We start from the raw sequence: 55,417 nt of genomic DNA, 5'->3' as shown, positions 1-55,417 counted from the left end.
GTTTCGCCGATGACGGCCTCGCCGACGCCGACCCTGCCCTCAAATTCGACGATTGCGATAGCCCGCGCCCGCCGCCGCGCGTATGTTGTCGACCTGAACGCCGACATTTCAAAGGCCTGCGGGATCGTCGCGGCGATCTGCCCGCCTGGGCCGCCCGCCGGCCTACAGTTCCGAAGTCAAAAGCCCCACCCTCGGGAGGTCCGCGATTTCACACGATTCACACTATTCATACGGTGTTTTTCCGACGCGGCGTTTGGGCGCCCCTCGCGTCCCCCGCCGAATACGCCCGAATGCGGATGACGTCCGCCCTCGCCCCCGCTAAAGCCATCACCATGACCGATACGCCGAAAAAGGGCTGGTTCCAGCGCCTGTCGCAGGGCCTCTCCCGTTCCTCCAGGCAGATGACCGATCAGGTCGTCGCCACCTTCGTCAAGGAGCCCCTGTCCGAGGCGTCCCTGGAGCAGTTGGAAGAGCATCTGCTGGAAAGCGACCTGGGTCCGGCCGCCGCCGCGCGCATCGTCGAGCGGTTCCGCACGCTGAAGTTCGGCAAGGACGCGCCCGAGCGCGAGGTCAAGGAGGCGCTGGCCGAGGCGGTCGCCGCCGAACTGTCGCCGCGCCAGGCGACCTTCGACCCCCTGACCGGCCCCAAGCCCTATGTGGTGCTGTTCGTGGGCGTGAACGGCTCGGGCAAGACCACGACGCTGGGCAAGATCGCCGCCGACCTGACGGAAAAGGGCGCCAAGGTGATGATCGTCGCCGGCGACACCTTCCGAGCCGCCGCCCGCGAACAGCTGAAGGTCTGGGCCGAACGCGCCGGCGCCCATTTCGAGGCGCGTCGCGACGGGGCCGACGCCGCCGGCCTGGCCTTCGACGCCTATCAGAAGGCGCGGCAGGAGGGTTTCGACGTCGTGCTGATCGACACCGCCGGCCGCCTGCAGAACAAGTCCGCCTTGATGGACGAACTGCTGAAGATCGTGCGGGTGCTGAAGAAGGTCGATCCGGACGCGCCGCACGACACCCTGCTGGTGCTGGACGCCACCGTCGGCCGCAACGCCCTGGCCCAGGAACAGATCTTCGGCCGCACCGCCTTCGTCACCGGCATCGTCATGACCAAGCTGGACGGCACGGCGCGGGGCGGCGTTCTGGTGCCGGTCGCCCAGGCCTCCGACGCCCCCCTGATGCTGATCGGCGTCGGCGAGGGGGTCGAGGACCTGCAGCCGTTCGACGCCCGCGCCTTCTCGCGCTCGCTGGTGGGACTGGAAGACTGATGGCCGACATCCCCCCGCCCGAGAAGAAGAACCGCCAGTGGATCCGTCAGGCGGTCGACTTCGGCGCCCTGGCCGCCTTCATGGGCAGCTACTTCATCACCCGCGACATGATCCTGGCGACCTGGGTGCTGGTGGGCGCCTCGGCCCTGGCCCTGGCGGTGGGCTTCGCCATCGAACGGCGCTTCGCCCCCCTGCCGCTGATCACCGGCCTGTTCGCCCTGGTGTTCGGCCTTCTGACCGTCTTCACCCACGACGATCTGTTCGTGAAACTGAAACTGACCGTCCAGAACGGTCTTCTGGCGGTGGTCCTGCTGGGTTCGCTGCCGTTGAAGAAATATCCGTTCAAGATGCTGCTGGGCTCGGCGATCCGCGTCAACGACGCCGCCTGGCGCACCCTGACCCTGCGCTACGGCCTCTATTTCCTGGCCGTCGCCATCCTGAACGAGGTGTTCCGCAGCCCGGCGGCCGTCACCGCCCTCTGGCACGCCTTCGGCTGGGCCACGCCCAATCCCAACGACGTCTGGACCAGCTTCCGCGGCGTGCTCTGGATCGCCGCCTCGGTGTTCGGCCTGTCCCAGGTGCCCCTCATCATGCGAAACATGATCAAGGACGAAGAGCCCGGCCCCGTCTCGCCCGATCCTGGTCTGTAAGGGGAACTGTCGCAGAACCGACGCAGTTTCCCCGTCAAATCGTAAAGCGTCGCTGATACGTGTTCGGACGAAACGGTTCGGGGGACGTCACATGGTCAAGTCCGGTAAGCTTCCCAGGAAGATCGGCCCGCTGGCGAACTCGCCCAGCCACCTGATGCACCGCGCCCTGCAGCTGGCGCTGGACATCTACGCCGAGGAAACCGGCCCCGACGGCCTGACCCAGCGCCAGTTCGCCGTCCTGGAAGCCGCCTCGCTCAAGGCCGGCCTGACCCAGACCGAGCTGGTGCGCATGACCGGCATCGACCGCTCCACCCTGGCCGACCTGGTCACGCGCATGACCGCCAAGGGCCTCTTGGAACGCGAGCGCTCGACCCTGGACGCCCGCGCCAAGGCCGTGCGCCTGTCGCCTGACGGCGCGGCCCGGCTGGAAGCCGCCCGGCCCAAGGTCGAGGCCGCCGACAAGCGGATCATGGGCCTGTTGCCCAAGGGCCAGCGCGACGCTTTCCTGAACCAGCTGGCCGAGCTGGCCGCCGCCGCCGACGCCGCCCCCGACGCCGCCAAGGCCGAGGCCAAGGCGCTGAAAAAGGCCCAGAAGCTGGCCGAGAAGGAAGCGCGGAAGGCCGAGAAGGCCATCCGCAAGGCTCAGCCCAAGCGCCCCAGGGCCGACAAGCCCAAGAAGCCGAAAGCCGCCCAGGCCGCCTGACGACTCGACGCCGGGCCGCCGGTCGGCCACCCTCGCGGCCTGATCGATCCGGGAGGCCCCATGTTCACCAGGCGCACCGCCCTCGCCGCCGCGGCCGCCGCCGCCGCCGCCCTGCCCGCCCGCGCCGGCGCCGCCTCCGGCTTCGTCACGCGCGAGGGAAGCCGGCTGACGCTGAACGGCCGTCCCTACCGCTTCGTGGGGGCGAACGTCTGGTACGCCGCCTGGCTGGGGATGGCCGGCCCCGGCGGCGACCGCGCCCGCCTGGGACGGGAACTCGACGCCCTGGCCGGAGACGGCGTGACGAACCTGCGCCTGGCCGCCTCCGCCGAGCTGTCGCCCCTGCGCAACTCCGTCCGCCCGGCCTTTCGCGACCGTGACGGCTACAACGAGGCGCTGCTGGTCGGCCTCGACCACGCCCTGGCTGAAATGGCCCGGCGAGGGATGAGGGCGGTCCTTTATCTGACCAACTTCTGGGAGTGGTCGGGGGGCATGATGACCTACCTGTCCTGGGTCAACGGCGGCCGCTACCTGAACATGAACGACCCGGCCCATCCCTGGCCCGCCTTCGCCGACTTCAACGCCGACTTCTACCGCAGCGCCGAGGCCGTGGCCCTGTATCACGACTACGTCCGCGCCGTGGCGGGCCGCGTCAACACCGTCACCGGCCGCGCCTACGCCGAAGATCCCACCATCATGGCCTGGCAGCTGGCCAACGAGCCTCGCGCCGGCGGCGGCGAGGACACGGTCCGCGACAACCAGCCCGCCTTCCAGGCCTGGATGTCAGGCACGGCCCGGCTGATCAAGGCCCTGGCGCCGAAGCAACTGGTCTCCACCGGCAGCGAAGGGTTGATGGGGTCGGCCGGCGACCGCCGGATCGTGCTCGACACCCACCGCCCCGCCGACATCGATTACCTGACCGCCCATATCTGGCCCGGCAACTGGAGTTGGCTGAAGCTCGACGACATGGCCGGCACCGACGCCGAGGCGCGGCGGCTGGCGCGCGACTACATCGACCAGCACATCGCCCTGGCCGAAGAGCTGGGCAAGCCGCTGGTGATCGAGGAGTTCGGCTATCCCCGGGACGGCGATCGCTATGAACCCGAGGCGCCGACGACCTACCGCCAGGGCTTCTATCGCGACGTCCACGCCGCCGTCCTGGAAAGCGCCAAGGCCGGCGGTCCCCTGGTCGGGTCGAACTTCTGGGCCTGGAGCGGCGAAGGCCGGCCGCGCCACGCCGACCATCGCTTCCAGGCGGGCGACGACGCCTGGCTGGGCGACCCGCCGCACGAGCCGCAGGGCTGGTACGGCGTGTTCGACACCGACAGCGACCTGCGCGCCGAGGTCCGCGCCCACGCGGCCGCGCTGGCCGCGCTCTGACGCCTCAGAGGTGCAGGGTGCGGCCGTAGGCGTCCAGCGCCGCCTCGTGCATGGCCTCGCTCATCGTCGGGTGCGGATAGACGATGCCCTGGATGTCCTCTTCCGTCGCCTCCATGGTGATGGCGGTGACATAGCCCTGGATCATCTCGGTGACTTCGTGGCCCATCATGTGGGCGCCGATCAGGGCGCCGGTCTTGGCGTCGAAGATCACCTTGACGAAGCCGTCCGGCTCGCCCGCCGCCACGGCCTTGCCGTTCACCCGGAACGGGAAGCGGCCGATCTTGACCTCGCGCTTCGCCTCGCGCGCGCCCTGCTCGGTCACGCCGACCGAGGCGACCTGCGGCTGGGCGTAGGTGCAGCCGGCGATGGGCGAATGGACGTTGGGGGTCTTGTAGCCGGCGATGTGCTCGGCGGCGTGAATGCCCTCGTGGCTAGCCTTGTGCGCCAGCCAAGGCGCGCCGGCGCAGTCGCCGATGGCGTAGAGGCCCTTCACGTTCGTGGCGCAATGGCTGTCGGTCTTGATGTGGCCGCGGTCCAGTTCGACGCCCAGCGCCTCCAGGCCGATGCCGTCGGTGTTGGCGGTGATGCCAACGGCGGAGATGCAGACCTCGGCCTCCAGGCTCTCGGCCTTTCCACCGACCTCGATGTCGACCTTCACGCCGGCGCCCGCCTTGGCGACCCTGGTCACCTTGGCGCCGACCTTGAACTTGATCCCGCGCTTCTCGAACGACTTCTGGGCGGCCTTGGACACCTCTTCGTCCTCGACCGGCATGATGCGATCCACAGCCTCGACGACCGTCACCTCGGCGCCCAGGGCGCGATAGAAGCTGGCGAACTCGATGCCGATGGCGCCCGAGCCGATGACCACGAACGACTTGGGCAGTGTCTTCGGCGCCAGGGCGTCGCGATAGGCCCAGATCTTGTCGCCGTCGGCCTCCAGCCCGATCTGCGGCAGGGCGCGGGCGCGGGCGCCGACCGCCAGCATAACCGACTTGGCCTCCACCGTGCGCGAACCGCCGGCCTTCAGGGCGATGACCACCTTGGGCGCCGCCGCTCCCTTCTCCAGCTTGGCCGAGCCCTCGATCACCTCGATCTTGTTCTTCTTCATCAGGAAGGCGACGCCCTTGTTCATCGTCGCCGCGACCCCGCGCGAGCGCTGGATGATGGCGTCGAAGTCGAACGACGCGCCGGACGCCGACAGTCCGTATTCCTTCAGGTGGCTCAGGCTCTCGAACTTCTCGCCCGATTTCAGCAGGGCCTTGGTCGGGATGCAGCCCCAGTTCAGGCAGATGCCGCCCAGGTTCTCGCGCTCGACGATGGCGACCTTCAGGCCCAACTGGCTGGCGCGAATGGCCGCGACGTAACCGCCGGGGCCCGAGCCGATGACGACGAGATCGAATTCAGCAGCCATTAGATCAACTTCTCGATGTCGGCCTTGATGGCCTCGGGTTCAGTCTGCGGGGCGTAGCGGGCGACGACCCTGCCCTCGCGGTCGGTCAGGAATTTGGTGAAGTTCCACTTGATCGCCTGGGAACCCAGGAAGCCGCGCTTCTGCTGCGTCAGCCAAGCGTAGAGCGGATGCCGGTTCGGCCCGTTGACCTCCACCTTGTCGAACAGCGGAAAGGTCACATCGAAACTGGTGGCGCAAAAGGCGGCGATCTCCGCCGCCCGTCCGGGTTCCTGATTTCCGAACTGATTGCAGGGAAAGCCCAGCACCTCAAACGGCCTGTCGGCGAAGGTGCGGTGCAACTTTTCCAGCCCATCGTATTGGCCGGTGAAGCCGCACTTCGACGCCGTGTTGACGATCAGCAGCGCCTGGCCCCGCCAGCGGTCCAGCGAGACCTCTGCGCCGTCGATGGCGCGGGCGGAGAAGTCATAGACCGAGGTCATGACCCCTCCCCTCCGCATTTTCAGCGCATGATCCTATCCGAAAACCGCTGACACTTTTCCGGATCATGCGGCTACGCCAGCATCGCGACGGGATCTTCGATCAGCGGCTTGAACGCCTGCAGGAAGCGGGCGCCGGTCGCGCCGTCGACCACGCGGTGATCGCACGTCAGGGTCACGGTCATGACGGTGGCCGGCACGATCTGGCCGTCCTTGACGACCGGACGCTGCTCGCCGGCGCCCACGCTCATGATGCAGCCCTGCGGCTCGTTGATGATCGAGGTGAACTGCTTGATCCCGAACATGCCCAGGTTGGACACCGAGAAGGTGCCGCCCTGGAACTCCTCCGGCTTCAGCTTGCGGTCGCGGGCGCGCTTGGCCAGGTCCTTGGACTCGGTCGCGATCTGCGCCAGGCCCTTGGTCTCGGCCTTCCTGATGATCGGGGTGATCAGGCCGCCGTCGATCGCCACCGCCATGGAGACGTCGGCGTTGTGGTGCATGGCGATTCCTTCGGGGGTGTAGGAAGCGTTCGCCTCGGGCACCATCTTCAGGGCCAGCGCCGCGGCCTTGATGACGAAGTCGTTGACGGAGACCTTGATCCCCTGCGGCTCCAGCATCTTGTTGACCTTGGCGCGCACCGCCATCAGTTGGTCGATCTCGCAGTCGATGAACAGCGGGAAGTGCGGCACGTTCTGAACGCTGTCGACCATGCGGCGCGCCACGGCCTTCTTCATGCCGTCCAGCGGAATCAGATCGTAGCTTCCATCGGGAATGCCCATCTGCGCCAGGGACAGAGCCTTGCGCGGCTCCACGCCAGCGGCCGGCGCGGCGCCCGTCGCGGCGGGCTGGGCCGCGCCCTTGGGCGCCCCTTCCACGTCACGCTTGACGATGCGGCCGTGCGGGCCGGTGCCCTTGATCGACTTCAGGTCCACGCCGTTCTGGGCGGCGATGCGGCGCGCCAGGGGCGAGGCGAAGATGCGCTCGCCGCCGTCGGATTTCGGCGCGGCCGGAGCGGGGCTCTGAGCCGCCGGAGCGGCGTCCTTCGCGGGCGCCGGCGCGGTCTCGGCCCTGGGGGCCTCGTCGGGCTGGGCGGTCGGCGCGGCTTTCGGCGCGGGCGCCGCGTCGTCGCCGGCCAGACGGGCGATGGGCGTGTTGACCGGGACGTTCTCGGTCCCTTCCGGAACCAGGATCTCCAGCACTTCGCCCTCGTCGACGGCCTCGACCTCCATCGTGGCCTTATCGGTCTCGATCTCGGCGATCACGTCGCCGGCGGAGACGACGTCCCCGACCTTGACGTGCCATTTGGCCAGAACGCCCTCTTCCATCGTCGGAGACAGCGCCGGCATCAGGATATCGGTCATTGGGCAGTAGCTCCTTCAGCGGAGGCGGCGGCGCGGGCGTGGGCCGCGCTCCAGCTGTCGCAGATGGCCTTGAAGGCCGTCGCCTGGTCCAGGCCGCGATGCTCCGCATAGGCGTGGGAATAATGCCAGGCCAGTTCGGCCAGGACGACTCCGACGGCGCCCGGCTCGGCCAGGGCCGGACGGATGTTCATCAGCGGACCGTTTCCGTTCCACCACACGCGCGCCAGCTCGATCACCTGATCCTCGGGCGCATCGAGTCCGTCCGGGATCGGCAGGGCGCGTTGTTCCAGGGCCTTGGCGTCCATCACGCCATCACCTGCTTCACGGCCGCCACGATCTTGTCGGCGCCCGGCAGCGACAGGGCCTCCAGATTGGCGGCGTAGGGCAGCGGCACGTCTTCCTGGTGCACGCGCAGCGGCGGGGCGTCCAGATAGTCGAAGGCGTGTTCGATCACCCGGGCCACGACCTCGGCGCCGACGCCCATCGGTCCCCAGCCTTCCTCGGCCGAGACCAGGCGGTTGGTCTTCTTGACGCTCTCGACGATGGTCTCGTGATCCAGCGGACGCAGGGTGCGCAGGTCGATCACCTCGGCCTCGATGCCTTCCTCGGCCAGTTTCTCGGCGGCCTGCAGGGCGAAGCCGACCATGCGGCTGTGGGCCGTGATGGTGACGTCCTTGCCCTCGCGGCGGACCTTGGCCTTGCCGATCGGCAGGACGTAGTCCTCGACCTCCGGCACGTCGAACTCCAGGCCGTACATCATCTCGTGCTCGAGGAAGACGACGGGGTTCGGGTCGCGGATGGCGGCCTTGAGCAGGCCCTTGGCGTCGGCAGCGTCATAGGGCGCGACGACCTTCAGGCCCGGCACCTGGGCGTACCAGGCCGAATAATCCTGGCTGTGCTGGGCCGCCACGCGGCTGGCCGCGCCGTTCGGGCCGCGGAAGACGATGGGCGCGCGGATCTGGCCGCCCGACATGTACAGGGTCTTGGCCGCCGAGTTGATGATATGGTCGATCGCCTGCATGGCGAAGTTGAACGTCATGAACTCGACGATGGGCTTCAGCCCCGCCATCGCCGCGCCGACGCCCAGGCCGGCGAAGCCGTGCTCGGTGATCGGGGTGTCGACCACGCGCTGGTCGCCGAACTCCTGCAGCAGCTCGCGGCTGACCTTGTAGGCGCCCTGGTACTGGGCGACTTCCTCGCCGATCAGGAAGACCTTGTCGTCGCGGCGCATCTCCTCGGCCATGGCATCGCGCAGGGCGTCGCGAATGGTCGTCTTGACCAGCTTGGCGTCGGCGGGAATTTCCGGGTCGCGCAGTTCGACCTTGGGCGTCGAGGTCTGGGCCGGCGCCTTTTCCGGATCGCCCGTCTTGCCTTCGGCGGCTTCCTTGGGTGTGTCTTCGGTCTTGGCGGCGTCCGCCTTCGGCGACGGGGCGGCCGCGCCGTCCTCACCCGCCAGGCGGGCGATGGGCGTGTTGACCTTCACGTTCTCGGCGCCTTCCGGCACCAGGATTTCCAGGACCTCGCCCTCGTCCACGGCCTCGACTTCCATCGTGGCCTTGTCGGTCTCGATCTCGGCGATCACCTGGCCGGCCGACACGGTGTCGCCCGCCTTGATGTGCCATTTGGTCAGCGTGCCCTCTTCCATCGTGGGGGACAGCGCCGGCATCAGGATGTCGGTCATTTGTTATCCTTGCCAACAAGCGCGACTGGCATGTTGAGCCCTTGGAGCTCGATCATGGCTGCTTGAACCTGAGCGAACTGAATATCGGGCGTTCCGCGAAGAAACACCGCTTTTCCCTCAGCTGCGCGCCGGACCGCATCCGGGTCAGCCGCGACGCCGTCGATTGAGAACGAACCATCAGGTGCGATGTCCACCAAAAGGCTTCCGCCGGTCATGCGGATACCTCCACGTAGACGTCGGTGTAGAGCTCGGACGGATCGGGCTCCGGGCTCTCTTGAGCGAATTGCACAGCTTCGGCGACGATCGCCTTGATTTCGTTGTCGATGGTCTTCAACTCGTCCTCCGTCGCCTTGGCGGCCTGGAGCAGCATCTTGACGTGATCGATGGGGTCGCGGGTCTTCTTGACCTCGTCCACCTCTTCCTTGGTCCGGTATTTGGCCGGGTCGGACATGGAGTGGCCGCGATAGCGGTAGGTCTTCACTTCCAGGATGTAGGGCCCTTCGCCGGCGCGGGCGCGCTCGACCGCCTTCTTCACCGCGTCGCGCACGGCCAGGACATCCATGCCGTCGACCTGTTCGCCGGGGATGCCGAAGCTGGCGCCGCGCTGGCTAAGCTGGGTCGTCGCCGACGAGCGTTCGATGCTCGTGCCCATGGCGTACTGGTTGTTCTCGATGATGTAGATGGCCGGCAGCTTCCACAGCTGGGCCATGTTGAAGCTTTCGTACACCTGGCCCTGGTTGGCCGCGCCGTCGCCGAAATAGACGAAGGCGACCGAATCGTCGCCCCGGTACTTGCCGGCGAACCAGACCGGTGCCCAGCGCCACCTGGGCGCCGACGATGCCGTGACCGCCGTAGAAGCCGGTCGGCACGTCAAACATGTGCATCGAGCCGCCCTTGCCCTTGGACGAGCCGCCGATGCGGCCGGTCAGCTCGGCCATCACTTCCTTCGGGTCCATGCCCGCGGCCAGCATGTGGCCGTGGTCGCGATAGCCGGTGATGATCTTGTCGTGGCCCTGCTTGACGCTTTCCTGGACGCCGACGGCCACGGCCTCCTGGCCGATGTACAGGTGGCAGAAGCCGCCGATCAGGCCCATTCCGTAGAGCTGGCCCGCCCGCTCCTCGAAGCGGCGGATCAGAACCATCTCGCGATAGTAGCGAAGGAGGTCTTCCTTGGACGCGGAAGGGGCGTTCGGAATCTTGTCAGATACGGTGTTCTGCGTGGTCTTGGCTGGGGCTTTCGCCATCCGGCATCTCCCGGCTTGGGCCCCGGGAACCGAAGCCTACTTATCGTTACGGAAGGCGGCTTTAGCAGCCTTCGTTCCCGAAACGCAAAGCGGCCCCGCCAAGCTGTAACAATAGTTCAAGACGGGTCAGGAATGGGCCTGACGGGCCGTCGCGGGGGCCGTCTCGCTCGAGACCCGGATCACATAGTCGCGCGGATCGGAAAAGCCCAGCACGGCGCGCGCGCGTTCTTCCAGCAGATCCCGCGACAGACTGTCCGCGCGCAGATAGCGCACCCGGGTTTCAAGGTCGCGCCGCTGTTCCGTCAGGCCGGCCAACTGGGTCTCGCGCTGCGTCAGCAGTTCGTCGCGTGCGCGACCGCTCAGCAGGCCCCGCTCTCCGGTCAAGGCCTGAACCCCCAGGTAGGCGACCAGCAGCAACAGGACGGCGGACAGGCGGTAAGGTTTCATCCGTTCAGGCAACACCAACGCTCCTTCTGAGCGCGAGAGACACAGTTTCCAAACCATGCCTGGGAATGCCTAACGAATCGTAGCTTGACCGTAAGATTCGGCCAGCTTTGCATTGAGAAATTTGAGGGAATCCGATCCGACCACCGGATTGAGAGGATGCGGGAGGACGGCCGAGCCGCCCTCCCGGCGCAGACCTCAGCGGCTCAGCAGCATGCCGTCGCCGAAATAGACGCCCTGGTCGCCCAGCATCTCTTCCAGGCGCAGCAGTTGGTTGTACTTGGCGACCCGGTCCGACCGCGCTAGCGAGCCGGTCTTGATCTGCCCGCAGTTGGTGGCGACCGCCAGGTCGGCGATGGTCGAATCCTCGGTCTCGCCCGAGCGGTGGCTCATGACGGCGGTGTAGCCCGCGCGGTGCGCCATATCGACCGCGTCCAGGGTCTCGGACAGGGTGCCGATCTGGTTGACCTTGATCAGGATGGAGTTGGCCAGCCCTTCGCCGATGCCGGCGGCCAGGCGGGCGGGATTGGTCACGAACAGGTCGTCGCCGACCAGCTGGACCCGGTCGCCCAGCCGTTCGGTCAGCAGACGCCAGCCGTCGAAGTCGTCCTCGGCGCAGCCGTCCTCGATCGAGACGATGGGGAAACGCTCGACCAGATCAGCCAGGTAGCCGACCATGCCGTCGGCGTCGACGGTCTTGCCCTCGCCCGCCATGACGTACTTGCCGTCCTTGAAGAATTCGGTCGAGGCGACGTCCAGGCCCAGGTGGAAGTCCTCTCCCGCCAGATAGCCGGCCGCCTGGCCCGCCTTGGTGATGAAGGTCAGCGCCTCTTCGGCCGAGGCCAGGTTCGGGGCGAAACCGCCCTCGTCGCCGACGTTGGTGTTGTGGCCGGCGTCCTTCAGCTGCTTCTTCAGGGCGTGGAAGATCTCGGTCCCCATGCGAAGCGCGTCGGTGAAGGTCTCCGCGCCCGTCGGCAGGATCATGAACTCCTGGATGTCGATGGGATTGTCGGCATGGGCGCCGCCGTTGATGATGTTCATCATCGGGGTCGGCAGGACACGCGCCGAGACGCCGCCGAGATAGCGATACAGCGGCAGGCCGGCCGAGATGGCGCTGGCCTTGGCCACGGCCAGCGACACGCCCAGGATGGCGTTCGCGCCCAGACGCGCCTTGTTGGGGGTGCCGTCCAGGGTGATCATCGCCTCGTCGACGCGACGCTGGTCCTCGGCGTCCATGCCGGACAGGGCGTCGAAGATCTCGCCATTGACCGCGTCGACGGCCTTCTGGACGCCCTTGCCGCCCCACAGGTCCTTGTCGCCGTCGCGCAGTTCGACCGCCTCGTGCGCGCCGGTCGAGGCGCCGGACGGCACGGAGGCGCGGCCGAAGGACCCGTCGTCCAGCACCACATCCACCTCCACCGTCGGGTTGCCCCGGCTGTCGAGGATCTGGCGGGCGACGATGTCGGCGATGTCGGTCATGGCTTGGCTCTCTGGCTCAGGCGGGAGGATGGTCACGGCGGTTTAGACGGCCCGCCGCCAAACGCCAATCCTGAGCGGGATTCAGCCTGGGGCCAACCCCGGCCCGCCACGGGCCGCGCCGACCGAACCCGCCTAGGCGCAGCCCTCGACCAGCTGGATCGACGGGCCGCCGGCGTGGATCATCTTGACCTTGCCGTCGGAACCCACCTCGTAGCGAACGCCCCGCGCCGAGGCGTCGTCGACGTACTGGCTGGACCCGCCCCGGGTCCAGGCGAACAGGTCCTCGGCGGGCGCGGCCTCGTACTTGTGGGGCTGAGCGACAAGGGCGTCGCCATAGGCCCGCGTCACCGCGGCCGCCTCATCGCCGACAGCGACGCCGCGATCCGTCCTTGTCGCCGCGTTCCGCATCAGGGTGATTCGCGTCAGCACGCCGTTCTGGATCATCACATTGACGCCCTGGGGCGCCTTGGCCGGATGGAACTCGTCGCAGGTCTGGGGATCGGCGCCCCCGACCGCGCTGGGGTTGGCGTCCGCGCCCCATACGGCCGTCAGTTCGGCCAGGGTCATGCCGATGCGCGCCTGTCCAAGCCCTTCGGCGGTCAGGACGTCGTCCCCGACCGTGGGCGCCGAGGGCGAGGCGGATCTGGCGGCCTGATCGGCGGCGGGCGCCGGAGCGGAGGCGGCGGGCCTGTCGGAACCCTCGCACGCGGCAAGGGACATCACAGCCAGAGCGGTTGCGGCGACGAGACGGATCATGGGCGGCGTTCTCTAACAGGGCATGCTGTCCCGAACGCACGAAAACGGCGCGCGGGTCACCCGCGCGCCGTGAAAACCATCGTCCGGCCGAGGCCGGAAGTCGCCGAAGACTAGTCTTCCTTCGGCGTCAGGACCTGGCGACCACGGTAGGTGCCGGTCTTCAGGTCGATGTGGTGCGGGCGCTTCAGTTCGCCGGTGTCCTTGTCCTCGACATAGACGTTCGAGGACAGGGCGTCGTGGGCGCGGCGCATGTTGCGACGCGAGGGAGATACTTTGCGCTTCGGAACGGCCATGTCCGTCTCAATCTCTAGGTCGGGCGCCGCCCAGGGCCGAGGCCTGTCAGGCGCGAAAACAATAGCGGCGGCCCGATAGAGCCGCCACGCGAGGCGCGGCTTATGCATGAACCGCGCGACGATTTCAAGGCGTTTAAGCGGGGTTCAGACGCCGAACGATCTTGGCCGGATTGCCGACGACCACGACATCCGGCGGCACGTCCTTGGTCACCACAGCGCCGGCGCCGACGACCGCACGGTCTCCGACCGTAATCCCGGCCAGGACGATGGCGCCGCCGCCGATCCACACGTCGTCGCCGATGACGATGGGCCGGGCCGTCTCCTTGCCGCGCCGCTCGATCGCATCCAGCGGATGTTCGGGCGTGAGCAGTTGAACGCCCGGCCCGGCCTGGAAATTGTCGCCGATGCGGATTTCGGCGCAATCCAGAAAGACGCAGTTGGCGTTGGCGAAGGCGTTGGCCCCCATGTGGATGTTGACGCCGTAGTCGCAGAAGAAGCCGGGCATGATGACCGCCGCCCCATCCGCCGCACGGACCAACCGGTTGACCAGGGCCCGGCGCCTGTCGCGATCCGGCTCGGCGTTAATGGCGACGGTCAAGGCCACCGCGCGGGCGCGCCCGTCTCGCAGATCGGGGTCGCCCGGATCGTAGGGCAGGCCCGCCAGCATCTTCTCGCGTTCGGTCATGCGGCCTCCGTCAAGGCGGCGGCGACCGCCTCACCCACGGCCAGGGAACTGGTCAGGCCGGGGCTTTCGATGCCGAACAGGGCCATCAGGCCATCGACGCCGTGATGTTCGCGGCCGTGCAGCTGGAAATCCGGCTGCGGTTCGCCCGGTCCGTGCAGCTTGGGCCGGATGCCGGCGTAGTCGGGCGTCAGCCGCTCTGGCGTCACGCCCGGCCAGAAACGGGCGATGTAACGGGCGAACGCCTCCGCCTTGGCAGGGTCGACCGAATAATCCTCGACCTCCACATAGGCCAGGTCGGGTCCGAACACGCCCTGCCCGCCCAGGTCCTTGCGGTAGTGGGTGCCCAGGGCGCCCGGGATCGGCGGCGGATAGATCAGACGGTTGAACGGCGCCGGTCCCGTCAGCCGGAAATAGACGCCCTTGCCAAGATGGCGCGCGGGGATGTCGCCGGCCGGATAGCCTTCGATCAGGGCCGCGACGGATTGGGCCGACAGGCCCGGAGCGGTGACCAGCAGGCGGCTGGTCAGGGTCGTCGCCCCCTCCCCGCCGACGCGGATGGAGAAGCCGCCGCCCTGCAACAGCTCGGCGCCCTCGAACGGCGCGCCGGTGACGACCGAGCCGCCCGCGTCCTCGATCTCGCCCTGCAAGGCCAGCATGTAGCCATGACTGTCGAAGACCCCGCTCTCGGGCGACAGGATGGCGGCATGGGCGTTCAAGGCGGGCTCAAGCGCCCGCGCCTGGTCCCCGGTCAGATGTTGCAGCCCCTCGACGCCGTTGGTCGTCGCCTGCTGGAAGATGGCCTCGATCCGCTCGACCTCAGCCTCCTCGGTCGCCACGACCAGCTTGCCGCACTTCCAGTGGTCGATCTTATGACTTTCCAGAAACGCGTAGAGGGCGCGCCGTCCTTCGACGCAGAACCGCGCCTTCAAGGACCCGGTCGGATAATAGAGGCCGCCGTGGATGACCTCGGAGTTGCGCGAGGAGACGCCCTGGCCGATGTGGCCTTCCTTTTCCAGCACCAGGACCGTCAGCCCGCGTTTCGACAGCGCCCGACCGCAGGCCAGGCCCACGGCCCCGGCGCCCACGACCGTCGCGTCGAAATCGAAACTCATTGGCCGCCGTACCTCCGCTGCGCCTCGGCCTCGAAACAGCCGATCAGCTTCTCCACCGCCCGGTCGAAATTGGCCTGCAGCATCAGGTCCAGCATCCGCGACTTGAAGGCGAAGTCGATCATGAACTCCAGCCGCGCGCCTTCGGGGTGCGGAAAGAACTCCCAGCGGTTCTTCAGGTGTTTGAACGGTCCGCGCAACAGGCCGACCTCGACCTTGGGCGCATTGCGGTCGTGGCGCACCCAGGTGGAGAACCGCTCCTTCAAGAAGGAAAAACCGACGGACGCCTCCGCATCGACGACGCTGACGCCCTCGGCTTCCGGGCGTTCGTTCCAGACACGCATCGAGGTGACCCACGGCACGAAGTCCGGATAGGCGCGCACGTCGGCGACAAGATCGGCAAGCTGCTGGGGCGCATACGGAAGGATGCGCGTGACGCGGTGGACGGCCATGCGGGGCTTAGCGACGCAGCTGCGCCTCGCGCGCGGCCTTCAGCCGGGCGAAGTCGTCGCCGGCGTGGTGCGACGAACGCGTCAGCGGCGAGGACGACACCATCAGGAAGCCCTTGGCCCGGGCGATCGCCTCATAGGCCTTGAACTCTTCCGGCGTGACGAAGCGGTCGATGGCGGCGTGCTTGCGCGTCGGCTGCAGATACTGGCCGATGGTGATGAAGTCGACGCCGGCGGAGCGCATGTCGTCCATGACCTGCATGACCTCTTCCTTGGTCTCGCCCAGGCCGACCATGATGCCGGACTTGGTGAACTGGTTGGGGTCGCGCTCTTTGACCATCTGCAGCAGGCGTAGGGAGTGGAAGTAGCGAGCGCCGGGCCGGATCTTCAGATACAGGCGCGGCACGGTTTCCAGGTTGTGGTTGAAAACGTCGGGCCGGGCGTCGATCATCACCTCGGCGGCGCCGTCCTTCCTCAGGAAGTCGGGCGTCAGGATTTCGATTGTGGTCTGCGGCGCCTGCAGGCGGATCTGGCGCACGACTTCGGCGAAGTGCGCCGCGCCGCCGTCGGACACATCGTCGCGGTCGACCGAGGTGATGACGACATGGTTCAGGCCCATCTGCTGGACGGCCAGGCCGACCTTGCCCGGCTCTTCCGGGTCCAGCGGCTGGGGCAGGCCGGTCTTGACGTTGCAGAAGGCGCAGGCTCGCGTGCAGGTATCGCCCATGATCATCAGGGTGGCGTGCTTCTGGCTCCAGCACTCGCCGATGTTCGGGCAGGCCGCCTCCTCGCAGACGGTCACGAGGCCCTTGGAGCGGACGATCTCCCTGGTCGCATTGTACTGGCCCGAACCGGGCGCCTTGACCCGCAGCCAGTCCGGTTTCTTCAGGACGACCGTCTCCGGACGGTTCTGCTTTTCCGGATGGCGCAGCTCCGACGGCTTGCGCTGAAGGGTGTCGATCAGGGTGACCATGGCCGGTATTTCGGCTTTCCGGGGCCGAAGGCAAGGCACAGGCGGTTACAGATCGCCGCCCTTGCCGGAACTCACGCGCGGTAACACATCTTTTCAAGATCGCGCGGCGTCATTAATGACGGTCGCCCTGACAACAGAGAGGGCCGGTCGCGCCCTCCGTAGGAGACGCGCTTGCGCCAGGCCCTGGATCCCTCGCTTTATCAAGAGTCGCTGATCGACGCCCTGATCGAGGCCCGGTCGCGGTTCGGCGACAAGGAGATTCTGGAGGATCAGGACAGACATCCCCTCACCTACACCGGCCTGATCCGCGCCGCCTTCGTTCTGGGCCGCAAGATCGCGAACATGACCGAGAGGGGCGAACGGGTCGCCATCCTGCTGCCGTCGTCGATGGGGGTGGTGGTGACCTTCTTCGGCCTGCACGCCCACGGCCGGGTGCCGGTGATGCTGAACTTCACCGCCGGCGAGGCGAACCTTAAGGCCGCGATCCGGACCGCCGGCGTCAAGAAGGTGCTGACCGCCAAACGCTTCATCGACCAAGCCAAGTTGGACGACCTGATCGAGGAGCTGAAGACCGGCGCGGACATCGTCTGGCTGGACGATGTCCGCAAGACCATCGGCCTGGCCGACAAGCTGTACGGACTGGCCGCCGGCGCTGCGCCGAAGCGGTTCCGCGTGAAGACCGATCCCGATGCGCCGGGCGTGGTGCTGTTCACCTCGGGCAGCTTCGGCACGCCCAAGGGCGTGGTGCTGAGCCAGCGCAACCTGGTCGCCAACGCCCGTCAGGTGGCGGCGCACATCGACCTGAAGCCCGAGTGGGTCATGTTCAACCCGCTGCCGACCTTCCACTGTTTCGGCCTGACCGGCGGGGTCATCCTGCCGCTGCTGCAGGGGATGAAGGCGTTCGAATATCCGTCGCCGTTGCACGCCAAGCAGATCACCGACCTGCTGCCCCAGGTGAAGGCCTCGATCCTGTTCGCGACCGACACCTTCCTGAGCCAGTACGCCCGCGTCGCCGAGCCCGACGACTTCGCCACCCTGCAGTTCGCCGTCGCCGGGGCCGAGAAGGTGCGCGAAGAGACGCGCGCCCTGTTCAACACCAAGTTCGGCGGCGTCGAACTGCTGGAAGGCTACGGCGCGACCGAGGCTTCGCCCGTGGTCGCCGTCAACCACCCGGACCGCAACGCGCCGGGCACGGTCGGGCAGATCCTGCCCGGCATGGACTGGAAGCTGGAGCCGGTCGAGGGCATCGAGGGCGGCGGGCGGCTGTTCCTGAAGGGTCCGAACGTGATGTCCGGCTATGTCACCGGCGCCGAACCGCTGGCGTGGGAGCCGGTCGAGGACGGCTGGCTGGACACCGGCGACATCGTCGACGTGGACGCCGAGGGCTATGTCACCATCAAGGGACGCGCCAAGCGCTTCGCCAAGATCGGCGGCGAGATGGTGTCGCTGACGGCGGTCGAAGGCATCGCCGGCGCGGTCTGGCCGGAACAGCGCCACGCCGTCGTCTCCATCCCCGACAGCCGCAAGGGCGAGAAGCTGGTGCTGGTCACCGACCACGCCTCGGCCGAGGTCGCGCCGCTGGCCGAATGGGCGCGCGAGAACGGCGCCCCGGAACTGGTCGTGCCCAAGAAGATCGTCAAGGTCGCCGAAGTGCCCGTCCTGGGCACCGGCAAGACCGACTATGTCGCCATCCAGAAGATGGTCGAGGCCGCCTGACCTTCAGCCGATCCGCACGCCGGTCATCGAGATCGAGCCGCCGTCGATGTGGTCGTTGAAGAAGCTGACGGGTTCGCCCTCGTGCTGCTGGGCGGCGACGTAGAGGACGGGCAGGAAATGCTCGTCGGTCGGCACGCTGAGCTGAGCGTTCTCGGCCAGGCCGACCCAGTCGATCAGGGCGTCGTGGTCGCCGATCAGGAGGGCGTGCTTGACCGCCTCGTTGAACCCGGCGGCCCAGGCGTAGGGTTCGGCGCCCGCCTCGCGCTTCCAGGTGCGCAGGTTGTGCACGAAGTCGCCGGAGCCGGCGACGACGACTCCCTCGTCCCGCAGCGGCCGCAGGGCCCTGGCCAGATCGTAGTGCTGGCGCGGCGTGAGGTCGCGATTGAGCGACAACTGAACCACCGGCACGTCCGCTTGCGGCCAGACATGGGCCAGCACCGACCAGGTTCCGTGGTCCAATCCCCATTGCAGGGTCTGGACCGCGCCGGTCAGTTCGGCCACCCGCGCCGCCAGTTCGGGCGAACCGGGGGCGGGATATCGCATCTCGTGAAGTTCGCGCGGGAAGTTTCCGAAATCGTGGATGGTTTCAGGCTTGTCCTGCGCCGTGACGCCCAGCCCGCGCGTCTCCCAATGGGCGGAGATCATCGCCACGCCCTTGGGCTTGCCGATCGCCTGGCCCAGATCGCGCCACGCGGCCCCGAAGGGACCGCCCAGCGCGTTCATGGGCGAACCGTGGCCGAAGAAGACGGCGGGCTGGCGCATCGGATCAGCCGTGCAGCTTCTTGGCCAGGTCGGCGATGTGCCGGCCCTGGAACCGGGCGCCGTCCAGTTCGATGGCGCTGGGCATACGCGAGCCGTCGCCGCCGGTGATGGTCGTCGCCCCATAGGGCGAGCCGCCATGGACCGCATCCAGCGTCATCTGCGCCTGGAACGAATACGGCAGGCCCACCACCGGCATGCCGTGGTGCATGAAGAAGTTGTGCAGGCCCTGGAAGGTGGTTTCCTGGCCGCCATGCTGGGTCGCGGTGGCGGTGAAGGCGCCGCCGATCTTGCCGATCAGCGCGCCCGAGAACCACAGGCCGCCGGCCTGGTCCAGAAAGGCGCGCATCTGCGACGCAGCCGAGCCGAAGCGCGTGCCGGCGCCGATGATGATGGCGTCATACGCCTTCAGGTCGTCGATCCTGGCGATCGGGGCCTTCTGATCCAGCTTGTAGCCCGAGGACTTGGCCAGGTCCTCCGGCACCGTCTCGGGAACCCGCTTGATGTCCACGACGGCGCCATCGACCTCGCGCGCGCCCTCGGCGACGGCTTCCGCCATGGCTTCGATATGGCCGTAGGTCGAATGGTAGAGGACGAGGATTTTCGGCATCGGGGAGTTCCTTGGATTGACGGCGACCATTCGCAACAGTCACCGTTCCCATTCTGGGAAATCCCGCCGCCGGATGCAAGGGCGCCGGCCCCTAAAACGGACAGACGCGCGCAAAGAAGACGTCGTCGCCTTCGGTCGACTCGCCGCGGCTTCGACGGAAACGATGCTCCATGACCATCGCCTGCTGCTCGATGTTCAGCGCATCCCACTGGCAGTCGGATGTCGCGGCGTAGGCGTAGCTGTCGCGCCGGTCGCCCGCCTTCAGCTTGGCCCACAGCAGGTTCACGCCCTGCTGCGCCTGCCACACATGCGTCAGTTCGTGGATCAGCACGCCCTGCGTCCGCATCGGCGCGATGGCGAAGTCCTGGCGCATCGCCCGACGGGGCCAGACGATCCAGTCCCGGCCGAACCAGCGCCCGGCGACGAACGCCCGCGCGAACGGCCAGACGATCAGCCGCACCGTGTCCAGGCGCAGGGCGTTCCCGAAGGCCTCCTTCGCCAGCTCGATCTCGCCTTCGGTCAGGGCGCGGACGGCTCTCGCCACGGTTCGACATACTCCCAATGCCAAGGCTCATAGACATAGGGCGTGAAACCGAACCGGCCAGCGTTCTCGACCAGCCAGCGATAGGCCGCGCCCTGGCTCATATGCGCGCGACTGGCCGGGGCCGTCGAATCCACGCCCGAACCGGGCAGACGACCGACATAGAGATCGACCGCCGTTCCGGTGCGATGCGGCGAGCAGATCGCGCGGCGCAGCCCGTCGCAATTGCCTTGCTGGGCGCAGCGTGCGGCGTCCGCTTCCGGGTCGCGGAAGCCGGAGAAGATCTGCAGCAGTTCGGGGTCGGCGGCGATTTCGGGAACCTGGGCGCGCGCCTCCGCGGCCATCCGGCGATAGGCGGCCAGGACGTCCCGGCGCAGCAGGCGGGTCAGGCGGTCGGCGTGTTCCTCGGCTTCGACAAGATAGCCCAGCTGGTTGATCGGCGGTGGCTCGGGACACTCGCCCGCGAGCCGCGCCATGATGAAGGACCGCCGCTCCTGCCAGACGCCCCTGAACACCTGGAAGGTCGCGCTGTCGAACAGGCCGGTGGGGGCCAGGTCGTGCGTCTGCTGGAACGCCGCCAGGTGCGAGGCGAAGATCGGCGTGCCCGCCCCGCAATGGGTGCGAAGTTCGTGCTGGATCAGCGGCAGATAGGTCTCCCACCCCCATTCGGTCGCGCCGAAAGGGGCCCATTCCAGCGAATAGAGCGATATGGCGTTGGCGAACCCCTGCCCGGCCCAGATGTCGGCGTTGGTCTGGCAGGGAGCGACCTGGGCGCGCGCGCCGCCGGCGCTGACCAGGATCGCCAAGCCCGCCAGCACCCCGGTCAGAACGTGCGGGAATCTGCCTCTCATCCGCCCAGTCAGCCCCATGTCGGTCCGCGCGGCAAGGGCGCCCAAGGCGTCGCAAAGCTGCGATGGTGTCGCGGGCCGACTCGCGCCCGGACGGATGATGTCATGACCGCGCCCCGCCGCTCCAACGCCGTCCTGGCGGCCTTCTCCGGGCCGTGCCTGCCGCTGGCGGCCTTCGGCGTCGCCCTGCCGGTGACCCTGCCGGAGTTCTACGCCACCCACGTCGGGCTGGAGCTGGGCGTGGTGGCGGCCGTCTTCATGGCGGTGCGGCTGATCGACATCGCCTTCGACCCCTTCATCGGCTGGGGCATGGACCGGACGCGCACGCGCCTGGGCCGCTATCGCCCGTGGATGGCGGCGTCCGTCCCGATCCTGATGCTGGCCGCCCTGATGATGTTCGTGATGGTGGGGCCGGGCGCGCCGCCGGCCTATCTGTTCGCCTGGCTGCTGGTGCTCTATCTCGGCTTTTCGATCGGGACGCTGGCGCAACTGGGCTGGGCCTCGGTCCTGGCGCCGCAATACGATCAACGCAGTCGCGTCTATGGCTGGTGGCAGGTCTTCAACATCATCGGGGTGATCCTGATCCTGGTCCTGCCGACGGTGGTGATCCAGACGGGCCTGGGCGACTACGCAGACGGGGTGCGGATCATGGGCTGGGCCATCGTCGCAGCCCTGCCGCTGATGTTCGGCCTGGCCTTCCTCGCCGTGCCGGAGCCGGTCAATCCGGGCGCCCCGCCGCATGGAGGGGTGTCGGCCTATCTGGCGCTGTTTCGGCTGAAGACGGTGCGCAAGCTGCTGGCCGCCGACCTGCTGCTGGGCGTCGCGCCGGGGATCACGGGCGCGCTGGTGTTCTTCTTCTTCGGCTGGATCAAGGGCTATGGCCACGCTGAGGCCTCACTGCTGATGCTGGTCTATTTCGTGGCCGGCCTGTTCGGGGCGCCGATCTGGACCTGGTTGGCGGTGCGGATCGGCAAGGACCGGGCCCTGGCGGTGTCCAGCCTGATCTTCGCGGCCGCCTATGTCGGGGCCACCCTGCTGCCGGGCGGAAACTTCGTCCTGAGCCTGGCCGCGATGTTCGTCGCCGGCCTGCCCTATGCCGCCAACCTGCTGCTGCTGCGCGCCATGATGGCCGATGCGGGCGACGAGGTGCGGCTGGAGACGGGCGTGGACCGCACGGGACTGATGTTCTCCATCCTTTCGGCGACGACCAAGCTGGGCCACGTCTTCGCCCTGGTTCCCTACGCCCTGCTGCAGGCCGTGGGGTTCCGGCCCGACGCCGTGCCGGGCGGCAACAGCCCCCAGGCCCTCCTGGCGCTGCAGGTGCTGTTCATCGCCGTTCCGGCCGTGCTGATGGTCGCCGCCGCCTGGGTCCTGAGGGGCTATCCCTTGACGCCGGCGCGCCATGACGCCATCCGCGCCGCATTGGACGCCCGCGACGGAGCCCCCGCTTGAGACCGATCGACCGCCTGCTGGGCGTCATGGAGAAACTGCGCGACCCGCGGGACGGCTGCCCCTGGGACGTGGAGCAGACCTTCGCCACCATCGCGCCCTATACGATCGAGGAGGCCTACGAGGTCGCCGACGCCATCGAGCGCGCCGACCTGGTCGAGCTGAAGGGCGAACTGGGCGACCTGCTGTTCCAGGTCGTCTTCCACGCCCGCATGGCCGAGGAACAGGGGCTGTTCGCCTTCGACGACGTGGCCACGGCCATCGCCGACAAGCTTGAACGCCGGCATCCGCACGTCTTCGGCGACGAGGCCCAGCGCTCGTCGACCCAGCAGACCCTCGCCTGGGAGGCGATCAAGGCGGAAGAGCGAAAGGACCGGAAGAAGCCGGGCGTGCTGGACGACGTGCCCGTCGGCCTGCCCGCCCTGACCCGCGCCGCCAAGCTGACCAGGCGCGCCGGCCGCGTCGGCTTCGACTGGCCCTCGACCGACGAGGTGTTCGACAAGCTGGCCGAGGAGATCGAGGAACTGCGCGTCGAGATCGCCGCCGGCGACAGGGACAAGGCGCGCGAGGAACTGGGCGACCTGCTGTTTGTCGTCGCCAACCTGGCCCGCAAGCTGGAGGTGGAGCCGGAGGACGCCCTTCGCGCCGCCAACGCCAAGTTCGTGCGGCGCTTCGGCTTCATCGAGGCTGAACTGGCCAAGGACGGCCGCACGCCCGACCAGTCGACGCTGGAAGAAATGGACCGCCTCTGGGACGCCGCAAAGGTCGCGGAAAAGCCCGCCGCGTGACCTATGACCTGATCATCTTCGACTACGACGGCGTCGTCGCCGACAGCGAAGTGCTGAACAGCACCGTCATGGCCGAACAGCTGACGGCCCTGGGCCTGCCAACCAGCCTGGATGACGTGCTGGCCGCCTATACGGGCAAGCGCTGGCGCGACAACCGTCCGGTGGTGGAGGCGGCCCTGGGGCGCCCCTGCCCCGAGGATTTCCACACCACCTGGTTCGCCACCTGCCGCGCCCGCGCGCGCCGCCAGCTCAAGCCCGTTCCCGGCATGGTCGATTTCGTCGGACGGCGGACCGAGCGGCGGTGCATCGCCTCGTCCAGCGGTCCGGACTGGATCGGCGTCGGCCTGGACCTGTTCGGCCTGACCGACCATTTCGACGGCGCGGTCTTCACCGGACTGAATGTCGAACGGGGCAAGCCGCATCCCGACATCTTCATCCACGCCGCGCGCCAGATGGACGTCGATCCGGCGCGCGTCCTGGTGATCGAGGACAGCGAGGCGGGCGTCATCGCCGGCGTCGCGGCCGGAATGACGGTCGTGGGCCTGACGGCCGGGGGCCATGTGCGCGACGGCCACGCCCAGCGCCTGGTCGCCCGAGGCGCGCATCACGTGGCGGACAGCTACGCCGCCGTCTCGGCCTTCATGGATCGCTGACGCCTAGAGGTAGCGCAGTTCCTGCAGGTCCACCTCGCGGATCATGCGGCGGGCGGTGACTTCGTCCAGCTGGCGCGCGCGGGCCATGCGTCCCAGTTCGTCCCGCTCGGCGGCAAGGCCGGCCAGCCACAGGCGGCGCTCGATCTCGTCGATCCTGCGCGACAGGGCGGCGTCGTCCTCGTCGGTGCGGGTGTGGGTCTCGATGCGGTGGCGATAGACCTCCATGATCCGGCTGGCGATGTCGGAATAGAGGTCGGGGTTGGGCTTGCCCTCGGCCATCGCGTGCGACACGTCCTCGATGGCGCGCAAGGCGGCCGAGGCGGCGGCCACGCGGCCGCGATCCTCCTCCCGTTCATGCGACGGTTCAGGCGGCAGTTCGACGTTCTTCAGCAGCCGCGGCAGGGCGAAGGTCGCGACCAGCAGGGACACCACGATCACCCCCGCCGCCAGGAAGATGGCCAGGTTTCGCGCCGGCATGGGCGTGCCGTCGGCCAGGGCGAACGGCAGCGTCAGGATGCCCGCCAGGGTGATGGCGCCACGCACTCCCGCCAGCGACATCACCATGGTCAGCCGCAGCCCCACCTTGGGAGGCGGCCCGCGATGACGACGCCGGAACAGGGTCAGGCGCAGCGACGTCCACACCCAGATGAACCGCAGCGCGGCCAGGGCGGCGACGATGGCGAAGACATAGACCGCCAGCCACCAGACTTCGGGCCGGCTGGTGCCCGCCACCACCTCGGCCGCGCGGGCCATGATCGAGGGCATCTGCTCGCCCAGGATCACGAAGATGATGCCGTTTGCCACGAACTGCACCGTGTCCCACACCACGCCGCGACGAATGCGCGTCATGGCCAGCGACTGGCCGCCCGCGCCCCCGCCCCTTTCGGTGAAGCTCATGGTGACGCCGGCCGCGACGGCGGCGAGAATGCCCGACGCCTGAAGCTCCTCGGCCACCAGATAGGCGGCGAAGGGGATCAGCAGGCTGATGAGGATCTGAGCGCCCACGTCCTCGCCCAGCGTCGGCTGACCCAGCCCTTGGCCGTGCTGATCGCCAGGGTCACGGCGATGCCGGACGCCACCCCGGCCAAGGCCAGCCAGGCGAAGTTGACCACCGCTTCTTGCAGCACGAAGGCGCCGGTGGTCGCCGCCGCGACGGCCAGCCGCATGCAGGTCAGGCCGGTCGCGTCGTTCAGCAGCGACTCGCCTTCCAGAATGTGCATCAGCCGCTTGGGGATCGGCGCGCGGGCGGCGATGGCCTGAACCGCGATGGGATCGGTCGGCGACAGGATGGCGGCCAGGGCGAAGGCCACCGCCAGGGGCATCTCCGGGATCATCCACCACATCAGGAAGCCCAGTCCGATGACCGTGAAGATCACCAGGCCCAGCGCCAGTTCAAGGATGATGGCGCGGTCGCGGAACAGGTCTTCCTTGGGGATCCGCCATCCGTCCAGGAACAGCAGCGGCGGCAGGAACAGCAGGAAGAAGATGTCCGGTTCCAGGTCGACCGTCACGCCGGTCACCAGGACGATGACGGCGCCCAGACCGATCTGGACCAGCGGCAGGGCGATGCGCGTCACCCGCGCGATGGAACCAGAGACCACCACGGCCAGGAGCAGCAGCAGGACGGTCTCGATCAGATGCATGGGTCAGCCGGCAAGGTCAGGATACAGGCGTTCGAATCGCCCGAGCGCCGCAGGATGCAGTCGCACGGCGACATGAGTCCGGCCAAGCTCGTCCGTCTCACGATCCGTCACGCGTCCGTGTTCATACAGCCAGGCCAGCGCCTCGCCCTGATCCGGCGCCAGCGTCACCCGCGTCTCGGGATCGTCGTCGATCAGGCGCGCGATGGTTTCGCGAAGACTTTCGACGCCCTCGCCGGTCCAGGCCGAGACCGCCACCGCCGTTCCGTCGCGCTGCTGGCGCTCGGCCTGCCCCAGGACAGCCTCGCGCGCATCGCCGTCCAGCAGGTCGATCTTGTTCCAGACTTCCAGCACGCGACGGGTCTTGCCCTCGGGAATCTCGATCTGCTGCAGCACCGACTCGACATCGGCGGCCTGCGCGTCCGTATCGGCCGAGGCGATGTCGCGCACGTGCAGGATCAGGTCGGCCTCGCCGACCTCCTCCAGCGTGGCGCGGAAACTCTCGACCAGTTCGTGCGGCAGGTCCGAGATGAAGCCCACGGTGTCGGCGATGATGGCCGGACGTCCTTGCGGCAGGCGGATGGTGCGCTGGGTGGTGTCCAGGGTGGCGAACAGCAGGTCCTTGGCGAAGACCTCGGACCCCGTCAGCCGGTTGAACAGCGTCGACTTGCCGGCGTTGGTGTAGCCGACCAGGGCCACCGTCGGGAACGGAACCTTCTGGCGCTGCTTGCGATGCAGGCCGCGCGTGCGGCGCACCTCTTCCAGCTCGGCCTTCAGCTTGACGATCCGGTCGGCGATCAGGCGCCGGTCCAGCTCGATCTGGGTTTCGCCCGGACCGCCGGTCGAGCCGGTGCCGCCCCGCTGGCGCTCCGGTGGGTCCAGGTGCGGACCAGGCGCGAGCGTTCGTAGTCCAGCCGCGCCAGTTCGACCTGAAGCCGGCCTTCCTTCGTCCGCGCGCGCCGTCCGAAGATTTCCAGGATCAGGCCGGTGCGGTCGATGACCTTCACCTCCCACGCCTTTTCCAGGTTGCGCTGCTGCACCGGCGACAGGGCGTCGTCGATGATGGCGACATCGGCGTCGGCGGCGCGCATCAGGGCGGCCAGTTCGTCCACCTTGCCGGCGCCGAAGAGGGTGGCCGGCGTCACCTTGCGGATGCGCACGATCTCCTCGCCCCGGATATCCAGGTCGAGCGCGCGCGACAGGCCGACGGCCTCTTCCAGCCGCTCTTCGGCCAGACGAGGCGAATCCGACCGTCCGTCGGGGTGGATGACAACCGCCTTCTGAACCGGGGCGGCGTGATCAATGAGTTTTGGGTCAATCAGTCTTCTTCGGCGTCGGGCTCGTACAGCTGCACGGGCGCGGACGGCATGATGGTGGAGATGGCGTGCTTGTACACCAGCTGGGACTGGCCATCGCGGCGCAGGAGCACACAGAAGTTGTCGAACCAGGTCACGATGCCCTGCAACTTGACCCCGTTCACTAGGAAGATGGTCAGCGGCGTCTTGGTCTTGCGGACCGAGTTGAGGAAGGTGTCCTGAAGGTTCTGACGTTTGTCTTGCGACATGGCAGGTTTTTCCTGTTCTTGGTTGTTCGTCGCCGTAAGGGAGCGGCGCGGGGCCGGAAGGGCCGGGACGACCTTAAACGGCGCCTCCCCGCCGGAGCAACGCCCTAAATGGCGTCTCTGCGAGCCTGTTCAAGATAGAGCTGGCGCAAGCGCTTGGTGATCGGCCCGGGTTTGCCGTCGCCGATCTTGGTCCCGTCGATCGACACCGCGGGGGTGACGAAGGCGCCCGCGGCGGTGAAGAAGGCCTCGCGCGCCCGCTTGGCCTCCTCGACGCTGAAGGGGCGTTCGTCCAGTTCGACGCCGTGCTCCTTGATCAGCTCCATCAGGGTCGTGCGGGTGCAGCCTTTCAGGATATTGGCCTGGGTGTCGCGGGTGCGCAGCTTGCCGTTCTCGTCGACGATCCAGGCGTTGGTGGAGGAGCCCTCCGTGACCAGCCCCATCTCGTCGACCATCCAGGCCTCGTAGGCGCCGGCCTCGCGGGCCGCCTGCTTGGCCAGGATGTTGGGCAGAAGCCCGACCGTCTTGATGTCGCACCGCCCCCACCGGATGTCGGGTTGGGTCAGGACGGCGACGCCCTTCCTGGCCTGCGCCTCGCCCCGCGCCAAGGGTATGGACTTCGCGGTCACGACCACGCTGGGCGGCGTGCCCGGCGCCGGAAACGGATGGTCGCGGCGCGCCGTGCCGCGCGTGACCTGAAGATAGACGATGCCGTTGACCACCCGATTGCGCCGGATGGTCTCGCGCAGCACCTGGGTCAGGGCGGCGGCCGACATGGGAATGTCGATCCGCAGTTCGTTCAGGCTGCGGTGCAGGCGCGTCATATGGCCTTCGAAGTCGGCCATCTTGCCATCGAAGACCGACCAGACCTCATAGACGCCGTCGGCGAACTGGAAGCCGCGATCCTCGATGTGCACCACGGCCTGGCCGTGCGGGCTGTAGGATCCATTGACGTAGGCGACGCGGGACATCAGGCGGTCTCTTCCTCTTCACCGCCGCGGGCGGGGGAAACGCCCAGCGACTTCAGCTTTCTGTGCAGCGCGGACCGCTCCATGCCGATGAAGGCCGCGGTGCGGGAGATGTTGCCGCCGAAGCGCATGATCTGGGCGGCCAGATACTCGCGCTCGAACACCTCGCGCGCCTCGCGCAGCGGCAGGGCGATCGTGCGTTCGGCGCCCAGCGACCCGGCCGACCCGTTCGACGTCGCCACCTCCTGCGGCAGCATGTCGGCGGTGATCGGCTCGCCAGGATCGCCCGTGGCCAGGATCAGCAGCCGCTCGATGTTGTTCCTCAGCTGGCGGATGTTGCCGGGCCAGGGGTGGACCTGAAGGACGGCCACGGCGTCGTCGCCGACGACGCGCCGGGGCAGGCCCTGCGAGGCGCTGATGGTCTCCACGAAATACTCCACCAGTTCGGCGATGTCCTCGCGGCGTTCCGACAGGGCCGGCACGCGGATCGGCACGACGTTCAGCCGGTGGAACAGGTCCTCGCGGAACCGCCCTTCGGCGATCTCGGTCTTCAGGTCGCGCGAGGTGGAGGTGACGACCCGCACGTCCACCTGAACGTCCTGTTCGCCGCCGACCCGGCGGAAGCGCTGATCGACCAGGACCCGCAGAACGCGGCTCTGGCTTTCGCGCGGCATGTCGCTGATCTCGTCCAGGTACAGGGTGCCGTTGTGGGCGCGCTCGAACACGCCGATCTTGCGCGGCCGACCGTCCTGGCCCTCCTCGCCGAACAGTTCGACATCCAGCCGTTCGGGGGTCATGCCCGCCGCGGAGATGGCCACGAATTCGGCCCGGGCGCGGGGGCTGCCTTCGTGGATCTGGCGCGCCACCAGTTCCTTGCCCGAGCCGGGCGGACCCGAGATCAGCACCCGGCTGTTGGCCTGGGCCACCTTGGCGATGGTGCCGCGCAGCGCCTGGGCCGCCTGCGATTTTCCGATCAGGCCCGACGGCGTCATCGTCTGGGCGCGCAGTCTGCGGTTTTCGCGCCGCAGGGTCGCCGCCTCTATCGCGCGTTCGACCACCACGACCAGCCGGTCAGACTTGAAGGGCTTTTCGATGAAATCGTAGGCGCCGCGCTTCAGCGCCGTCACCGCCGTCTCGATGTTGCCGTGGCCCGAGATCATCACCACCGGCAGGTCGGCGTCGATCTCCTTGACCACCTCCAGCAGTTCCAGCCCGTCCAGGCCGCCGCCCTGCATCCAGATGTCCAGGATGGCCAGAGACGGCTTGCGGGCGCGGATCGCCGCCAGCGCCTCGTCGGAGTTGGCGGCCAGGCGCACCGCATGGCCCTCGTCCTCCAGCAGGCCGGAGACCAGATCGCGGATATCGGCCTCGTCGTCGACGACCAGAATGTCGGAACCGGTAGGTCGCATCTTGCCTCGCTTATTCGGCGGCGATGGTCTGGAGCCTGCGCTCCATCGCTTCGCCGGTCCTTCCGGGGGTTTCAGGGGGAAGATCAGGCACACGCGTGCGCCGCGCAGCGTCTCGGCGTCGCCCAGCCTCAGCTCGCCGCCGTGGTCCTCGCAGATGCGCTTGACGATCGCCAGGCCCAGGCCGGTGCCCTTTTCGCGCGTGGTCACATAGGGCTCGGTCAGCCGATCCCGGTCGGTGGCGGGCAGGCCCACGCCGTCATCCTCGACCACGAACATCGCCTGGCCGTCGTGGACGTCCAGCGAAGCCTTCACGCCGGTGTCTTCCGAGGCCGCCGCCTCGCCGTCCGCCAGACGGCGCGCGGCCACGGCCTCGCCCGCGTTCTTCAGGATGTTGATCAGGGCCTGGCCGACCATGCGGCCGTCGCAAGACAGGGTGGTTTTCGGCAAGGGTTCGTCCATGTCCACGACGATGTCGGGCGCCGCGACACGCTGGGCGAACACCGCCTCGCGCAGCATCTCGGCCGGATTTTCGGGCGCGAAACGCGGAGCCGGCATCCGTGCGAAGGACGAAAACTCGTCCACCATCCGGCCGATGTCACCCACCTGGCGAATGATCGTGTCGGTGCAGCGGTCGAATATCTCCACCTCGTCGACCTTGGAGCGGTACTTGCGCTTCAGCCGCTCGGCGGACAGTTGGATCGGCGTCAGCGGGTTCTTGATCTCGTGGGCGATGCGCCGCGCCACGTCGCGCCAGGCCGCGTTTCTTTGGGCCGTGACCAGCCGGGTGATGTCGTCGAAGGTCAGGACCATCTCGCCGCCCTGCCCGCCTTCGATGCGGACGCGCAGCCTTCGCGTCTCTCCCGCGCGGCTGACGTCGATGTCCTCTTCGATATGGGCCTCGGCCCGACGCACAAGGTCGCTCAGCTCCGGCGACAGCGTCGCCAGCTCGTGGCCCAGCACCTCGTCCTCGGCGATGTGCAGAAGCTGGATGGCGCTGTCGTTGACCGCCGACACCCGCCCCCGCCGATCCAGGCCGATCACGCCGGCGCTGACCCCGGACAAGACCGTCTCGATGAAGCGGCTGCGACCCTGCGCCTCCTCGCTTGCGGCGCGCAGGGCGGTCTGTTGCGCCTGGAGATCGCCGGTCATCCGATTGAAGGCGTCGGACAGGGTCGCGATCTCCGCCGGCGCGCGATCCACCTCGACCCGCGCGGAAAAGTCGCCGCCGGCCACCTGGCCCGCCGCCTTCACCAGACGACCGATGGGCGCCGAGATGCTGCTGGCGGCCGACATCCCCATCCAGACCGCCCCGACCAGGACAAGCAACGCCGTCTCCAGATAGCTGAGCAGGAAGGCCGATTGGATGCGCGCCCGGCTTTCGCTGGCCTCCCGGTAGGCCTGGATGGCTGCGTTGGAGGCGTTCATCCGCGCGTGATCAGCCCGTCCTGCAGAGGGCGCACCAGATAGAGATAGGCGTCGCCGTACGCCGGCAAGGCGATCAGGGACCGCACGGTGTCGGGATGCTGGGTCACGTCCGTGGGCGGCTTGCCGCCCTGGGCGGCGTCTTCCAGGTAGGCGCGCGGCGGCAGCAGCAGGGGCGGCGCGCCGGGCTGTTCGGCGCGGGCCAGGATCTCGCCCTCTCCGTTCAGTATGTAGATGGCCGGATAGCCGAAGATGTCGCCGACCTGGGCCAGGGCGTCGTTGAACCTGATCCGGTCGCCGAACAGGCCGCGCGCGCTGGACAGCTGATCGGAGATGATCATCAGGTCCGAGTCCATCGAGCGCGACACGTCCTCGATGTAGGCGCGTCCGACGACGGCGCCGTTCTCGACCGAGGCCTGGACGTTGTCGCTGAACCACTGGTCGACGCCGCGGTTGACCAGGACGCCGAACACTAGGGCGATCAGCACGGCCGGGATCACCGCGACCATGGAGAACAGAGCCACGAAACGCAGGTGCAGGCGGGATCCCGCCTCGTGCGCGCCCCGGGCCAACGCCAGGACGCGCCGCCCGATCACGAACGCAAGGCCGGCGATAAGCGCCAAGTTGGCGACCAGGACGACCAGGGCGATCTGGCCGGTCGATCCGCCCGCTCCGCCCGCCCGCGCGCCCGGCGCGATGACGGTCAGCCAGACGGCCGCCGCGGTGGCGACCACCGCCACGACATAGGCCACGCCGAAGATCGACCGCGCCCGGTCGCCGTCAAGTCGGCCCCAGAACGGCTCATCGCCCGACGCGGGATCGGGCAAGGCGGCCGAAACTGGAGGCGTATCCGTCATGCAACGGCACTGTCCACAAATCGTGACCCGGTTTCAACAACGGAGTTGTCGACCCGCGCCAAATTTGATCGCCAAAGCTCCGCCATAGCCGCCTCGACGGCCTCCGGCGTCTCGATCCGGCAAATTCTTGCCTTGGCTTCACGGCGGTGTTGCGGATCGGCCGGCCAGGGGCCTGTTCGACATACCAGCCCAGGTGCTTTCGGAACATGCGCAGTCCCAGCGGCAGGCCGTAGAAGGCGACCGAGGCGCGCAGGTGTTCCAGCACGATCGCCAGGCGCGCCTGCGGACCCGGCTCCTCCATCGCCACGCCGTCGATCAGCGCCCGTTCCAGATGCGCCGCCAGCCAGGGCCGGCCATAGACGCCGCGTCCCAGCATCAGGCCGTCGGCCCCAGACCGATCCAACGCCTCTCGCGCTTGGTCCGCCGTGACGATGTCGCCGTTGACGATCACCGGCACGGCCACCGCCGCCTTGACCTCGGCCACGGCGCCCCAGTCGGCCTGGCCCGTATAGAACTGCTTGCGCGTGCGGCCGTGCACTGTGACCGCCTTGACCCCGATGGCTTCGGCGCTGCGCGCCAGTTCGGCGGCGTTGCGGCTGTCGTCATCCCAGCCCAGCCGCATCTTGACCGTGACCGGGCGGGTCGTCGCCCCGACCGCCGCCTCCATGATCCGGCGCGCCAGATCGGGCGTGCGCATCAGGGCCGACCCCGCCGCCGCGCCCGTCACCTCCTTGGCCGGGCAGCCGAAGTTCAGGTCGACGATGTCGGCGCCGGCCGCCTCGGCCATGCGCGCGCCCTCGGCCATCGCGGCCGGATCGCGGCCGACGAGCTGGATCACCGTCAGGGGCAGCCCCTCGCCCACGGCCGCGCGGCGCACGACGTCCGGCCGCGCCCGCGCCAGTTCGCGCGCCGCCACCATCTCGGTCGCGACATAGGCCGCGCCCAGCCTGGAGGCCAACAGCCGGAACGGCAGGTCGGTCACGCCGGTCATCGGCGCCATCAGCACCCGCCCGGGCACGCACACGTCCCCGATCTGCAAACGGTTCGTCATCCGGGCCTTTCGCCGCATTACGGCGGCGTTCGTCAAGCACGACCGCGGCGCTTTGATGGTTTCGATGTCGCGGGCGGAAAAGCGGATGACACGTCTTCGACGCGCGCTCTAGAAGGCGACATGACGTTTTCAGGCATCATCGTCGCGGCCGGGTCAGGCGCGCGCGCGGGCGGCGATAAGCAGTGGCGCGACCTGGGCGGCCAGCCTGTCCTTCGGCGCTCGGTCGAAGCTCTGCTGGCGACTGGCGCGCAAGAGATCGTGATCGTCGTAGCGCCCGGCGCCGAGCTGCGGGCGACGGAAACGCTGGCGGGCCTTGACGGCTGGCGCGCGGCCATCGGCGGATCGACCCGGGCCGCTTCGGTCCAGGCGGGTCTGGCCGCCCTGACCTGTCCTCCGGACCAGCCGGTCTTGATCCATGACGCGGCGCGGCCGCTGTTGCCCAGGGCGGTCGTGCAACGGCTGCTTGACGCGCTGGAAACCCATGACGGCGCCCTGCCCGCCTTGCCGGTGGCCGACAGCCTGCGTCGCGGGCGGCAAGGGTTCATGGACGGCGTCGTGGACCGCGACGGCCTGTGGCGCGCGCAGACCCCTCAGGCGTTCCGGCGCGGCGTCGTCGAACAGGCCTACGCCGTCTGGACCGACGATCACCCGCCCGCAGACGAGGCCGTGGTCGTGCAGCAACACGGCGGCCGGGTGGCCCTGGTCGCCGGCGACCCGCGCCTGATGAAGCTGACCTATCCGGAGGATTTCGCCATGGCCGAGGCCCTGCTCCCCCGCCAGACCCGTGTCGGCTCGGGCTACGACGTGCATCGCTGGGGGCCGGGAGGCTCCGTCTGGCTGTGCGGGATCGAGGTGCCGCACGACCAGACCCTGATCGGTCATTCGGACGCCGACGCCGGCCTGCACGCCCTGACCGACGCCCTGCTGGGCGCCATCGCCGACGGCGACATCGGCGATCACTTTCCGCCCAGCGATCCGAAATGGAAAGGCGCGTCCTCGGACCGTTTCCTGGTCCACGCCGCCGAACGGGTGAAGGCGCGCGGCGGGCGCATCGTCAATGTGGACGTCACCCTGATCTGCGAACGCCCCAAGGTGAAGCCGCACCGCGACGCCATGCGCCAGCGCATCGCCGACCTGCTGGCGTTGCCGCTCGACGCCGTCAGCGTGAAGGCCACGACGTCCGAGGGGCTGGGTTTCACCGGGCGCGGCGAAGGCCTTGCCGCGCAGGCCGTCGCCACCGTCGACCTGCCCGCCTCAGCCTGACGTCGCCGGATGGGCGGCCTCAACAGGGGCTTGGGTGTCTCCCGTCATCGGTCGCTGGTCGTCGCTGCCCTGGCTGCGCAGGAAGGCGGTGGCGGCGACGCCGACGTAGAGCAGCACGAACACACCCAGCAGCACGCCCAGCAGCTTCAGCAGGCGACGAGGGTTCTTCAGGACAGGCGGCTTGTCTTCGGTCATCCGCACCTTAACGCTCGTCTAAGGCGCGGGCTCCCTCACCGCACGGAATAGCGCCACTGGCGCATCAACGCGCCGAACAGGTTGACGTAGTCGTCTGTCCAGGGGCGCACGTCGGTCGGCTGCAATTGACGCCAACGACCGTCGTCGTCGATAGGGCGCGATGCCCGCCTCGGTCGGGGAGATGATCATCGCCTCGGTCGACGCCTCGGCCATCACCGGCGTATCGTCGCGCTCGATGTATATCTGATGCAGGTTCGGGACGTCGAGCGCCTGGGCGGCCGCCTCGGCCGGCAGGGTGATCTCCAGGTTCCGGTTCGACAGGTGCAGGACCACGACCCCGTTCGGCTTCAACAGCCGCAGGTAACCCCGGATCGCTTCGACCGTCAGCAGATGGGTCGGCACCGCGTCCGAGGTGAAGGCGTCGATGACGAGCAGGTCGTACGAACCGGCCGCCTCGCGCGTCATCGTCAGGCGCGCGTCGCCCAGCACCGTTCGAACCGGTCCGTCGGCGCAACCGTTGATGAAGCTGAACCAGCGCGGATCGCGTGACATCCGATCCACCATCGGATCGATCTCGAAGAACGTCAGCCGATCCTGGGCCCGCTTGTAAGCCGCCATGGCGCCCGCCCCCTGCCCCACCACGCCGATCACGGCGCCCTGGGGATTTAGGCTCTGGGCCTGCAGCGCGGCCTGCCCCAGCGGCGTCGAGGTCGCGTAATAGAGGGTCGGCCTGCACCGATGACGCGCCGCCTGGGCCTGGGCGCCATGAAGCGTGGTGCCGTGCATCAGCACATGGACCGGACCGCCCAGCGCCGGATCGGGCGTGGTCGCCACCCGCATGACGCCGAAGAAGCTGCGCTCCGACAGGTCCCAGTCATAGCCGCGAGAGATATGATAGCCGGACCAGACCATGGTCGCGATCACCACCGTGAACAGCACCGCCCGGTCGCGGATCAGGAAGGCGAACAGGGCGGCCACGCCCAGCGCCGCCTGGGCCATTCGCACCATGTGCTGTTCAGGCACCTGCGCGCGGAACTCCGGGCTGTAACGCATCGCCTCCAGAACGCCGGGCGGGGTCAGGGCGATCGCCACGCCGGCCAGCATGCAGGCCACTTCCCACCTTTTCAGGGGACCGCGCCCCCAGGGCCGGAACAGGCCCACCAGGATCAGGACCAGCGGATATTCCCAGACCATGTTGAAAATCGCCGGCGCGACCAGGGCGTTGAACACCCCGCCTACGACGCCGCCCAGCGACAGCAACAGGTAGAATTCGGTCAGCCGGTCCGGGGCCGGCCGTCGCGCCGCCAGCAGTTGATGGCACATCAGCGCGGTGAAGAAGAAGGTGGCCAGATGGATGGCGAAGATCACCGCCCATTCTCCGGTCCGGAAGGCGATCAGCGCCGCGCAGGCGGCCGATGCGCAGCCCTGGATCGCCAGGGTGAGGGGCAGGCCGATCGCCGGCCTGGCTTCAAAGGCGATCACGAAGGTCAGCAGATACAGCGCCAGCGGCGCCACCCACAGGAAGGGCGCCGAGGCCACGTCGGTCGACAGATGCGCGGTCACCCCCAGCATCAGGCTGGACGGCCCGGCGGCCAGCAGGATCAGCATGCCGCGTTCACGCCAGGTCATCGGAGCGCTGGCGGCGAGGCTGCAGGGTCGACCGCCCCGCCCGCCGTTGATCGACGTCGCCAAACGAGGAGCGCCAGACCCGCCACCAGCAGCACGAACAGACCATAGCCGCCGCTCCACCCCCATCTCTGGCCCGACAGGCTGGCCAGCGGCTCGATCAGGATGGGATAGGCCAAGAGGGCCAGAAAACTGCCCAGGTTGGACGCGGCGTAGAGGACGTAGGGGTTCTGACCGTCCGCATGGCCGGCGCGAACGCGCGCGAACCATGCCTGGAGCAGCGGCGCCGTCGCGGACAGCACGGCGAAGGGCGCCCCGACCGAAACGACCAGGGTTCCAAGCAGCCACAGGGTTGGCGCCGAAGGATCGGGATCGCCCAGCGCGCCGCTGATCCGCAACGGCAGGAACAGCGCGGCCGCCGCCAGCAGGACAAGGTGGATCGCGACCTGCGTCCGCAGCGCCGTGACGCGTTGCAGCAGATGCGCATAGCCGTAGCCGACCAGCAGCGCGGTCTGGAAGAACACCATCGAGGCGTTCCACACCGACGGCGACCCGCCCAGCGTCGGCAGCACCAGCTTGGCGACCATCGGCTGAACCGTGAACACCAGGCAGGCCGAGGTGAAGATCGCCACGGCGAACATCCATGGCGTCGCCTTGTCGCGCTTGACGTCGGGACGAGGCGAAGCGGGGTCGACGGCGAGGGTCATCGCCTCTGGTTAGAGCCGGACTCGCGGCCTATGAAAAGATCATGTTCCCCGAAGACATACGCGCCCAGGCGCAACAGATCGTCGCAAGCGCCGCCGCGCGCGGCCTGATGGTGGCCACGGCGGAAAGCTGCACCGGCGGCCTGGTCGCGGCGGCCCTGACCGAGATCGCCGGATCCTCGGCCGCCCTGGATCGGGGCTTCGTCACCTACAGCAACGCCGCGAAGGTGCAGATGCTGGGCGTGCCCGAGGCGACCTTGGCCGCCCACGGCGCGGTGTCGCGGCCCACGGCCGAGGCCATGGCGCGGGGCGCCGCCCACCAGGCCCAGGCCGCCGTCGCCGTCTCGATCACCGGCGTGGCCGGCCCAGGCGGCGGCTCGCCCGAGAAGCCGGTCGGGCTGGTCCATTTCGCGGCCGTCGGGCCCCGGGGACTGGTCCATCGCGAGGAACGGTTCGGCGACATCGGCCGCGACCAGGTGCGGCAGGCCGCCGTGCGCGTGGCGTTGACCCTGTTGGCGGACCAGTTGGCGTGAGCCGACCCCCGGTCGTTGTCGACGCGCGGGGTCACCGCTGCCCGACGCCCAGCCTGAAACTTCAGAAGGCCATGCAGGGCTTGGCGGAGGGAACGCGGCTGGTGCTGCTGGCCACCGACGCCATGGCCAGGATCGACGCGCCCTATCTGATGGGTCAGGTCGGCGGACGGCTGGTCTCGATCGAGGAGACGGACGGGGTGCTGCGGATCACAGTCGAGACCGGTCCCGCGAGGCCCGACGCTCCGACAGGCTGACCACGCCCGCGGCGGTCTGCTCCAGCCGCGCTTCCCGCCGGGCGGCGATCTCCATCTCGGTGGCGAAGGCGCCGCCGTAGAAGATGGCGTTGACGTTCCACGACAACCAGATCAGCAGCACCACCACCGCGCCGACCGAGCCGTAGGTGGCCCCCAGCGGCGCGATCTGTTCGACGTAGATGGCGCAAAGCCAGGACGCCACCACCGACATCAGCGTCGCCACCAGTCCCCCGACCAGCGAGGGCAGCCACGCCACCGGCGACCGATGGCTCATGGCGTAGCGATAGAGCAGCGTCAGGCCCAAGGCCAGGCCCAGCGCCGGCAGCAGGGTGTCCAGCGGACCCAGCCCGCCGCCGCTCTGCGCGCCCGCCGGGGAGGCCGCGTGCGCCAGGATCCGCACCGTCACCACCGCGCCGGACACGATGGTGAACAGGGCGAAGGCGAAGATGGCCACGAAGAAGGCCAGGAGGTTGAATCGAAAGAAGCCGTGCGGCTCCGTTTCATCGTGAATCAGGTTCAGACCGGCCAGCAAGGCCTTGAATCCCCTGTGGGCGGCATAGGCGCCGACCAGCAGGGCGAAGGCGCTCTGGGCCGAAACGGTGCGGGCCGAGGCGTTGGCCAGCCGGCTGATCTCGTCTTCGAATATCCCCTGCGCCGCAGCGGGAAGAAGGTCGGCCAGCGCCGCCGCCTGCTCGCTGACCTGACCGATGGACAGTCCCAGCTTGTAGAAGCCGATCAGGATGGCGATGGCGGGAAATACGGCCAGCAGGGCGAAGAAGGACACCCCGCCGGTGTAGAGCATGACGTCGCGGCCCCAACTGCGGGCGAACGCCCGTACCGCCAGTCGGCCCCAAAAGTCCGGCGCCTTCAGCACCGTGCGGCTAAGATGCGCGCTCAACCGGATTCTCTCGACCGCCTCGACAAGCGGGGGAAACTAACCGATTTGCCCGACATGGGAACCCTTCCCGTCCCGCCCCGGATTTCCCTCGGCCCATCAACCTGCAGCGTTGCCTGACATGCCCGCCCGTCGCTATGCTTGCCGCGCCTCGCGGGGCCAAGGATGCGGCGAAGCCGCAAGGGGAAAGACCGGTTTGGAATTCGATACGCGCGTACTGGTTCTGGCGTCGAACGACGAACGGGTCGATCGTCTGACGGCGGGGCTGGACGCCTTGGGCTGGAGAACCGTCACGGCCCGCACGGTGGAAGCGGCCCAGGCCACGCTTGGGGACTTCCCGCTGGAAGCCGCCATCGTCGACGCCGACAACTTCACGCCCGAGGTTCTGGCGCGCCTTCGCCACGCCGCCGAACCGCGCCGTCTGCCGGTGATGGTGGTGGGCGCGCGCCCGGAGGCCGCGCCTGGCGCCGACCTGGCCATGTCCAAGGCGCCGCACCCCGTCCAGGCCTCGTTGCGGCTGGAACAGTTGATTCGCGCGGCCATCGCCGAGGAGGAGTTCCGGCTTCGCGCCTCCACCTTGGCCGCGCGCGGCGTCGGCCTGGACACGCGCGCGTCGGACGACCCGCCGCTTCGCATCATCCTCGCGGCCGGCGCCGCGGATCGGCGCTTTCTGGCGCTGTCGAACGCGCTCGCCGCCGGGGGGCTGAAGTGGTGGCGGCCCCCACGCCCTACACCGCCTTCGATTTCCTGCACGAGAGCAGCTTCGACGCCGCCGTCCTGTGGGGCGCCGACGACCATGCGCCCGCCCTGTCCATCGCCTCGGGCATGAAGCGCAACACGCGCCTCTATCACATCCCGCTGATGCTCTATCTGCGAGGCAAGAACGAGATAAATCTGGGCGAGCTGTTCCATCGCGGCTTCGCCGACGTCGCCTCCTCCGACACGCCCGAGATCGAGACCGCCGAGCGGGTTCTGGCCCTGGCCCAGTCGCACCGTCGCCAGCTGACCATCCGCAAGGCGCTGGATTCGGTCCGCAGCCTGGAAATCATGGACCCTTCGACCGGCCTGTTCACCGCTGAACTGTTCGCCGCCCATCTGGGTCGCGTCGCCGAGGCTTCGCGCGCGCGCCGCCGGCCCCTGTCGGTGTGCGTGCTGCGGGTGCGCGAAGGCGACGCCGTCACCCTGGCGCGTCAGGGCGGCTGGCTGGACCGCGCCATGCCCCAGATCGGCGCCATGATCTCGCGTCTGGTCCGGGTCGAGGATACGGCGGCGCGCCTGGCCAAGGAGGTCTTCGCCTTGGCCCTGCCGGCGACGCGGGGCGAGGCGGCCCGTCTGGCGGCCGAGCGGATCGCGGCGGTCATCGGCTGCACCGCCTTCGACGCCGGTCCCGACCGGTCGCCCTTCGTGGCCGAGTTCGACGTCGGCGCGGCCGAGCTCAGGCCCGACGAGACGCCGGGCCTTCTGCTGGAGCGCGCGTCGACCGACCTGTTCGCCAAGGTCGGTCAACTCTGACGATCAGGCGGCCGCCACGCGCGCCAGGTCTGCGGTGATCCGTTCGGCGACCTTCAGTCGATCCTCGGCCGAGGGCCATTCGCCCGACACCACGATCTTCTGATCCGGCCGGATCTTCCAGAAGGCGTGGTTCTTCTGGATCAGGCCGATCAGCCCCGCAGGATTGGGGAAGGTGTTGTCGCGCAGCGTCAGGACCGCGCCCTTGGGCCCGATGTCGATCTTCTCGATATTGGCCCGGCGGCAGTTGGCCTTGATGCCGACGATTTTCAACAGCTGCCGCGCCTCGTCCGGCAGGGGGCCGAAGCGGTCGATCAGTTCCGCGGCCAGGGCTTCGCGGTCCTCGCTCTGCTCGGCGTCCGACAGGCGCCGATAGAGGCTGAGACGAACGTTCAGGTCCGGCACGTAATCTTCCGGAATCAGGACGGAAGCACCGACATTGATCGCCGGCGACCAGCCGCGGTCGACCGCGCCGCCCTCACCCTTCTCCTTCAGCTCGGCGACGGCGTCCTCCAGCATCTGCTGGTACAGTTCGACGCCCACCTCGCGGATGTGGCCCGACTGTTCGTCGCCCAGCAGATTGCCGCCGCCGCGCTGGTCCAGGTCGTGGCTGGCCAGCTGGAAGCCGGCGCCCAGGTTGTCCAGCGACTGCAGGACCTGCAGCCGCCGCTCGGCGGACGGGGTCATCGGCTTGACCGGATCGGTGGTCAGATAGGCGAAGGCCCGCGCCTTGGAGCGGCCGACCCGGCCCCGGATCTGATAAAGCTGGGCCAGGCCGAACATGTCGGCGCGGTGCACGACCAGGGTGTTGGCCGTCGGAATGTCCAGACCGCTCTCGACGATGGTGGTGGAGACCAGCACGTCGTATTCCCCGTCGTAGAAGGCGCTCATCACCTCCTCCAGCTGGGTCGCGCTCATCTGGCCGTGGCCGACGACGAACTTCACCTCGGGGACCTGTTCGCGCAGGAACCGCTCGATGTCCGGCAGGTCTTTCAGGCGCGGCGCGACATAATAGGCCTGTCCCCCGCGATACTTTTCGCGCAGCAGGGCCTCGCGCACCAGAACCGGATCCCACGGCGTCACATAGGTGCGGACCGCCAGACGATCGACCGGCGGGGTGGCGATGATCGACATCTCGCGAATGCCGGTCAGGGCCATCTGCAGGGTGCGCGGGATCGGCGTGGCGGTCAGGGTCAGCAGATGGACGTCGGCCCGCAGCGTCTTCAGCTTCTCCTTGTGCTTGACGCCGAAGTGCTGCTCCTCGTCCACGATCACCAGGCCCAGGTTCTTGAACCCGACCTGTTCGGACAGGACGGCGTGTGTGCCGACCACGATCTCTATGGAGCCGTCCTTCAGACCGGCGCGCGTCTCTGAGGCTTCCTTGGCCGGAACCATGCGCGACAGCTGGCGCACATTGACCGGCCAGCCGGCGAAACGTTCCTTGAAGGTCTTGAAGTGCTGACGCGCCAGCAGGGTCGTGGGCGCGACGATGGCCACCTGCTGGCCCGACAGGGCCACGACGAAGGCGGCCCGCAGCGCCACCTCGGTCTTGCCGAAGCCGACGTCGCCGCAGATCAGCCGATCCATGGGCACGCCCTTGCCCAGGTCCTCCAGCACGTCGCCGATGGCGTTCAGCTGGTCGTCGGTCTCCTCATAGGGAAAGCGGGCGCAGAACTCGGCGAACAGACCCGGCGGCGGGGTGACGGCGTCGGTTTCGCGCAGGGCCCGCTTGGCGGCCAGGGCGATCAGGCCCTCGGCCATGGCGCGCAGCCGCTCCTTGGCCTTGGCCTTGCGCGCCTGCCAGCCCGCGCCGCCCAGCCGGTCCAGCTGAACGCCGTCGGAATCCGACCCGTATCGGGTCAACAGATCAATGTTTTCAACGGGAAGATAGAGCTTGCTCTCACCCGCATAGAACAGTTCCAGACAGTCGTGCGGCGCCGACTGGATGTCCAGGGTCTTCAATCCCTCGTATCGCCCGATGCCGTGATCGACGTGGACGACCAGGTCGCCGGTCGTCAGGGCCGAGGCCTCCGCCAGGAAGTTCGCCGCGCGACGTTTCCGGCGCGGGCGCGCCAGCCGGTCGCCCAGGATGTCGGTCTCGGAGATCACCGCCAGGTCGTCGGTGACGAAGCCGTGCTCGACCGACAGGACGCCGCGCAGGTACACGTCCTTGGGGGCGTTCTGGACGTCCTTCCATTCGCGGACGGCGACGACATGCTCCAGTCCGTGGTCGTTCAGCATGGCGGCCAGGCGCTCTGACGAGCCCTCGGTCCAGCTGGCGAACAACACGCGGCGACCTTCCGCCTTCAGCGCCTCGGCGTGCTTGGCCACCGCCCCGAACAGATTGACGCTGTCCTGCGACCGCTCGGCGGCGAAGCTTCGCCCCAGCCGCCCGCCCGCATCGTCTCGGCCGCTTGCGAACGGCGAGAAACGGCGCACGTCGCGCCCGGCCAGCGTCTGGTTCCAGTCGCCCTGGTCCAGATAGAGCTTCTGCGGCGGCAGGGCGCGGTTGGCGATCGCATTGCCCTTGGTCTTGGCCGCCTCGGCGCGCGCCTCGTGGGCGTCGGCGATCAGGTCCCAGCGTTCGGCCCGCGCGGCCTCCACCTGATTGTCGAAATACAGCTGGGCCGCATCGGGCAGATAGTCGAACAGCGTGTCCAGCTGGTCGTAGAACAGCGGCAGCCACTGCTCCATCCCCTGGCGTCGCGCGCCCTCGCTGATGGTGGCGTACAGCGGATCGTCACCCGGCGCGCCGAACAGGTTCAGATAGCCGGTGCGGAAGCGCGAGATGGCGTCCTTGTCCAGCAGCACCTCGGACACCGGCGCCAGGGACACCGCCTTCATCTGGCCGGTCGATCGCTGGGTCTCGGGATCGAAGGCGCGGATCGATTCCAGTTCCGAGCCGAACATGTCCAGCCGCACCGGCGCCTCGAACCCCGGCGGGAAGACGTCGATCACCCCGCCGCGCACGGCGAACTCGCCGCGTTCGGACACGGTCGACGCCCGCACATAGCCGTTGGCGGCGAAGTAACCTTCCAGCGCCGCGATATCGAGATCCTGGCCGACCCGAGCGTCGAAGCCCGCAGCCGTCGTCACCGATCTCGGCGGCGTGCGCTGCATGGCCGCGGCGATGGTCGTGACGACCAGCAGGGGCTTGTCGCCGGCCTTGCGGCCCGCCAGCCGCGTCAGGGTCGCCATGCGCTGCGCCCCGATCGCCGCCGTGGGGCTCAGACGGTCGTAGGGAAGACAGTCCCAGTTCGGATATTCAAGGACTTCAACGTCCTGCGAGAAAAAACCGAACGCCTGAATGAAGGCCGAGGCGCGTTGATAATCCCGCGCCACGAAAAGGCCGACGCCGGCCTTGCCGGCCGCCTTCAGCCGTTCGGCGACGATCAGGGCGTCCAGTCCCTCGGGCGCGCCCCCCAGTTCGGCGTCGGCGCGGTGTTCGACCTTGGCGTCCATTCAGCCGATCCCCCGCCCGACCTGCGCCGCCACGTGCGCGCGCATATAAGCGCGGACCTTGTCCATCACCGGCCCGTCGAACTCGGCCGGCGTGGGGTCGCGTTCGATGATCCAGCCGTAGAGATACTGGTCTTCCTGGTCCAGCAGCGCCTCGAACGCCGTCAGTTCCTCGTCACTCATGGTCGGCGCCACGGCGTCCGCGAACGGCCCCAGCACCATGTCGGCCTCGCGAAAGCCCCGCCGCCAGGCGCGGAACTGGATGCGGCCCAGCCGGGCCTTGCGTTCGTCGGAGGGGATTTCGCCTTCGGGGCGCGCGTCGATTTCGGTCACAAGAATCCTTGCCCGGTCCAGACTTTCAAACAGGTCGCGGGAGATAGCGTTCCTGAGGCGACTTCGCCACCCGTCGCGGTCCCGCTATGTTCTCGCTCCCATGCGGCCGCCGATTCTCTTTCCGCTGTTCGCCGAGGTGGCCACGCTGAAGGGCGTCGGCCCGCGCGTCCTGCCGCTGGTGCAGAAGGTGGCGGGGCCGCTGGTGCGCGACCTGGTCTTCCTGGCGCCCGCGGGCCTGATCGTCCGCCGAGCTATGCAGGCGGCCACGGCGACCGAGGGCGAGGTCGGGGTGTTTCAGGTGACGATCGACCGGCTGTTTCCGCCGGGCCGCCCTGGCGCGCCTCTGAAAGTCCGGGCCGCCGACGAGACCGGCTTCGTCCACCTGGTCTGGTTCGGCGGATCGCCCCAGCATATCGACCGCCTGCTGCCGCGCGGGAAGACGCGGCTGGTGTCCGGCAAGGTCGAGCGTTTCAACGGCGAGGTCCAGATCGTCCACCCCGACATCGTGGCGGTGGACAAGGCCGACGACCTGGCGATGTCGGAGCCGGTCTATCCCGCGACGCAGGGGCTGACGGCCCGTCAGGTGCGAAAGCTGGTCCAGGCCGCCCTGCCCGCCGCGCCCGACCTTGCGGAATGGCAGGACCCCGCCTGGCTGGCCAAGCAGAAATGGCCCGGCTGGCGCGCGGCGCTGGAGGCCCTGCATTCGCCATCGACCGAGGCCGAGCTGGCGCCCGACGCCCCCGTACGCCAGCGCCTGGCCTATGACGAGTTCCTGGCCCACCAGCTGGCCCTGGCCCGCCGTCGTCGGGCGCGAGAGATCAAGCCCGCCCCCGTCATCGCGCCGGGCGCCGCCTCCGACCACCTATTGGCCGCCCTGCCCTTCGCACTGACGAACGCCCAGGCCCAGGCGGTCGCCGAAATCCGTCGCGACCTGGCGTCCGGCAAGCAGATGGGCCGCCTGCTCCAGGGCGACGTCGGATCGGGCAAGACGGCGGTGGCGGCCCTGGCCCTGGCCGATGCGGCCGCCAGCGGCTTCCAGTCGGCCCTGATGGCGCCGACCGAAATCCTGGCCCGGCAGCATTTCGAGAAGCTGGGCCCGCTGCTGGAAGCCGCCGGCGTGCCATCCGTCCTGCTGACCGGCCGCGACACGAACGGCCAGCGGCGCGAGAAACTGGCCGCCCTCGCTTCCGGTGCGGCCCCGGTCGCCATCGGCACCCACGCCCTGTTCCAGGACGCCGTCCGCTTCGACCGGCTGGCCCTGGCGGTGATCGACGAACAGCACCGCTTCGGCGTCGGCGAACGCCAGCGCCTTCAGGCCAAGGGCGATCCGCGCCTGGGCGCCGTGCATCTGCTGACCATGTCGGCCACCCCCATCCCGCGCACGCTGGAGCTGACCCAGTATGGCGAGCTGGAGGTCAGCCGCCTGACCGAAAAGCCGCCCGGCCGCACGCCGGTGACCACAGCCGTGCTGCCCCTGACCCGCATCGGCGAAGTGGCGGCGCGCCTCAAGGCGGCGGTCGAAAGCGGCGCCCAGGCCTATTGGATCTGCCCGCTGGTCGCGGAATCCGAGGCCGTCGACCTGGCCGCCGCCGTCGATCGCGCCGACGACCTGCGCCGCCTGCTGGGCGTGGAGGTCGGCCTGGCGCACGGCCAGATGCCCGGCGCCGAGCGCGAGGCCGTCATGGCCGACTTCGCCGACGGCCGCCTGCCCGTGCTGGTCGCCACCACCGTGGTCGAGGTCGGCGTCGACGTGCCCAACGCCTCCATCATGGTGATCGAGCACGCCGACCGCTTCGGCCTGGCCCAGTTGCACCAGCTGCGCGGCCGGGTCGGGCGCGGCGCCAAGGCCAGCGCCTGCATCCTGCTGTACGGCGGCCAGGACGGCGCGCTCGGCGAAACGGCCAAGGAGCGGCTGGAGACCCTGCGCCGCACCGAGGACGGCTTCGTCATCGCCGAGGAGGATTTCCGGCTGCGCGGCGGCGGCGACCCGCTGGGCCTGAAACAGAGCGGCTTTCCCGCCTATCGCTTCGCCGATCCGATCCGCCAACGCGCCCTGATGCTGGCGGCGGCCGACGACGCCCGCTTGGTGATGAACCGCGATCCCGACCTGGCGTCCCCGCGCGGCCAGGCGATCCGGGTGCTGGAGGAACTGTTCGACTGGAAGGCCCACAAGGCCGGTTCGGACTGATAGGGTCGCCCGATGGATCTCGCCAAACGCGCCTATGACCACGGCTTTCGCCTGGACCCGATCGTCCGCAGTCTTCTGGACACCGACTTCTACAAGCTGCTGATGCTGCAGCTGATCTGGCGCGAACATCGGGATGTGCCGGTCACCTTCCAGGTCATCAACCGTACGCGCTCGGTTCGGTTGGCCGATGACATCGACGTCGGCGCGCTGCGCGAACAGCTGGACCACGCCCGCACCCTGCGCTTCTCCAACAAGGAACTGGTCTGGCTGGCCGGCAACAGCTTCTATGGCGTCAGGCAGATCTTCTCGCCGGACTTCATGGCCTGGCTGGCCGATTATCGCCTTCCCGATTACGACCTGCGCATCGAGGACGGCCAGTATGTGCTGACCTTCTCAGGCCCCTGGACCGAGGTGACGTTGTGGGAAATCCCAGCGCTCGCCATCCTGAACGAGCTGCGATGCCGCGCGGGCCTGCGGCGGCTGGGCCGGTTCGAACTGGACATCCTCTATTCGCGGGCCAAGACCCGGCTGTGGTCCAAGCTGGAGCGGCTGCGCGCCCTGCCCGACCTGGCCCTGTCGGACTTCGGCACCCGGCGCCGTCACGGCTTCCTGTGGCAGCGCTGGTGCATCCAGGCGCTGCAGGAGGGGCTGGGGCGGTCCTTCATCGGCACCTCGAACGTGCTTCATGCGATGGAGAACGACCTGGAGGCCATCGGCACCAACGGCCATGAGCTGCCTATGGTCATGGCGGCCCTGGCGCCCGACGACGACGCCCTGGCGGCCACGCCCTACGCCGTGCTGGACGAATGGCGACGCCACTACGCGGGAAATCTGCTGATCGTCCTGCCCGACGCCTTCGGCACCGAGGCCTTCCTGGACCAGGCGCCGGACTGGGTCGCCGACTGGACCGGCTTCCGCCCGGATTCCGCGCCGCCGATCGAGGCGGGCGAACGGCTCATCGCCTGGTGGAAGGGCCGCGGGCGCGATCCGGCCAAGAAGCTGCTGATCTTCTCGGACGGCATGGATGTCGAATCCATCGAGGCGGTCCATGCGCGCTTCCACGGCCGCGCCCGGCTCAGCTTCGGCTGGGGCACCAATCTGACCAACGACTTCCGCGACTGCTCGCCCGCCCCGGCGCCGGAACTGGAGCCGATCTCGCTGGTCTGCAAGGTGGTCGAGGCGGGCGGCCGTCCCGCCGTCAAGCTGTCGGACAATCCGGAAAAGGCGGTCGGCGAGCCGGGCGAGATCGACCGCTATCGCCGGGTCTTCGGCGTGCGCGGCGCGGTGGCCCAGCCGGTCCGCGTCTGAAACCCGCCCTTAAGGCCGCACGTGGCACAAGGCCGGCATGAGCGCCTTCATCGACAAGATGCGCCGCCGCGCCGGCCGCTACCTGGACGTCCGCCCCGTGACGATCCGCCCGCCGCGCGGCGTGCTAAGCCTGTCGTTCGACGACATTCCCCGCTCCGCCTGGACCGAGGCGGGTCCGATCCTGGCCCAGCATGGGATCAAGGCCACCTACTATGTCTGCGGCGGCCTGTCGGGGGCCGCAACCTGGACCTGCCGCAGTTCGAGGTGGAGGACCTCCAGACCCTCCACGCCGCCGGTCACGAGGTCGGCTGCCACACCTATGGGCACGTCTCGACCCTGGGCCTGTCGCCCGCCGAACTGGAGGCTGACCTGGGCCGCAACGCCGCCTGGGTCGCCGAACGGCTGGACGGCCATGAGATGCGCACCTTCGCCTATCCGTTCGGGGACTGCGCGCTGCGCGCCAAGCCGGTGATCGACCGCCGCTTCCTTTGCGGGCGCGGCGTGCGCGACGGGATCAACGCCGGCCGCGCCGATCGCAATCTGCTCCAGGCCATCGGCCTCGAAAGCCGCCGCCTGCCCGGTTACGACCTGGAGAAACTGGTTCAGGACACCGCCGACGCCCACGGCTGGCTGATCGCCTATGGCCACGACGTCAGCGACAGTCCCACCCCCTACGGCTGCCGCCCGGAGGACATCGACCGGCTGATAGGCTTGGCCAAGGCCGCCGGGCTGGACATCCTGCCGGTCGGGGCGGCGTGGGCGCGGGCGGCGCGCTAGGCGACGTCGGACTTGCGCCGATCCGCCCAGGCGATCAGTTCCTTGCGCGGCCAGACCATCAGCCACGAGCGGGCCGTGTAGTCGCCGCTGTCGATCAGCGCCTTGCGGCTGGCCGAGGCCGCGCCGGCGCGCAGGGTGTGGATTTCGCCCGGCCCCTGGTGAACCATGAAGGCCCCGCCCTTCAGCGGATTCAGGCGCAGGTGGGCCAGGCGGGGGCTGATCTCGATCAGGGGCGGATCATAGAACCAGCTGGAGCCGATCATGCCCGCCAGTTCGGGTCGCGCGCGGCACAGTTCGGCCGCCGTGGCCCAGGCCTCGTTCCAGCCCTCTTCGTTGAACCCGCGCAGCCAGCGGCTTTCGGTGTGCACCTCCAGCCAGGGTTCCTTCCTGGCCCCGGCCGCCAGATAGCGCAGCAGCGGCCCGAACCCGCGTCCGTCCAGCGCGTGTTGCAGCATCTGCTTGGGCCCCAGCGGCGAAGACAGGTCGATCACCTGGCTCTTGGCGCCTGGCACGCTGAGCGCCAGCGAGAAGCGCACGTCCTTGGCCCAGTGGTCGAAGTCGTAGACGCCTTCGGCCTTGTCCAGGAAACCCGCGACCTGCTCGATCCAGTAGGGGTAGAGGTCCGTCACCGCCGGCGGCAGCTCCAGCGCCGTCACGCGGCCGGGCAACTGCAGCATCCAGGCGGCGACCAGGCCGCGCCGCACGTCGTCGGAGGTTTCCGCACCCAGGGCGGCGTCCACCGCCTTGGCCGGCATCTCGAAATCCCAGTGGGACGCGGCCTCCGCGGCCTTGGCTGCGGCGGGTGCGGCCATGGCGTCGACGCGGGCGCGGTCCTGGGGCGACAACCGGGCCAGGACGCCCTCGAACACCGGCTGATGAGAAGACGGTTGCATATCCATGACCGCATCATCGCATGATGCGGTTGGCGAACGCTTAAAGCGCCGGCGACGGGTGACGCGGGGCTTGCCGCAGGCTAGACCGCCGCCCAGATCAGAGGAGCATTCCATGACCATCGACGCCCGCATCGCCGAACTTGGCATCACCCTGCCGGAACCCGCCAAGGCGGTGGCCAACTATGTGCCCTTCGTCCAGACGGGGAGCCTGGTCCACATCTCGGGCCAGCTGTCGAACGACGCCTCGGGCGGGGTGAAGGGCACGGTCGGCGCCGACGTGACGCCGGAACAGGCCAACGCCGCCGCGCGCCTGTGCGGGATCAACCTGCTGGCCCAGATCAAGACCGCCTGCGACGGCGACCTGTCACGCGTGGTCCGCGTGGTCAAGCTGGGCGGCTTCGTCCAGGCCGGGCCGGACTTCGACGCCATCCCGGCCGTCATCAACGGCTGTTCGGACCTGATGGTCGAGGTGTTCGGCGACGCCGGCCGGCACGCCCGCTCGGCCGTCGGCGTCTATCGCCTGCCGCTGGGCTTCGCCGTCGAGGTCGACGCAATCGTGGAGATCCGTTGACCTTCCAGATCACGGTTCACGACGGGATCGCCGACATCGGCCAGGCCGCGTGGGACGCCTGCGCGGACCCGACCGGCGATCCCTTCGTTTCCTACGCCTTCCTTCACGCCTGCGAAGGGTCGGGCAGCGCGGTCCCGTCCCAGGGCTGGGGACCGCGTCACCTGGCGCTAAGGGGCGAGGACGACGCCGTCCTGGGCGTCATGCCCCTCTATCTGAAGGGCCACAGCCAGGGCGAATACGTCTTCGACCACAGCTGGGCCGACGCCTATGAACGCGCCGGCGGCCGCTACTATCCCAAACTGCTGGGGGCGGTGCCCTTCACCCCCGCGACCGGGCCGCGCTTCCTGGCCCACCCGGACGCCGACCTTGCGAACGTGCGCCAGGCCCTGATCCAGGGCGCCCTGACCCTGACCGAGCGGCTGGGCGTGTCGTCGCTGCACGTCAACTTCCCGACCGAGCCGGACTGGCGGGCGATGACCGAGGCGGGCCTGCTGGCGCGCCAGGACATGCAGTTCATCTGGCGCAACGACGGCTATCGGACCTTCGACGACTTTCTGGGCGCCCTGTCGTCCAACCGGCGCAAGACCATCCGGCGCGAGCGGCGCGACGCCCAGGCCGGGCTCGACATCCGCATCCTGACCGGCGCCGACCTTACCGAGGACGCCTGGGACGCCTTCTTCGCCTTCTACATGGACACGGGCGACCGCAAATGGGGGCGGCCCTATCTGACGCGCGCCTTCTTCTCGATGGTGGGCCAGACCCTGGCGGACCGCATCGCCCTGGTCATGGCCTATCGCGACGACGCCCCCATCGCCGGGGCGTTGAACTTCATCGGTCGCGACGCCCTCTACGGCCGTCAGTGGGGAACGCTGGAGGACGTGCCCTTCCTCCACTTCGAACTTTGCTACTACCAAGCCATCGAATTCGCCATTTCGCGCGGCCTGTCGCGCGTCGAGGCCGGCGCCCAGGGCGAGCACAAGATCGCCCGCGGCTATCTGCCCTCGCCCGTCTATTCGTCCCACTTCATCGCCGACACCGCCCTGCGCGGCCCGGTGGCGCAATATCTGAGGCGCGAAGGCCCGGCCGTGGAGGCCGAGATCGCCGCCCTGACCGAGGACCAGTCGCCGTTCAAGAAGGCATGAGGTCCAGGGGTCTCACGCCTTCTGACCCCACAGCTGATACATGCCGGCGAACAGGGTCGGCTGGGCGGCCTCCAGCCGGTCCCACAGCTCCATGTCCAGCGGATCGGCCGCCCAGAAGGCCTGCCGGAACGCGGCCTGCGCCTGGAACGGCGGCTCGAAGCCGACCAGTCGAAGCCCCGCCTGGGCCAACAGTTCGACCAACTGGGGCGGGGTGTAGCGGTGCTCCTGCACGTGGAAGACCAGATCGCGACAGCCGCTCAGGCTATAGAAGTCCTCGCTGGTCCTGAGGGCCGCCAGCGGGTCATCGTTCGGCAGCGCCAGGACATGGGCGCGAAAGGCGCGGATGTCGGCCGCGCTCGCCGTCCAGCCGCGCTCGCGGATCAGCGCATGGGCGCGCCGGATCGGAGCGCGCGCCCGTTCGCTGTAGAGCGCCAGCCGGACCACGCCGCCAGAGCGCAACACACACCGCCAGCCGCGCCAGACCGTCCTGCGGCCGCGCCATGTGATGCAGGACGCCGGTGCTGACGACCACATCGAACGGCCCCATGTCCGGCTCCAGCGCCAGGATGTCGCCCTGCACGAACCGCACACGGTCGAGGCCCAGTTGCTCCGCCACGCGCGCGCCATAGGCCAGGCTGGCGCGGCTCAGATCCAGGGCCGTGATCGCCAGGCTGGGATCGGTCCGGGCCAGGTCGATCGGCTCGAACCCCGTGCCGCAGCCGGCCGCCAGAACCGTCCGCGCCCGCCTTGCGAAGGCCGCTTGGTCCAGCCGGGGCAGCGCCTCGATTTCCTGCGACAGGACGCGGCGCGGCGGTTGGGGCGGCGCGGCCCAGCGCGGATAGGGATTGCCCTCGTATTGCGCCCGCACGGCTTGGGACACGTCGTCGCCCGTGTCCGGCGTCAGCCGCTCGACGGCTTGCGCCAGTCCCATTTCCCGCGCCGGCTCCTGAATGGTCTTTCGCACCAACAGGTCCGTCAGGGGGCCTTGCCAGGTCATCATCACATCGTCGGCGCGCGGCGACCTGAACAGGGGCGAAACCGGCGCCGAATCTTCCACCCCCTCTGGCTCGTCGTCCAGATGCTCCGCCAGATAGCCATTCAGGGCCAGGGCCTGCGCCAGCGTGCGCCAGCCCTCGCCGCCCCGCCCCTGCGTCGCCGTCAGCGCGTGGCGCAGGGCGTCGAGGCGCGCCTCCATCGCCGCATCCACGTTCAGGCACCGCGACAGGAAGGCGATCCACAGGGCGTCGCCGCCCAGCGCCTCCAGGGCTTCGGCTGTCTCTTCGAACCTCGGTGTCTTCAGCAACAGGACACGCGCGGTCGTGCGCGCCAGGACCTGCGGATCGACCGAGGACTCGCCCAGCAGAGCCGTCAGGTCCGCGTCCAGCACCGGATGCCAGCGGCTGGGGGTCAGGCCCGCCAGCAGCTGCGCCAGGGCCGGCGCCACGCGCGCCCGCGCTTGCGGCGTCTCGGCGCCCCCCAGGGCGCGGCTGAGAACCTCGGTCGCCTGGCCGGGGTCGCCATGCGCGGCCAGGAACAGCCCCATCGCGGCCAGCGCGCCCGGATGATTTTGGTCCACGGCCAGAGCCGCCTTCAGCAGTTCGAACCCGGCGTGAAGGTCGCCGGCCGCCAAGCGCGCTTCGGCCTCGCCCACGCGCCCCGCCGTTTCGTCCTGCCCCGCCTGTGACCGCATCGGCGCACTATGGCCCGGCGTCGCGCGCCGCGCATGAAAAAAGGCCCGGGCGTCGCCGCCCGGGCCCGATCTCGGATCGGCGGGCGCCGATCAGGCCGTCTCTTCCTCTTCCGACTTGGCCGGAGCGCCCGAGGGGCCCGTGATGTCGAAGTCGATCTTGCCGTCCTTCAGCTGGACCTTGACGTGTCCGCCGCGCGTCAGACGGCCGAACAGGATGTCGTCGGCCAGCGGCTTCTTGATCGAGTCCTGGATGACCCGGGCCAAGGGGCGCGCCCCAACAGTTCGTCGAAGCCGTTCTTGGCCAGCCAGTCGGCCGCCTCGTCGGTCAGCTCGATGGTGATGTTGCGGTCCGCCAGCTGGGCTTCCAGCTGCAGCACGAACTTGGTCACGACCGAGCGGATCGTTTCGGCGCTCAGCGGCTTGAAGGCCACGATGGCGTCCAGGCGGTTCCTGAACTCCGGCGCGAACAGGCGCTGGATGGCCTTGTCGTCCTCGCCCTCGACCTTGCCCCGGCCGAAACCGATGGAGGCGCGGGCGTTGTCGGCGGCGCCGGCGTTGGTGGTCATGATCAGGATGACGTTCCTGAAATCGACCTTCTTGCCGACCGCGTCGGTCAGCATGCCGTTGTCCATCACCTGCAACAGGATGTTGTAGACGTCCGGGTGCGCCTTCTCGATTTCGTCCAGCAGGATGACGGCGTGCGGATGCTGGTCCACGGCGTCGGTCAGCAGCCCGCCTTGGTCATGGCCGACATAGCCCGGAGGCGCGCCGATCAGCCGGCTGACGGTGTGGCGCTCCATGTATTCCGACATGTCGAACCGCTGCATCTCGATCCCGAGGGTGGAGGCCAACTGCTTGGCCACCTCGGTCTTGCCGACGCCGGTGGGGCCGCTGAACAGGAAGCTGCCGATCGGCTTGTTCGGATCGCGCAGACCCGCCCGCGCCAGCTTCATCGCGGCCGAGACCTGCTCGATCGCCTGTTCCTGACCGAAGACGACGCGATTCAGGTCGGTCTGCAGTTCCTTCAGGCTCTCGGTGTCGGACTTGGAGACCGACTTGGCCGGAATGCGCGCCATCTTGGCGATGACGGCCTCGACCTCCTTCTGGCCGATGACCTTCTTGCGCTTGGATTCGACCACCAGCATCTGCGAGGCGCCGGCCTCGTCGATCACGTCGATCGCCTTGTCCGGCAGCTTCCGGTCGGTCATGTAGCGGGCCGACAGTTCGACCGCCGTTCGGATGGCGCTGTCGGTGTAGCGGACCTTGTGGTGCTGCTCGTAATAGGTCTTCAGCCCCTTCAGGATCTTCACCGAATCCTCGACCGTCGGCTCATTGACGTCGATCTTCTGGAAGCGACGCACCAGGGCGCGGTCCTTCTCGAAGTGCTGGCGATATTCCTTGTAGGTCGTCGATCCCATGCAACGCAGCGACCCCGACGCCAGGGCGGGCTTCAGCAGGTTTGAGGCGTCCATCGCTCCGCCCGAGGTCGCGCCCGCGCCGATCACCGTATGGATCTCGTCGATGAACAGGACAGCATTGTCGTGGTTCTCCAGTTCCTTGACGACCTGCTTCAGCCGCTCCTCGAAGTCGCCGCGATAGCGGGTGCCGGCTAGCAGCGCGCCCATGTCCAGGCTGTAGATGGTCGCGTCCTTCAGGACGTCCGGCACGTCGCCGTTGACGATCTTGCGCGCCAGGCCTTCGGCGATGGCGGTCTTGCCGACGCCGGGGTCGCCGACCAGCAGCGGGTTGTTCTTGGTGCGGCGGCACAGGATCTGGATCGAGCGCTCGACCTCGGCCTGACGGCCGATCAGCGGATCGACCTTGCCCTGGCGCGACTTCTCGTTGAGGTCGACGCAATAGGCTTCCAGCGCCTCTCCGCCCGACTTGACGGCCGATGCGTCCTCGGCCTCCTCGGGGCTCGAACCCTTGGCGGGCCGGGTTTCGCCGGCGCCCGCCTTCTTGGCGATGCCGTGAGCGATGAAGTTGACCGCGTCATAGCGCGTCATGTCCTGCTCCTGCAGGAAATAGGCGGCGTGGCTCTCGCGTTCGGAGAAGATGGCGACCAGCACATTGGCGCCCGTCACCTCCTCGCGGCCCGAGGACTGGACGTGGATGACCGCGCGCTGGATCACGCGCTGGAAGCCGGCGGTCGGCTTGGCGTCCTCGCCGTCGGCCGTGGCCAGGGCGGCCAGGTCGTTGTCGACATAGAGGGTCAGCGCCGTCTTCAGGGCGGTCAGTTCGACATTGCAGGCGCGCATGACCGCTGAGGCGTCGGGTCGTCCGTCAGCGCCATCAGCAGGTGTTCAAGGGTGGCGTATTCGTGCCGGCGCTCATTGGCGTAGGCCACCGCGCGGTGCAGGGTTTCTTCGAGAGGACGGGAAAATGAAGGCATAGGGAGGCTCCTCTCAGTCCTTTTCCATCGTGCATTGCAGCGGATGCTGGTGGCGGCGCGCGGTCTCGATGACCTGGGCGACCTTGGTCTCGGCGACTTCGTAGGTGAAGACGCCGCACACCCCGACGCCATGCTGGTGCACATGCAGCATGATGCGGGTGGCTTCCTCGCGGCTCTTCTGGAAGAACCGCTCCAGCACATAGACGACGAATTCCATCGGCGTGTAGTCGTCGTTCAGGATCAGCACCCGGTACAGCGAGGGCTTCTGAAGCTTCGGCTTGGTTTCGGTGACGGTGGCGGCGCCTTGGCCGCCGCCCGTTTCACCGGGCCTTTGAATGGGCATTCGTATTCCGTAATCGGGGAGTCGTCTTGGCTCTCAGATAGGGAATGATGGCCTGATTTGAAGCGGCGTCCAGTCACGGCTTTCGTGAGCAGGCCGGGTGAACAAAGTTTCACGCGACTTCCGCGTCGCCAGGCCGCACCACGGTGCGACATTCCGTTCGACAAGGACGCCCCGCCATGCTGCTGACATCCGCCCTCGCGGTCCTGACACTGGGCCAATCCGCGACCGGCCCCGCCGCCTTGCCCGATCCGGCCGAACTGACGACGATCGTCGCCGCGCGCGACGCTGACCTTTTCGCAGTGATGTTCGACCGCTGCGATCCGCAGGCCCTGTCGGACCTGGTGACGGAGGATCTCGAATTCTACCACGACCGGGGCGGCCTGACGGCGACGCGGACCGCCTTCGTCCAGGATTATCGCCAGGCTTGCGAAGCCGCGACGGGTCCGCAAGCCTATCATTCGCGGCGCGAACTCGTACCCGGCACGATGCGCGTTTACGCCATCCCCGGCGTCGGCGCGGTCGAGGAAGGCCGCCATCGTCTATGAACGCCAGGGCGACGGCCCCGAACGCCTGGTCGGCCAGGCGCGGTTCTCGGTGCTGTGGCGGCTGGAAGGCGACGGGCGCTGGCGGTTGGCGCGCGCCTTCAGCATCCACCATGAGGCGCTATCCCCACAGGTCGCCGAGCCAGAAGCCAAATGAAAGGCGTATCCG

Annotated in this window: 53 protein-coding genes and 6 pseudogenes; 20 read left to right on the top strand and 39 right to left on the bottom strand. The window is 68.7% G+C overall.

The annotated features are described in order from the left end of the window. Positions 1 to 332 precede the first annotated feature (332 nt). From ftsY to MU852_RS16505, 4 genes are all read left to right on the top strand, one after another. Entirely contained in the window at positions 333 to 1,268 is a 936-nt protein-coding gene (ftsY, locus tag MU852_RS16520) for a signal recognition particle-docking protein FtsY (RefSeq protein ID WP_249750460.1), read from the top strand. Next, entirely contained in the window at positions 1,268 to 1,918 is a 651-nt protein-coding gene (locus MU852_RS16515) for an inner membrane-spanning protein YciB (protein ID WP_249750459.1), read from the top strand. Before ftsY ends, MU852_RS16515 begins: the two co-directional genes overlap by 1 nt. Positions 1,919 to 2,009: 91 nt before the next feature. Continuing rightward, complete coding sequence (locus MU852_RS16510; RefSeq protein ID WP_249750458.1) at positions 2,010 to 2,621, top strand: MarR family winged helix-turn-helix transcriptional regulator; 612 nt, start codon at positions 2,010 to 2,012, stop codon at positions 2,619 to 2,621. 60 nt (positions 2,622 to 2,681) lie between these two features. Beyond that, complete coding sequence (locus MU852_RS16505; protein ID WP_249750457.1) at positions 2,682 to 3,998, top strand: glycoside hydrolase 5 family protein; 1,317 nt, start codon at positions 2,682 to 2,684, stop codon at positions 3,996 to 3,998. Between the two features lie 4 nt (positions 3,999 to 4,002). Here the strand turns inward: MU852_RS16505 and lpdA are convergent, their stop codons facing one another. From lpdA to lipA, 15 genes and pseudogenes are all read right to left on the bottom strand, one after another. Further along, complete coding sequence (gene lpdA / locus MU852_RS16500) at positions 4,003 to 5,409, bottom strand: dihydrolipoyl dehydrogenase (protein WP_249750456.1); 1,407 nt, start codon at positions 5,407 to 5,409, stop codon at positions 4,003 to 4,005. Then, positions 5,409 to 5,888 (bottom strand): glutathione peroxidase, encoded by a 480-nt coding sequence (locus MU852_RS16495; RefSeq protein WP_249750455.1) that lies wholly within the window; start codon positions 5,886 to 5,888, stop codon positions 5,409 to 5,411. Before MU852_RS16495 ends, lpdA begins: the two co-directional genes overlap by 1 nt. A gap of 71 nt (positions 5,889 to 5,959) precedes the next feature. Further along, complete coding sequence (locus tag MU852_RS16490; protein ID WP_249750454.1) at positions 5,960 to 7,246, bottom strand: pyruvate dehydrogenase complex dihydrolipoamide acetyltransferase; 1,287 nt, start codon at positions 7,244 to 7,246, stop codon at positions 5,960 to 5,962. Then, positions 7,243 to 7,551 (bottom strand): DUF5076 domain-containing protein, encoded by a 309-nt coding sequence (locus MU852_RS16485; protein WP_249750453.1) that lies wholly within the window; start codon positions 7,549 to 7,551, stop codon positions 7,243 to 7,245. Before MU852_RS16485 ends, MU852_RS16490 begins: the two co-directional genes overlap by 4 nt. Continuing rightward, positions 7,551 to 8,927 (bottom strand): pyruvate dehydrogenase complex E1 component subunit beta, encoded by a 1,377-nt coding sequence (locus MU852_RS16480; protein ID WP_249750452.1) that lies wholly within the window; start codon positions 8,925 to 8,927, stop codon positions 7,551 to 7,553. Before MU852_RS16480 ends, MU852_RS16485 begins: the two co-directional genes overlap by 1 nt. Beyond that, complete coding sequence (locus MU852_RS16475) at positions 8,924 to 9,142, bottom strand: hypothetical protein (protein WP_249750451.1); 219 nt, start codon at positions 9,140 to 9,142, stop codon at positions 8,924 to 8,926. The genes MU852_RS16480 and MU852_RS16475 overlap by 4 nt, the downstream gene beginning before the upstream one ends. After that, positions 9,139 to 10,171: pseudogene (gene pdhA / locus MU852_RS16470) on the bottom strand (pyruvate dehydrogenase (acetyl-transferring) E1 component subunit alpha). The gene MU852_RS16475 and the pseudogene pdhA overlap by 4 nt, the downstream one beginning before the upstream one ends. A gap of 126 nt (positions 10,172 to 10,297) precedes the next feature. Beyond that, a complete protein-coding gene (locus MU852_RS16465; RefSeq protein WP_249750450.1) occupies positions 10,298 to 10,618 on the bottom strand; it encodes an FtsB family cell division protein in 321 nt (106 codons plus the stop codon). 195 nt (positions 10,619 to 10,813) lie between these two features. Then, positions 10,814 to 12,094 (bottom strand): phosphopyruvate hydratase, encoded by a 1,281-nt coding sequence (gene eno / locus MU852_RS16460; protein WP_249750449.1) that lies wholly within the window; start codon positions 12,092 to 12,094, stop codon positions 10,814 to 10,816. Positions 12,095 to 12,226: 132 nt separating this feature from the next. Next, positions 12,227 to 12,850, bottom strand: coding sequence for a hypothetical protein (locus MU852_RS16455; RefSeq protein WP_249750448.1), 624 nt, complete (start codon positions 12,848 to 12,850; stop codon positions 12,227 to 12,229). Positions 12,851 to 12,960: 110 nt separating this feature from the next. Next, positions 12,961 to 13,143, bottom strand: coding sequence for a 50S ribosomal protein L32 (gene rpmF, locus MU852_RS16450; RefSeq protein WP_249750447.1), 183 nt, complete (start codon positions 13,141 to 13,143; stop codon positions 12,961 to 12,963). 133 nt (positions 13,144 to 13,276) lie between these two features. Further along, positions 13,277 to 13,828: a sugar O-acetyltransferase gene (locus MU852_RS17605; protein WP_283843689.1), complete on the bottom strand. Its 552-nt coding sequence runs from the start codon at positions 13,826 to 13,828 to the stop codon at positions 13,277 to 13,279. Continuing rightward, positions 13,825 to 14,940 carry an NAD(P)/FAD-dependent oxidoreductase gene (locus tag MU852_RS16435; RefSeq protein ID WP_249750446.1) on the bottom strand — a complete coding sequence of 372 codons (1,116 nt, stop codon included), beginning with the start codon at positions 14,938 to 14,940 and terminating at the stop codon, positions 13,825 to 13,827. Before MU852_RS16435 ends, MU852_RS17605 begins: the two co-directional genes overlap by 4 nt. Then, complete coding sequence (locus tag MU852_RS16430; protein WP_249750445.1) at positions 14,937 to 15,389, bottom strand: type II toxin-antitoxin system RatA family toxin; 453 nt, start codon at positions 15,387 to 15,389, stop codon at positions 14,937 to 14,939. The genes MU852_RS16435 and MU852_RS16430 overlap by 4 nt, the downstream gene beginning before the upstream one ends. Positions 15,390 to 15,396: 7 nt before the next feature. After that, a complete protein-coding gene (lipA, locus tag MU852_RS16425; RefSeq protein WP_249750444.1) occupies positions 15,397 to 16,359 on the bottom strand; it encodes a lipoyl synthase in 963 nt (320 codons plus the stop codon). A gap of 171 nt (positions 16,360 to 16,530) precedes the next feature. Here lipA and MU852_RS16420 point away from each other — a divergent pair, with 171 nt between their 5' ends. Further along, the gene (locus MU852_RS16420; RefSeq protein WP_249750443.1) at positions 16,531 to 18,075 is read left to right on the top strand and encodes an AMP-binding protein; all 1,545 of its coding nucleotides are present in this window, start codon (positions 16,531 to 16,533) and stop codon (positions 18,073 to 18,075) included. Positions 18,076 to 18,078: 3 nt separating this feature from the next. On the opposite strand, the gene ygiD is transcribed toward MU852_RS16420, so the two are convergent. The 4 genes from ygiD to MU852_RS16400 form a co-directional block, all read right to left on the bottom strand. After that, a complete protein-coding gene (ygiD, locus tag MU852_RS16415) occupies positions 18,079 to 18,837 on the bottom strand; it encodes a 4,5-DOPA-extradiol-dioxygenase (RefSeq protein ID WP_249750442.1) in 759 nt (252 codons plus the stop codon). Positions 18,838 to 18,841: 4 nt separating this feature from the next. Beyond that, complete coding sequence (gene wrbA / locus MU852_RS16410) at positions 18,842 to 19,444, bottom strand: NAD(P)H:quinone oxidoreductase (protein WP_249750441.1); 603 nt, start codon at positions 19,442 to 19,444, stop codon at positions 18,842 to 18,844. A gap of 91 nt (positions 19,445 to 19,535) precedes the next feature. Beyond that, entirely contained in the window at positions 19,536 to 19,988 is a 453-nt protein-coding gene (locus MU852_RS16405) for a hypothetical protein (protein WP_249750440.1), read from the bottom strand. Beyond that, entirely contained in the window at positions 19,964 to 20,836 is an 873-nt protein-coding gene (locus MU852_RS16400; protein WP_249750439.1) for a D-alanyl-D-alanine carboxypeptidase family protein, read from the bottom strand. Before MU852_RS16400 ends, MU852_RS16405 begins: the two co-directional genes overlap by 25 nt. A 102-nt stretch (positions 20,837 to 20,938) precedes the next feature. On the opposite strand from MU852_RS16400, the gene MU852_RS16395 reads away from it, so the two are divergent. The 3 genes from MU852_RS16395 to MU852_RS16385 are packed head-to-tail and all read left to right on the top strand — an operon-like array spanning position 20,939 to position 23,723. After that, positions 20,939 to 22,285, top strand: a complete 1,347-nt coding sequence (locus MU852_RS16395) for an MFS transporter (protein WP_249750438.1) — start codon at positions 20,939 to 20,941, stop codon at positions 22,283 to 22,285. Next, entirely contained in the window at positions 22,282 to 23,070 is a 789-nt protein-coding gene (gene mazG / locus MU852_RS16390) for a nucleoside triphosphate pyrophosphohydrolase (RefSeq protein ID WP_430641165.1), read from the top strand. Before MU852_RS16395 ends, mazG begins: the two co-directional genes overlap by 4 nt. Continuing rightward, a complete protein-coding gene (locus MU852_RS16385) occupies positions 23,067 to 23,723 on the top strand; it encodes an HAD family hydrolase (protein WP_249750437.1) in 657 nt (218 codons plus the stop codon). The genes mazG and MU852_RS16385 overlap by 4 nt, the downstream gene beginning before the upstream one ends. Positions 23,724 to 23,726: 3 nt before the next feature. On the opposite strand, the gene MU852_RS17600 is transcribed toward MU852_RS16385, so the two are convergent. The 9 genes and pseudogenes from MU852_RS17600 to dusB all read right to left on the bottom strand — a co-directional run bounded on the left by MU852_RS17600 (position 23,727) and on the right by dusB (position 32,631). Beyond that, the gene (locus MU852_RS17600) at positions 23,727 to 24,728 is read right to left on the bottom strand and encodes a cation:proton antiporter domain-containing protein (RefSeq protein ID WP_283843688.1); all 1,002 of its coding nucleotides are present in this window, start codon (positions 24,726 to 24,728) and stop codon (positions 23,727 to 23,729) included. Continuing rightward, on the bottom strand, positions 24,698 to 25,366 hold the full coding sequence (locus MU852_RS17595) for a cation:proton antiporter domain-containing protein (RefSeq protein ID WP_283843687.1): 669 nt from the start codon (positions 25,364 to 25,366) through the stop codon (positions 24,698 to 24,700). The genes MU852_RS17600 and MU852_RS17595 overlap by 31 nt, the downstream gene beginning before the upstream one ends. 3 nt (positions 25,367 to 25,369) lie before the next feature. Beyond that, positions 25,370 to 26,682, bottom strand: a pseudogene (gene hflX / locus MU852_RS16375) (GTPase HflX). Further along, positions 26,682 to 26,927, bottom strand: a complete 246-nt coding sequence (hfq, locus tag MU852_RS16370) for an RNA chaperone Hfq (RefSeq protein ID WP_003164861.1) — start codon at positions 26,925 to 26,927, stop codon at positions 26,682 to 26,684. The pseudogene hflX and the gene hfq overlap by 1 nt, the downstream one beginning before the upstream one ends. A 104-nt stretch (positions 26,928 to 27,031) precedes the next feature. Continuing rightward, positions 27,032 to 27,895 carry a D-amino-acid transaminase gene (locus MU852_RS16365; RefSeq protein WP_201216155.1) on the bottom strand — a complete coding sequence of 288 codons (864 nt, stop codon included), beginning with the start codon at positions 27,893 to 27,895 and terminating at the stop codon, positions 27,032 to 27,034. Continuing rightward, positions 27,895 to 29,301 (bottom strand): nitrogen assimilation response regulator NtrX, encoded by a 1,407-nt coding sequence (gene ntrX, locus MU852_RS16360; protein ID WP_249751982.1) that lies wholly within the window; start codon positions 29,299 to 29,301, stop codon positions 27,895 to 27,897. The genes MU852_RS16365 and ntrX overlap by 1 nt, the downstream gene beginning before the upstream one ends. A 129-nt stretch (positions 29,302 to 29,430) precedes the next feature. Next, positions 29,431 to 30,594 (bottom strand): annotated as a pseudogene (locus tag MU852_RS16355) (sensor histidine kinase); the annotation flags it as partial. A 128-nt stretch (positions 30,595 to 30,722) separates the two neighbouring features. Continuing rightward, on the bottom strand, positions 30,723 to 31,580 hold the full coding sequence (locus MU852_RS16350; protein WP_249750436.1) for a hypothetical protein: 858 nt from the start codon (positions 31,578 to 31,580) through the stop codon (positions 30,723 to 30,725). Further along, positions 31,577 to 32,631: pseudogene (dusB, locus tag MU852_RS16345) on the bottom strand (tRNA dihydrouridine synthase DusB). Before dusB ends, MU852_RS16350 begins: the two are co-directional and overlap by 4 nt. Positions 32,632 to 32,751: 120 nt before the next feature. On the opposite strand from dusB, the gene MU852_RS16340 reads away from it, so the two are divergent. After that, complete coding sequence (locus MU852_RS16340) at positions 32,752 to 33,894, top strand: bifunctional 2-C-methyl-D-erythritol 4-phosphate cytidylyltransferase/2-C-methyl-D-erythritol 2,4-cyclodiphosphate synthase (RefSeq protein ID WP_249750435.1); 1,143 nt, start codon at positions 32,752 to 32,754, stop codon at positions 33,892 to 33,894. Here the strand turns inward: MU852_RS16340 and MU852_RS16335 are convergent. From MU852_RS16335 to MU852_RS16325, 3 genes are read right to left on the bottom strand one after another with little or no spacing between them, the layout of a single operon-like run. After that, the gene (locus MU852_RS16335) at positions 33,886 to 34,089 is read right to left on the bottom strand and encodes a hypothetical protein (RefSeq protein WP_249750434.1); all 204 of its coding nucleotides are present in this window, start codon (positions 34,087 to 34,089) and stop codon (positions 33,886 to 33,888) included. The genes MU852_RS16340 and MU852_RS16335 overlap by 9 nt on opposite strands. Before the next feature lie 18 nt (positions 34,090 to 34,107). Next, positions 34,108 to 35,697 (bottom strand): spermidine synthase, encoded by a 1,590-nt coding sequence (locus tag MU852_RS16330; protein ID WP_249750433.1) that lies wholly within the window; start codon positions 35,695 to 35,697, stop codon positions 34,108 to 34,110. A gap of 17 nt (positions 35,698 to 35,714) precedes the next feature. Beyond that, complete coding sequence (locus MU852_RS16325) at positions 35,715 to 36,422, bottom strand: hypothetical protein (protein WP_249750432.1); 708 nt, start codon at positions 36,420 to 36,422, stop codon at positions 35,715 to 35,717. A gap of 41 nt (positions 36,423 to 36,463) precedes the next feature. Here MU852_RS16325 and MU852_RS16320 point away from each other — a divergent pair, with 41 nt between their 5' ends. Then, the gene (locus MU852_RS16320; protein WP_249750431.1) at positions 36,464 to 36,952 is read left to right on the top strand and encodes a CinA family protein; all 489 of its coding nucleotides are present in this window, start codon (positions 36,464 to 36,466) and stop codon (positions 36,950 to 36,952) included. Next, the gene (locus tag MU852_RS16315; protein ID WP_249750430.1) at positions 36,949 to 37,206 is read left to right on the top strand and encodes a sulfurtransferase TusA family protein; all 258 of its coding nucleotides are present in this window, start codon (positions 36,949 to 36,951) and stop codon (positions 37,204 to 37,206) included. The genes MU852_RS16320 and MU852_RS16315 overlap by 4 nt, the downstream gene beginning before the upstream one ends. Here the strand turns inward: MU852_RS16315 and MU852_RS16310 are convergent. Further along, a complete protein-coding gene (locus MU852_RS16310) occupies positions 37,160 to 38,104 on the bottom strand; it encodes a YihY/virulence factor BrkB family protein (protein ID WP_249750429.1) in 945 nt (314 codons plus the stop codon). The two genes, MU852_RS16315 and MU852_RS16310, sit on opposite strands and share 47 nt — an antisense overlap. Before the next feature lie 193 nt (positions 38,105 to 38,297). Here MU852_RS16310 and MU852_RS18015 point away from each other — a divergent pair, with 193 nt between their 5' ends. Further along, a complete protein-coding gene (locus MU852_RS18015; protein WP_347342316.1) occupies positions 38,298 to 38,930 on the top strand; it encodes a response regulator in 633 nt (210 codons plus the stop codon). Further along, positions 38,813 to 39,613, top strand: a complete 801-nt coding sequence (locus tag MU852_RS18010) for a diguanylate cyclase domain-containing protein (protein WP_347342315.1) — start codon at positions 38,813 to 38,815, stop codon at positions 39,611 to 39,613. The genes MU852_RS18015 and MU852_RS18010 overlap by 118 nt, the downstream gene beginning before the upstream one ends. Positions 39,614 to 39,616: 3 nt before the next feature. On the opposite strand, the gene mfd is transcribed toward MU852_RS18010, so the two are convergent. Together mfd and MU852_RS16295 are read right to left on the bottom strand one after the other, a co-directional pair. After that, a complete protein-coding gene (mfd, locus tag MU852_RS16300; RefSeq protein ID WP_249750428.1) occupies positions 39,617 to 43,072 on the bottom strand; it encodes a transcription-repair coupling factor in 3,456 nt (1,151 codons plus the stop codon). Further along, positions 43,073 to 43,402, bottom strand: a complete 330-nt coding sequence (locus tag MU852_RS16295; protein WP_249750427.1) for an FAD assembly factor SdhE — start codon at positions 43,400 to 43,402, stop codon at positions 43,073 to 43,075. A gap of 100 nt (positions 43,403 to 43,502) precedes the next feature. Here MU852_RS16295 and recG point away from each other — a divergent pair, with 100 nt between their 5' ends. From recG to MU852_RS16280, 4 genes and pseudogenes are all read left to right on the top strand, one after another. Further along, positions 43,503 to 45,590 carry an ATP-dependent DNA helicase RecG gene (gene recG, locus MU852_RS16290; RefSeq protein WP_249750426.1) on the top strand — a complete coding sequence of 696 codons (2,088 nt, stop codon included), beginning with the start codon at positions 43,503 to 43,505 and terminating at the stop codon, positions 45,588 to 45,590. A 12-nt stretch (positions 45,591 to 45,602) separates the two neighbouring features. Continuing rightward, entirely contained in the window at positions 45,603 to 46,898 is a 1,296-nt protein-coding gene (locus tag MU852_RS16285; protein WP_249750425.1) for a nicotinate phosphoribosyltransferase, read from the top strand. A 37-nt stretch (positions 46,899 to 46,935) separates the two neighbouring features. Then, positions 46,936 to 47,073: pseudogene (locus tag MU852_RS17590) on the top strand (polysaccharide deacetylase family protein); the annotation flags it as partial. An 89-nt stretch (positions 47,074 to 47,162) separates the two neighbouring features. Then, entirely contained in the window at positions 47,163 to 47,675 is a 513-nt protein-coding gene (locus tag MU852_RS16280; RefSeq protein WP_283843680.1) for a polysaccharide deacetylase family protein, read from the top strand. Here MU852_RS16280 and MU852_RS16275 read toward each other — a convergent pair. Further along, on the bottom strand, positions 47,672 to 48,574 hold the full coding sequence (locus MU852_RS16275) for a hypothetical protein (protein WP_249750424.1): 903 nt from the start codon (positions 48,572 to 48,574) through the stop codon (positions 47,672 to 47,674). The genes MU852_RS16280 and MU852_RS16275 overlap by 4 nt on opposite strands. 106 nt (positions 48,575 to 48,680) lie before the next feature. Here MU852_RS16275 and MU852_RS16270 point away from each other — a divergent pair, with 106 nt between their 5' ends. Together MU852_RS16270 and MU852_RS16265 are read left to right on the top strand one after the other, a co-directional pair. Then, a complete protein-coding gene (locus MU852_RS16270; RefSeq protein ID WP_249750423.1) occupies positions 48,681 to 49,139 on the top strand; it encodes a RidA family protein in 459 nt (152 codons plus the stop codon). Continuing rightward, positions 49,136 to 50,281, top strand: a complete 1,146-nt coding sequence (locus tag MU852_RS16265) for a GNAT family N-acetyltransferase (RefSeq protein WP_249750422.1) — start codon at positions 49,136 to 49,138, stop codon at positions 50,279 to 50,281. Before MU852_RS16270 ends, MU852_RS16265 begins: the two co-directional genes overlap by 4 nt. A gap of 12 nt (positions 50,282 to 50,293) precedes the next feature. Here MU852_RS16265 and MU852_RS16260 read toward each other — a convergent pair whose 3' ends face one another. The 4 genes and pseudogenes from MU852_RS16260 to clpS all read right to left on the bottom strand — a co-directional run bounded on the left by MU852_RS16260 (position 50,294) and on the right by clpS (position 54,706). Beyond that, the gene (locus tag MU852_RS16260; protein WP_249750421.1) at positions 50,294 to 50,512 is read right to left on the bottom strand and encodes a hypothetical protein; all 219 of its coding nucleotides are present in this window, start codon (positions 50,510 to 50,512) and stop codon (positions 50,294 to 50,296) included. Between the two features lie 70 nt (positions 50,513 to 50,582). Continuing rightward, positions 50,583 to 51,932: a class I SAM-dependent methyltransferase gene (locus tag MU852_RS16255; RefSeq protein ID WP_249750420.1), complete on the bottom strand. Its 1,350-nt coding sequence runs from the start codon at positions 51,930 to 51,932 to the stop codon at positions 50,583 to 50,585. A gap of 129 nt (positions 51,933 to 52,061) precedes the next feature. Next, positions 52,062 to 54,363 (bottom strand): annotated as a pseudogene (gene clpA, locus MU852_RS16250) (ATP-dependent Clp protease ATP-binding subunit ClpA). A gap of 13 nt (positions 54,364 to 54,376) precedes the next feature. Continuing rightward, positions 54,377 to 54,706 (bottom strand): ATP-dependent Clp protease adapter ClpS, encoded by a 330-nt coding sequence (gene clpS / locus MU852_RS16240; protein ID WP_201216272.1) that lies wholly within the window; start codon positions 54,704 to 54,706, stop codon positions 54,377 to 54,379. Positions 54,707 to 54,882: 176 nt separating this feature from the next. Between clpS and MU852_RS16235 the strand changes: the two genes are divergently transcribed. Then, positions 54,883 to 55,251: a DUF4440 domain-containing protein gene (locus MU852_RS16235; protein ID WP_249750418.1), complete on the top strand. Its 369-nt coding sequence runs from the start codon at positions 54,883 to 54,885 to the stop codon at positions 55,249 to 55,251. The last annotated feature ends 166 nt before the right edge of the window (positions 55,252 to 55,417 follow it).

Origin of the sequence: Brevundimonas albigilva (assembly GCF_023503965.1) — a bacterium.
In the GTDB taxonomy this organism is placed as follows: Bacteria; Pseudomonadota; Alphaproteobacteria; order Caulobacterales; family Caulobacteraceae; genus Brevundimonas; species Brevundimonas albigilva.
This window is presented reverse-complemented; position numbering and strand designations above follow the sequence as displayed.

Bases quoted from the DNA above. Each gene is read 5' to 3' on its own strand.
- MU852_RS16475 (WP_249750451.1), bottom strand. From the start codon at position 9,142: ATGACCGGCGGAAGCCTTTTGGTGGACATCGCACCTGATGGTTCGTTC.
- MU852_RS16340 (WP_249750435.1), top strand. From the start codon at position 32,752: ATGACGTTTTCAGGCATCATCGTCGCGGCCGGGTCAGGCGCGCGCGCG.
- MU852_RS16455 (WP_249750448.1), bottom strand. From the start codon at position 12,850: ATGATCCGTCTCGTCGCCGCAACCGCTCTGGCTGTGATGTCCCTTGCC.
- MU852_RS16285 (WP_249750425.1), top strand. From the start codon at position 45,603: ATGGATCTCGCCAAACGCGCCTATGACCACGGCTTTCGCCTGGACCCG.
- MU852_RS16365 (WP_201216155.1), bottom strand. From the start codon at position 27,895: ATGTCCCGCGTCGCCTACGTCAATGGATCCTACAGCCCGCACGGCCAG.
- recG (WP_249750426.1), top strand. From the start codon at position 43,503: ATGCGGCCGCCGATTCTCTTTCCGCTGTTCGCCGAGGTGGCCACGCTG.
- lpdA (WP_249750456.1), bottom strand. From the start codon at position 5,409: ATGGCTGCTGAATTCGATCTCGTCGTCATCGGCTCGGGCCCCGGCGGT.
- MU852_RS16320 (WP_249750431.1), top strand. From the start codon at position 36,464: ATGTTCCCCGAAGACATACGCGCCCAGGCGCAACAGATCGTCGCAAGC.
- MU852_RS16395 (WP_249750438.1), top strand. From the start codon at position 20,939: ATGACCGCGCCCCGCCGCTCCAACGCCGTCCTGGCGGCCTTCTCCGGG.
- MU852_RS16480 (WP_249750452.1), bottom strand. From the start codon at position 8,927: ATGACCGACATCCTGATGCCGGCGCTGTCCCCCACGATGGAAGAGGGC.
- MU852_RS16270 (WP_249750423.1), top strand. From the start codon at position 48,681: ATGACCATCGACGCCCGCATCGCCGAACTTGGCATCACCCTGCCGGAA.
- hfq (WP_003164861.1), bottom strand. From the start codon at position 26,927: ATGTCGCAAGACAAACGTCAGAACCTTCAGGACACCTTCCTCAACTCG.
- MU852_RS16505 (WP_249750457.1), top strand. From the start codon at position 2,682: ATGTTCACCAGGCGCACCGCCCTCGCCGCCGCGGCCGCCGCCGCCGCC.
- MU852_RS16495 (WP_249750455.1), bottom strand. From the start codon at position 5,888: ATGACCTCGGTCTATGACTTCTCCGCCCGCGCCATCGACGGCGCAGAG.
- MU852_RS16330 (WP_249750433.1), bottom strand. From the start codon at position 35,697: ATGCTGATCCTGCTGGCCGCCGGGCCGTCCAGCCTGATGCTGGGGGTG.
- rpmF (WP_249750447.1), bottom strand. From the start codon at position 13,143: ATGGCCGTTCCGAAGCGCAAAGTATCTCCCTCGCGTCGCAACATGCGC.
- MU852_RS16275 (WP_249750424.1), bottom strand. From the start codon at position 48,574: ATGGATATGCAACCGTCTTCTCATCAGCCGGTGTTCGAGGGCGTCCTG.
- MU852_RS17595 (WP_283843687.1), bottom strand. From the start codon at position 25,366: ATGCATCTGATCGAGACCGTCCTGCTGCTGCTCCTGGCCGTGGTGGTC.
- ftsY (WP_249750460.1), top strand. From the start codon at position 333: ATGACCGATACGCCGAAAAAGGGCTGGTTCCAGCGCCTGTCGCAGGGC.
- lipA (WP_249750444.1), bottom strand. From the start codon at position 16,359: ATGGTCACCCTGATCGACACCCTTCAGCGCAAGCCGTCGGAGCTGCGC.
- MU852_RS16400 (WP_249750439.1), bottom strand. From the start codon at position 20,836: ATGAGAGGCAGATTCCCGCACGTTCTGACCGGGGTGCTGGCGGGCTTG.
- ntrX (WP_249751982.1), bottom strand. From the start codon at position 29,301: ATGCGACCTACCGGTTCCGACATTCTGGTCGTCGACGACGAGGCCGAT.
- MU852_RS16235 (WP_249750418.1), top strand. From the start codon at position 54,883: ATGCTGCTGACATCCGCCCTCGCGGTCCTGACACTGGGCCAATCCGCG.
- MU852_RS16325 (WP_249750432.1), bottom strand. From the start codon at position 36,422: ATGACCCTCGCCGTCGACCCCGCTTCGCCTCGTCCCGACGTCAAGCGC.
- MU852_RS16490 (WP_249750454.1), bottom strand. From the start codon at position 7,246: ATGACCGATATCCTGATGCCGGCGCTGTCTCCGACGATGGAAGAGGGC.
- MU852_RS16485 (WP_249750453.1), bottom strand. From the start codon at position 7,551: ATGGACGCCAAGGCCCTGGAACAACGCGCCCTGCCGATCCCGGACGGA.
- MU852_RS16435 (WP_249750446.1), bottom strand. From the start codon at position 14,940: ATGAGTTTCGATTTCGACGCGACGGTCGTGGGCGCCGGGGCCGTGGGC.
- MU852_RS16465 (WP_249750450.1), bottom strand. From the start codon at position 10,618: ATGAAACCTTACCGCCTGTCCGCCGTCCTGTTGCTGCTGGTCGCCTAC.
- wrbA (WP_249750441.1), bottom strand. From the start codon at position 19,444: ATGCCGAAAATCCTCGTCCTCTACCATTCGACCTACGGCCATATCGAA.
- MU852_RS16510 (WP_249750458.1), top strand. From the start codon at position 2,010: ATGGTCAAGTCCGGTAAGCTTCCCAGGAAGATCGGCCCGCTGGCGAAC.
- mfd (WP_249750428.1), bottom strand. From the start codon at position 43,072: ATGGACGCCAAGGTCGAACACCGCGCCGACGCCGAACTGGGGGGCGCG.
- eno (WP_249750449.1), bottom strand. From the start codon at position 12,094: ATGACCGACATCGCCGACATCGTCGCCCGCCAGATCCTCGACAGCCGG.
- MU852_RS16515 (WP_249750459.1), top strand. From the start codon at position 1,268: ATGGCCGACATCCCCCCGCCCGAGAAGAAGAACCGCCAGTGGATCCGT.
- MU852_RS16350 (WP_249750436.1), bottom strand. From the start codon at position 31,580: ATGACGGATACGCCTCCAGTTTCGGCCGCCTTGCCCGATCCCGCGTCG.
- MU852_RS16430 (WP_249750445.1), bottom strand. From the start codon at position 15,389: ATGGCCGTCCACCGCGTCACGCGCATCCTTCCGTATGCGCCCCAGCAG.
- MU852_RS17605 (WP_283843689.1), bottom strand. From the start codon at position 13,828: ATGACCGAACGCGAGAAGATGCTGGCGGGCCTGCCCTACGATCCGGGC.
- clpS (WP_201216272.1), bottom strand. From the start codon at position 54,706: ATGCCCATTCAAAGGCCCGGTGAAACGGGCGGCGGCCAAGGCGCCGCC.
- ygiD (WP_249750442.1), bottom strand. From the start codon at position 18,837: ATGCGCCAGCCCGCCGTCTTCTTCGGCCACGGTTCGCCCATGAACGCG.
- MU852_RS16335 (WP_249750434.1), bottom strand. From the start codon at position 34,089: ATGACCGAAGACAAGCCGCCTGTCCTGAAGAACCCTCGTCGCCTGCTG.